Annotated in this window: 48 protein-coding genes, 1 tRNA gene, 1 pseudogene and 1 riboswitch (1 of these 51 running past the window's edge); of the genes and pseudogenes, 20 read left to right on the top strand and 30 right to left on the bottom strand. The window is 64.1% G+C overall.

The annotated features are described in order from the left end of the window. Window positions 1-83: 83 nt before the first annotated feature. Window positions 84-647 (bottom strand): dCTP deaminase, encoded by a 564-nt coding sequence (dcd, locus tag HMPREF3120_RS10505; protein ID WP_070423298.1) that lies wholly within the window; start codon window positions 645-647, stop codon window positions 84-86. A gap of 74 nt (window positions 648-721) precedes the next feature. Here dcd and HMPREF3120_RS10510 point away from each other — a divergent pair. Then, window positions 722-795 (top strand) — tRNA-Gly (locus HMPREF3120_RS10510). Between the two features lie 1,361 nt (window positions 796-2,156). Beyond that, window positions 2,157-2,423, top strand: a pseudogene (gene rhuM / locus HMPREF3120_RS12425) (RhuM family protein); the annotation flags it as partial. Between the two features lie 45 nt (window positions 2,424-2,468). Here the strand turns inward: rhuM and HMPREF3120_RS10515 are convergent. From HMPREF3120_RS10515 to HMPREF3120_RS10525, 3 genes are all read right to left on the bottom strand, one after another. Beyond that, window positions 2,469-3,029: a hypothetical protein gene (locus HMPREF3120_RS10515; RefSeq protein ID WP_070453204.1), complete on the bottom strand. Its 561-nt coding sequence runs from the start codon at window positions 3,027-3,029 to the stop codon at window positions 2,469-2,471. 13 nt (window positions 3,030-3,042) lie between these two features. Then, a riboswitch (SAM riboswitch) is annotated at window positions 3,043-3,164 on the bottom strand. Between the two features lie 58 nt (window positions 3,165-3,222). Beyond that, a complete protein-coding gene (locus HMPREF3120_RS10520) occupies window positions 3,223-4,794 on the bottom strand; it encodes a VanW family protein (protein WP_083284900.1) in 1,572 nt (523 codons plus the stop codon). 159 nt (window positions 4,795-4,953) lie between these two features. Next, window positions 4,954-6,153, bottom strand: coding sequence for a glycoside hydrolase family 3 N-terminal domain-containing protein (locus HMPREF3120_RS10525; protein WP_070453207.1), 1,200 nt, complete (start codon window positions 6,151-6,153; stop codon window positions 4,954-4,956). 67 nt (window positions 6,154-6,220) lie between these two features. Here HMPREF3120_RS10525 and HMPREF3120_RS10530 point away from each other — a divergent pair, with 67 nt between their 5' ends. Both HMPREF3120_RS10530 and HMPREF3120_RS10535 read left to right on the top strand, forming a co-directional pair. Further along, on the top strand, window positions 6,221-6,427 hold the full coding sequence (locus HMPREF3120_RS10530; RefSeq protein WP_070453209.1) for a DUF2613 domain-containing protein: 207 nt from the start codon (window positions 6,221-6,223) through the stop codon (window positions 6,425-6,427). A 6-nt stretch (window positions 6,428-6,433) separates the two neighbouring features. Further along, window positions 6,434-9,355: an alpha-(1->3)-arabinofuranosyltransferase domain-containing protein gene (locus tag HMPREF3120_RS10535; protein WP_070453211.1), complete on the top strand. Its 2,922-nt coding sequence runs from the start codon at window positions 6,434-6,436 to the stop codon at window positions 9,353-9,355. Here the strand turns inward: HMPREF3120_RS10535 and HMPREF3120_RS11860 are convergent. Then, entirely contained in the window at window positions 9,262-10,317 is a 1,056-nt protein-coding gene (locus tag HMPREF3120_RS11860) for an acyltransferase family protein (RefSeq protein ID WP_246815476.1), read from the bottom strand. The genes HMPREF3120_RS10535 and HMPREF3120_RS11860 overlap by 94 nt on opposite strands. A gap of 38 nt (window positions 10,318-10,355) precedes the next feature. Between HMPREF3120_RS11860 and HMPREF3120_RS10540 the strand changes: the two genes are divergently transcribed. From HMPREF3120_RS10540 to HMPREF3120_RS10555, 4 genes are all read left to right on the top strand, one after another. Beyond that, window positions 10,356-11,003, top strand: coding sequence for a porin PorA family protein (locus tag HMPREF3120_RS10540; RefSeq protein WP_070453214.1), 648 nt, complete (start codon window positions 10,356-10,358; stop codon window positions 11,001-11,003). Next, complete coding sequence (locus HMPREF3120_RS10545) at window positions 10,987-12,357, top strand: MmpA family trehalose lipid delivery protein (RefSeq protein ID WP_070453217.1); 1,371 nt, start codon at window positions 10,987-10,989, stop codon at window positions 12,355-12,357. Before HMPREF3120_RS10540 ends, HMPREF3120_RS10545 begins: the two co-directional genes overlap by 17 nt. Before the next feature lie 105 nt (window positions 12,358-12,462). Beyond that, window positions 12,463-12,705 carry a three-helix bundle dimerization domain-containing protein gene (locus HMPREF3120_RS10550; RefSeq protein ID WP_244268645.1) on the top strand — a complete coding sequence of 81 codons (243 nt, stop codon included), beginning with the start codon at window positions 12,463-12,465 and terminating at the stop codon, window positions 12,703-12,705. A 340-nt stretch (window positions 12,706-13,045) separates the two neighbouring features. Beyond that, entirely contained in the window at window positions 13,046-13,504 is a 459-nt protein-coding gene (locus HMPREF3120_RS10555; protein ID WP_070453223.1) for a DIP1984 family protein, read from the top strand. Here the strand turns inward: HMPREF3120_RS10555 and HMPREF3120_RS10560 are convergent. From HMPREF3120_RS10560 to HMPREF3120_RS10570, 3 genes are read right to left on the bottom strand one after another with little or no spacing between them, the layout of a single operon-like run. After that, window positions 13,491-14,555 (bottom strand): glycosyltransferase family 4 protein, encoded by a 1,065-nt coding sequence (locus HMPREF3120_RS10560; protein ID WP_070453226.1) that lies wholly within the window; start codon window positions 14,553-14,555, stop codon window positions 13,491-13,493. The two genes, HMPREF3120_RS10555 and HMPREF3120_RS10560, sit on opposite strands and share 14 nt — an antisense overlap. Continuing rightward, window positions 14,552-14,935, bottom strand: coding sequence for a type II toxin-antitoxin system VapC family toxin (locus tag HMPREF3120_RS10565; protein WP_070423308.1), 384 nt, complete (start codon window positions 14,933-14,935; stop codon window positions 14,552-14,554). The genes HMPREF3120_RS10560 and HMPREF3120_RS10565 overlap by 4 nt, the downstream gene beginning before the upstream one ends. A 1-nt stretch (window position 14,936) precedes the next feature. Next, a complete protein-coding gene (locus tag HMPREF3120_RS10570; RefSeq protein ID WP_070453229.1) occupies window positions 14,937-15,227 on the bottom strand; it encodes a type II toxin-antitoxin system Phd/YefM family antitoxin in 291 nt (96 codons plus the stop codon). 44 nt (window positions 15,228-15,271) lie between these two features. Here HMPREF3120_RS10570 and HMPREF3120_RS10575 point away from each other — a divergent pair, with 44 nt between their 5' ends. Next, window positions 15,272-16,024: a class I SAM-dependent methyltransferase gene (locus HMPREF3120_RS10575; protein WP_070453232.1), complete on the top strand. Its 753-nt coding sequence runs from the start codon at window positions 15,272-15,274 to the stop codon at window positions 16,022-16,024. Here the strand turns inward: HMPREF3120_RS10575 and HMPREF3120_RS12035 are convergent. Beyond that, window positions 16,021-16,815: an Abi family protein gene (locus tag HMPREF3120_RS12035; RefSeq protein ID WP_168156435.1), complete on the bottom strand. Its 795-nt coding sequence runs from the start codon at window positions 16,813-16,815 to the stop codon at window positions 16,021-16,023. The two genes, HMPREF3120_RS10575 and HMPREF3120_RS12035, sit on opposite strands and share 4 nt — an antisense overlap. Before the next feature lie 118 nt (window positions 16,816-16,933). Further along, window positions 16,934-18,757, bottom strand: coding sequence for a phosphoenolpyruvate carboxykinase (GTP) (locus tag HMPREF3120_RS10585; RefSeq protein WP_070453240.1), 1,824 nt, complete (start codon window positions 18,755-18,757; stop codon window positions 16,934-16,936). A gap of 294 nt (window positions 18,758-19,051) precedes the next feature. Here HMPREF3120_RS10585 and trmB point away from each other — a divergent pair, with 294 nt between their 5' ends. The 6 genes from trmB to HMPREF3120_RS10615 are packed head-to-tail and all read left to right on the top strand — an operon-like array spanning window position 19,052 to window position 25,231. Continuing rightward, a complete protein-coding gene (gene trmB, locus HMPREF3120_RS10590) occupies window positions 19,052-19,822 on the top strand; it encodes a tRNA (guanosine(46)-N7)-methyltransferase TrmB (protein WP_070453243.1) in 771 nt (256 codons plus the stop codon). After that, a complete protein-coding gene (locus HMPREF3120_RS10595) occupies window positions 19,822-20,496 on the top strand; it encodes an NYN domain-containing protein (protein WP_070453248.1) in 675 nt (224 codons plus the stop codon). Before trmB ends, HMPREF3120_RS10595 begins: the two co-directional genes overlap by 1 nt. A gap of 9 nt (window positions 20,497-20,505) precedes the next feature. Then, complete coding sequence (locus tag HMPREF3120_RS10600) at window positions 20,506-22,797, top strand: MMPL family transporter (protein WP_070453251.1); 2,292 nt, start codon at window positions 20,506-20,508, stop codon at window positions 22,795-22,797. Next, window positions 22,787-23,755, top strand: coding sequence for a lysylphosphatidylglycerol synthase transmembrane domain-containing protein (locus HMPREF3120_RS10605; protein WP_070453254.1), 969 nt, complete (start codon window positions 22,787-22,789; stop codon window positions 23,753-23,755). Before HMPREF3120_RS10600 ends, HMPREF3120_RS10605 begins: the two co-directional genes overlap by 11 nt. A 58-nt stretch (window positions 23,756-23,813) precedes the next feature. Then, window positions 23,814-24,887, top strand: a complete 1,074-nt coding sequence (locus HMPREF3120_RS10610) for an HNH endonuclease signature motif containing protein (RefSeq protein ID WP_070453257.1) — start codon at window positions 23,814-23,816, stop codon at window positions 24,885-24,887. Beyond that, entirely contained in the window at window positions 24,884-25,231 is a 348-nt protein-coding gene (locus HMPREF3120_RS10615; protein ID WP_246815477.1) for a DUF3054 domain-containing protein, read from the top strand. Before HMPREF3120_RS10610 ends, HMPREF3120_RS10615 begins: the two co-directional genes overlap by 4 nt. A 173-nt stretch (window positions 25,232-25,404) precedes the next feature. Here the strand turns inward: HMPREF3120_RS10615 and HMPREF3120_RS10620 are convergent, their stop codons facing one another. From HMPREF3120_RS10620 to HMPREF3120_RS10670, 11 genes are all read right to left on the bottom strand, one after another. Beyond that, the gene (locus tag HMPREF3120_RS10620) at window positions 25,405-26,946 is read right to left on the bottom strand and encodes an acyl-CoA carboxylase subunit beta (RefSeq protein ID WP_070453260.1); all 1,542 of its coding nucleotides are present in this window, start codon (window positions 26,944-26,946) and stop codon (window positions 25,405-25,407) included. After that, window positions 26,943-31,664, bottom strand: coding sequence for a polyketide synthase Pks13 (gene pks13, locus HMPREF3120_RS10625; protein ID WP_070453263.1), 4,722 nt, complete (start codon window positions 31,662-31,664; stop codon window positions 26,943-26,945). The genes HMPREF3120_RS10620 and pks13 overlap by 4 nt, the downstream gene beginning before the upstream one ends. 35 nt (window positions 31,665-31,699) lie before the next feature. Next, window positions 31,700-33,517, bottom strand: a complete 1,818-nt coding sequence (locus HMPREF3120_RS10630; protein ID WP_070453266.1) for a FadD32-like long-chain-fatty-acid--AMP ligase — start codon at window positions 33,515-33,517, stop codon at window positions 31,700-31,702. A 33-nt stretch (window positions 33,518-33,550) separates the two neighbouring features. Further along, window positions 33,551-34,492 carry a cutinase family protein gene (locus tag HMPREF3120_RS10635; RefSeq protein WP_070453269.1) on the bottom strand — a complete coding sequence of 314 codons (942 nt, stop codon included), beginning with the start codon at window positions 34,490-34,492 and terminating at the stop codon, window positions 33,551-33,553. A gap of 23 nt (window positions 34,493-34,515) precedes the next feature. After that, window positions 34,516-35,013 (bottom strand): hypothetical protein, encoded by a 498-nt coding sequence (locus HMPREF3120_RS10640; RefSeq protein ID WP_070453272.1) that lies wholly within the window; start codon window positions 35,011-35,013, stop codon window positions 34,516-34,518. Then, a complete protein-coding gene (locus HMPREF3120_RS10645; protein ID WP_070453275.1) occupies window positions 35,013-36,956 on the bottom strand; it encodes an alpha/beta hydrolase-fold protein in 1,944 nt (647 codons plus the stop codon). Before HMPREF3120_RS10645 ends, HMPREF3120_RS10640 begins: the two co-directional genes overlap by 1 nt. Before the next feature lie 191 nt (window positions 36,957-37,147). Continuing rightward, entirely contained in the window at window positions 37,148-38,146 is a 999-nt protein-coding gene (locus tag HMPREF3120_RS10650) for an alpha/beta hydrolase (RefSeq protein WP_070453278.1), read from the bottom strand. 71 nt (window positions 38,147-38,217) lie between these two features. Beyond that, window positions 38,218-39,981 carry an arabinofuranosyltransferase AftB family protein gene (locus HMPREF3120_RS10655; protein ID WP_070453280.1) on the bottom strand — a complete coding sequence of 588 codons (1,764 nt, stop codon included), beginning with the start codon at window positions 39,979-39,981 and terminating at the stop codon, window positions 38,218-38,220. A 25-nt stretch (window positions 39,982-40,006) separates the two neighbouring features. Next, complete coding sequence (locus tag HMPREF3120_RS10660) at window positions 40,007-41,002, bottom strand: decaprenyl-phosphate phosphoribosyltransferase (RefSeq protein ID WP_070423325.1); 996 nt, start codon at window positions 41,000-41,002, stop codon at window positions 40,007-40,009. Next, window positions 41,003-41,521, bottom strand: a complete 519-nt coding sequence (locus HMPREF3120_RS10665; RefSeq protein WP_070423326.1) for a phosphatase PAP2 family protein — start codon at window positions 41,519-41,521, stop codon at window positions 41,003-41,005. Further along, window positions 41,511-43,460 carry a glycosyltransferase gene (locus tag HMPREF3120_RS10670; protein ID WP_141739435.1) on the bottom strand — a complete coding sequence of 650 codons (1,950 nt, stop codon included), beginning with the start codon at window positions 43,458-43,460 and terminating at the stop codon, window positions 41,511-41,513. Before HMPREF3120_RS10670 ends, HMPREF3120_RS10665 begins: the two co-directional genes overlap by 11 nt. Before the next feature lie 173 nt (window positions 43,461-43,633). Between HMPREF3120_RS10670 and HMPREF3120_RS10675 the strand changes: the two genes are divergently transcribed. Together HMPREF3120_RS10675 and HMPREF3120_RS10680 are read left to right on the top strand one after the other, a co-directional pair. Further along, window positions 43,634-45,148 carry a SulP family inorganic anion transporter gene (locus HMPREF3120_RS10675; RefSeq protein WP_070453283.1) on the top strand — a complete coding sequence of 505 codons (1,515 nt, stop codon included), beginning with the start codon at window positions 43,634-43,636 and terminating at the stop codon, window positions 45,146-45,148. 10 nt (window positions 45,149-45,158) lie between these two features. After that, a complete protein-coding gene (locus HMPREF3120_RS10680; protein WP_070453285.1) occupies window positions 45,159-45,569 on the top strand; it encodes a hypothetical protein in 411 nt (136 codons plus the stop codon). Between the two features lie 9 nt (window positions 45,570-45,578). On the opposite strand, the gene HMPREF3120_RS10685 is transcribed toward HMPREF3120_RS10680, so the two are convergent. After that, window positions 45,579-46,799, bottom strand: a complete 1,221-nt coding sequence (locus HMPREF3120_RS10685) for an ATP-binding protein (RefSeq protein WP_070453288.1) — start codon at window positions 46,797-46,799, stop codon at window positions 45,579-45,581. Window positions 46,800-46,978: 179 nt separating this feature from the next. On the opposite strand from HMPREF3120_RS10685, the gene HMPREF3120_RS10690 reads away from it, so the two are divergent. Then, window positions 46,979-47,542 (top strand): TetR/AcrR family transcriptional regulator, encoded by a 564-nt coding sequence (locus HMPREF3120_RS10690; protein WP_070453291.1) that lies wholly within the window; start codon window positions 46,979-46,981, stop codon window positions 47,540-47,542. Window positions 47,543-47,545: 3 nt separating this feature from the next. Here HMPREF3120_RS10690 and HMPREF3120_RS10695 read toward each other — a convergent pair whose 3' ends face one another. Further along, window positions 47,546-49,138, bottom strand: a complete 1,593-nt coding sequence (locus tag HMPREF3120_RS10695) for a cation:proton antiporter (protein WP_070453294.1) — start codon at window positions 49,136-49,138, stop codon at window positions 47,546-47,548. An 84-nt stretch (window positions 49,139-49,222) separates the two neighbouring features. On the opposite strand from HMPREF3120_RS10695, the gene HMPREF3120_RS10700 reads away from it, so the two are divergent. Both HMPREF3120_RS10700 and HMPREF3120_RS10705 read left to right on the top strand, forming a co-directional pair. Next, entirely contained in the window at window positions 49,223-49,417 is a 195-nt protein-coding gene (locus HMPREF3120_RS10700; RefSeq protein ID WP_070453297.1) for a hypothetical protein, read from the top strand. An 81-nt stretch (window positions 49,418-49,498) separates the two neighbouring features. Further along, entirely contained in the window at window positions 49,499-50,452 is a 954-nt protein-coding gene (locus HMPREF3120_RS10705) for an ABC transporter substrate-binding protein (protein WP_246815478.1), read from the top strand. Between the two features lie 21 nt (window positions 50,453-50,473). Here the strand turns inward: HMPREF3120_RS10705 and HMPREF3120_RS10710 are convergent, their stop codons facing one another. The 7 genes from HMPREF3120_RS10710 to glf all read right to left on the bottom strand — a co-directional run. Continuing rightward, window positions 50,474-51,244 (bottom strand): ABC transporter ATP-binding protein, encoded by a 771-nt coding sequence (locus HMPREF3120_RS10710; RefSeq protein WP_070453300.1) that lies wholly within the window; start codon window positions 51,242-51,244, stop codon window positions 50,474-50,476. Further along, window positions 51,241-52,236 (bottom strand): FecCD family ABC transporter permease, encoded by a 996-nt coding sequence (locus HMPREF3120_RS10715; RefSeq protein ID WP_070453303.1) that lies wholly within the window; start codon window positions 52,234-52,236, stop codon window positions 51,241-51,243. The genes HMPREF3120_RS10710 and HMPREF3120_RS10715 overlap by 4 nt, the downstream gene beginning before the upstream one ends. Further along, on the bottom strand, window positions 52,236-53,258 hold the full coding sequence (locus HMPREF3120_RS10720) for a FecCD family ABC transporter permease (RefSeq protein ID WP_070453305.1): 1,023 nt from the start codon (window positions 53,256-53,258) through the stop codon (window positions 52,236-52,238). Before HMPREF3120_RS10720 ends, HMPREF3120_RS10715 begins: the two co-directional genes overlap by 1 nt. 12 nt (window positions 53,259-53,270) lie before the next feature. After that, window positions 53,271-54,173 carry a siderophore-interacting protein gene (locus HMPREF3120_RS10725; RefSeq protein ID WP_070453308.1) on the bottom strand — a complete coding sequence of 301 codons (903 nt, stop codon included), beginning with the start codon at window positions 54,171-54,173 and terminating at the stop codon, window positions 53,271-53,273. 303 nt (window positions 54,174-54,476) lie between these two features. Then, a complete protein-coding gene (locus HMPREF3120_RS10730; RefSeq protein ID WP_070453310.1) occupies window positions 54,477-56,189 on the bottom strand; it encodes an RNA-binding domain-containing protein in 1,713 nt (570 codons plus the stop codon). Between the two features lie 128 nt (window positions 56,190-56,317). Next, window positions 56,318-56,554: a hypothetical protein gene (locus HMPREF3120_RS10735; protein WP_070423337.1), complete on the bottom strand. Its 237-nt coding sequence runs from the start codon at window positions 56,552-56,554 to the stop codon at window positions 56,318-56,320. Window positions 56,555-56,563: 9 nt separating this feature from the next. Next, on the bottom strand, window positions 56,564-57,671 hold the 3' portion of the coding sequence (gene glf / locus HMPREF3120_RS10740) for a UDP-galactopyranose mutase (RefSeq protein ID WP_070453312.1). The gene runs 83 nt beyond the window's last position; the window shows 1,108 of its 1,191 coding nt (coding positions 84-1,191); the start codon falls outside the window, past its right edge; the stop codon is at window positions 56,564-56,566.

The following is a 57,671-nucleotide window of genomic DNA, read 5'->3' on the forward strand; positions in this document are numbered from 1 at the left end:
GACTCCTTGTCCAAAAACTCTATGGACATAACACGGATCGTCTAGCAGTTCGGACCGTCTAGCTAGACGATGCACCACCAGCCCTACTGAAAGTTCAGATACGCCTTCGACGGGGTCGGGCCGCGCTGGCCCTGGTACTTCGAGCCGAGCGCACCCGAGCCGTACGGAGTGTCAGCCGGGGAGGTCATCTTGAACAGCGCGAGCTGGCCGACCTTCATGCCAGGCCACAGCGTGATCGGCAGGTTGGCCACGTTAGACAGTTCCAGCGTGATGTGTCCGGAGAAGCCCGGGTCGATGAAGCCCGCGGTGGAGTGGGTCAGCAGACCCAGGCGGCCCAGCGAGGACTTGCCCTCGAGACGCCCGGCGAGGTCGGCGGGCAGGGTGAAGCACTCCAGGGTGGAGGCGAGGACGAATTCGCCGGGGTGAAGGACAAAGGCGTCGTCGTCGGAAACCTCGACGAGCGTTGTCAGGTCCGGCATCTCCTGCTTCGGATCAATGTGCGTGTACTTCGAGTTGTTGAAGACTCGGAAGAACTTATCCAGGCGCACGTCAACCGAACTCGGTTGGACCATCGACGGATCGAAGGGGTCGATGCCGAGGTGGCCGGAGTCAATGGATTCGCGAATGTCGTGATCTGAAAGCAGCACGACACAGAGTGTACTTCCCCACCCCTTGCCCGGTTTTTGGAGCCGGTTCCTGCAGTGCTAAAGTCGTAAAAGCTGCCGGCGTAGTTTAGTGGTAGAACATCAGCTTCCCAAGCTGAGAGTGCGGGTTCGATTCCCGTCGCCGGCTCCAAGGCCAAACAGTATTTTCGGGGGATTCTGTCAAGCGGGCGCTGCACAAATGCATGCACTCGGACAAGGGGGACGATAAACCCCGCAGACAACCATGTCGAGCGGGGGTAAACCCCGTTGAGTGGGGAACATGCAGGGTTACACAGCGCACCACTCGGCTGTTTGAACTCCGTCACGGTCGGAGTGGTGTCGGCGCCGCCCGGCGGTAGGGGGTAAGGCTACTAGTCGGTCGGCCTTAAGGTCATGGACAAGAAGGGCGAGCCTTAGCGTTGCATTGTGCATCTTGCCAAATTCAGCTGAGACAGCGTAGCGGTTCTCCTGTTCTCATTAACTGACAGCAGAGTTATCCACAATCAACCTGTGGATAACTGGAAATAGCCGTGTCCTATCCAGCATCAACACGTCTTACTGCCATGTAATTCCACTTTTGTAGGCATCCATCAAAGCGGCTGGTAAGTTTATCGGCGACGGAGATCTTCGGATCGAAGTCACTTCCTCTCCTAGCGGTACGAAGTCCTTACCGCTAGTGCGGTGGGGACATGAACCGTTAGGGGAATGTCCACTCCGAGCTTCGAGAGGAGGATGGGACCATGCCTAGACCGATGCACGGCGACAAGCCAAGCAAGGGAAAGGCCCGGACGTTGATTGAACAAATCGTTGTCCGGGCCTTAGGTGACGTTGTAGGCGATTGGCTCCTCGAAGTGCTGCAACACTTCCGAGAGCACCTACAAGGTTAGTCCTGGAAGCCCTCGCGCTGCTTTTACGGCTCGCGGGGGTTTCCCTTTATTGGCGGACATGAAAGTGGTGGCTCCATGTCGTCCTTCACTTTAGTGTGGTTTGCAGTTTCTGCAAACACTTTGAGCGGCATGTCCCCCCGCAATTCCCCTGAATCGCCCGCATTTCCTCGAAGTTTTAACCGGACTCGCTACCCTCAACCCTGACTAAGGCTGAGGTGAAGAGTTTGGTTATGCGCCTAGCAACGAACGGGTGCAGTTCGAAGTGTGCCCCGCCGTCTTTGCGATTGCGGAAGTCGATTCGCACGATGTCGGCTGCGTCACCACTGAGGGTTGCGCTATCAGTACTGACCTCAATGCCAAAGATATCCCCTTCCGGCGTTCACTGGCGGACATGGGGTTGAGCAGCGCCACGACGGCTTAACGGAAGTACATCTGCGAGTAGTCGATGGCTCGGCCTGGATGACTCAAGCGGAAATTGCCGCGCTCTTCGATGTAACTACGGCTACTGTGAGCACTCACCTGAAGAACATTTACGCCGAAGGCGAGTTGAGCGGGGACCGAACTATTAAAGAAATTCAAACAGTTCGTTCAGAAGGGGGACCGTGACGTTCACCGGACACTACTTCACTACAACCTTGACGCGATTATCGCCGTCGGCTACCGGGTAAAGGGTCCGAGAGGCAACCAGTTCCGGAGATGGGCAAACGAAGTACTCCAGGAATACGTGCTAAAGGGCTTCGCACTCAACGCCGAAAAGCTTAAAGATCCTCGCGGTACGGACTACTTCATATGGCGGAGTGGCTGGAGAAGACCGATGCGTTCATCGAGTTCAACGGCTTCCTGCCGCTTGAAGACCGAGGGAGGATCACCCGCAAGGAGGCTAACCGCTTAGCCAAAGAACGGTACGAACGAGGAGTAACACACCAATCCTCAATTTTTACGCTTTCGTCGTGCACGCCGTGACGGGCTTATCCGACAGCAGGATGGCGCGGTAGCCGCCACCATCAACCGTGTAGCGCAGGATCTTCCAGTCTGGGTTGTATTCCTGCGCGAGTGCGAGGTCTTCGGGGTTGTGGTTGTGGGCGGTGATGGTGTCGTCGCCAAGTGGTGTGCTCATGCGGAATGTGAGCGTGGTGCCGTCGTGGGCGAGGATGTCGATGGGGAACCAGCCGTATTTTTGGTTCATGGCGCGCAGCACTGGGATGTAGTGCTGGTTGTGGCCGCGGGTGCGTTGGTCGCATTCGCGGTAGGTGCAGGTGCGACGGGTGGCGGGACGTTTGGGGAGTGGGACGGTGGCGTCGCCAACGCGTACGGCGGCGGCGCTTGGCGAGTAGTCGAATGTCGCGCCGGTGTTTGCGACGAATTCGTGGCCTTCTACAGCGCTATCAAACGTTGCGACGACCACCTCACCCGTCTCATCCAACGTAAACGCAAAGGTCAGCCCGTCCATGCTGCTGAGGGTGGCTGGGGTCCAGTCGGTGGGCATGCCAAAAGACATGGTGCTCCTTGAAATATCGCTCTTCCGGCGCGGCGGTTGCGCGTGCCGGCGGATCTTCCCTCGGGAGCACCGTGCGCGATGAGCGCGGTTGCTAATCGACGAGCCGAGGGGCCTTATCCGTCAGATTTCTTGATCCAAAACGACACAATATAGACCAAGCGGTCTAGTGTCAAGTGGTGCGGCACCCGCTCCCCTACCCGCAGCGGACGATGGGCTGCGGGTCGTAGACGGTGGTCTGGGTTTCGCGGGAGAGTTCGTTGCCGGCGAGGTCGTAGATAATGCGGGTATCCGAGGTGGTGAACCCGGGTGCGCCGCCGGACGGCGAGCAGTTCGGGCCGGACACGTTGACCGGCTGCGGGCTGGTCTGGGCCCAGCGGCCGCCGTTGATGGACTGCACGTTGACCGTATTCACTCCCATGAGGCTGACGGTGAGTTGGCCGCCGCCGACGCTGGTGGCGATGCGCACCGGGTAGGGGCTGTCGTTGCGGAACTGCAGGTCGATGGCGCCTTCGTACACGGTGGCTTCGCGGCCGGCCGGATAGCGGGAGATGTAGTAGGAGTGCGGGGTGTGGGCGACGTCGGTCATGCCGGCGAAGTAGGCCGCGTTGTACAGGGTGGTGGCGAACTGGGAAATGCCGCCGCCGACGGCGGTGTCGGCACGCCCGTTGAGGATGATGCCGGATTCGACGTAGCCCTGGGCGGTGCCGCGGGGGCCGGTGTAGCCGTTGAGGGAGAACGTCTCCCCCGGGTTCACAATCGCGCCGTTGACCGTGTTGGCCACCAGGGCGATGTTGGTGCCCGAAGCACCCGAGTAGCCGCCGGTGGTAAACGAGCCAACCACTTCGTTGAAGGTGGCGTTGTTTGCCTCTTCGGTGGTGAAGTCCGCGGGTACCGGCTTGTAGTCGGCGTCCCAGGAACGCCCCTTGGATCCGAGGACGCGGTCGTTGAAGCCGGCGAGGGTTTTCTCCCAGTCCACAGCGGTGCCGTCGACGGAGGGTTCGACGCCGCCGCCGGTGAGCACGCGGGCGTTTTGCATCTCCACTTCGGTCTCGGCGAGCTGCTCGGCCAGGATGGCTTGCGCGGCTTCGACGTTCACTTTCGGGGCGATCTTGCCGTCGACGTTGGGGAAGCTGACCACCTCGCCAAGCCGCTCCTGCGTGATAGCGGCCTTGTGGTTGTCGGTGCCGGTGACGGTCAGCGGGCCGCCCAAAGCGGCTTTGACAGGTCCGTCCATGGCGGCGCTCATCACAGCGTCGTCGATGGCGGGCGGCACGGAGGTCGGATCCACATCGATGCCGTCCGGGTTGAGCCAGCCGGTGGTGGTCTCCTCGCGCAGCAGGTCGCGCTCCACCTTCTGGCCGTTGATCGGCTTGGTGGTCTCGGCCTTGCCGGCTTCGACGCGGATGGTGCCGTCGGTGGGGTCGAAGTGCAGTTCGTCGCTGATGCGGTCGAGGGTGCGGTTCAGGGCGGTGTCGTCGATAAGCGGAACCGCGTCGACCTCGTGGGTGGTGAACAGGCCGCGCAGGCGCGTAATCGGGTTGGCGGTTTCGATGCCGGCGGCGTCCACGGTGGCCTGGTAGTCGATGTCCAGGCCGGACTTCGCGGGCACGAAGGTGGAGGTCTTGTCGCCGGCGCGGACCTCGACGGTCTTGTCAGCAGCGCTGCCGAGTTCACCCTCGAGCTTGGCGCGCGCCTCGTCGGGTTTCATCGCACCGATGTTCACGCCGCCGACGGTGGTGCCGCGCGGGACGTTGCCGCGGTGCATCGCCAGATCCGCCAGGTACACAGCAAGCGCGATGGCGAGGATGCCGAGCAGCACACCGAGCGCGATCTTGCCGCCGCGTCCCTTGCCATTCGCCTTGTGCGAGGTTGCCTTCACCGTAGTCACCCAAACAAGGGTAATGCAGATGTTTGAAAAAGCGGGTTAGAGGTTGTCGTCGATAAGCAATTGCTGCACGCGGGTGGCTGCCTCATCGATGCGGTCTTCGGCGATGTAGCCGTTGTTCACGCACCACACGACGTGGTCGATGATGGCGGGCAGATCCTTACCCGTGGACCACAGCGCCTGGTCGGCGCCGGAGGCGATGGCGCGGGCGACGGCGTCGCGGGTGGGCGCGTAATCGAGGATGCCGCGCATGCCGGACAGGTCATCGGTGACCACGACCCCGTTGAAGGGCACTCCGCCGGGGTAGTCGCCCTCGCGCAGCACGCGGTAGGCCTCGGGGTTCATGGAGCTGGGCACGCCGTCGGGGCCAAGGCCCGGCACGATCATGTGGCCCATCATGACGCTGGCGCGCGGGAACTGCGTCAGCAGCGGGCCGTAGGGGCGCATGTCTAGGTCGCGGACCTGGTTCAGCGGCGGGGGGACGGCGAGTTGGTGGTGCGTGTCGCCGGAGGCGCGCCCGTGGCCGGGGAAGTGTTTGAACGTGGGCGTGACCTGGGCGTCGGTGAGCCCCTGGGAGAACAGCGTGGCAACCCGCACGACTTCGGCCGGGTCGCCGTGGAAGGCGCGGTCGCCGACGATGTCCAGGTCGGTCACGTCGAGGTCCAGCAGCGGCGCGTAGTCCACGTTGATGCCGTGCGCGCGCAGAGACCGGCCGATGTCCCACCCGGTGCCGCGGATGACTTCCGGCGGGGTGCCGGCCAGCGCGCGCGGCGGCATGAACTCGCCGAGCACGTTGGTGTGGCGCTGCACCCGGCCGCCCTCAAAATCGATGGCGACGGAAAACGACCGCTCGTACTGTTCCCGCAGCGCATTGATGTTGCGGCCCGACTCGGTGAGCAGCCGCGGATCCGCCCAACTCGGGATGATCAGCCCACCGGCGCCCTGGTCGAGCGCCACCCGCGCCTGCTCGTAGTTCGCCGCGCCAACCACCATCAGCGACGCCACTCGCGCCCGCAGGTCCTTGGGCACGCGTTGTTGCGCGGGGCTTAACAGCGCAGGAGCTTCTTGCTTATCGACGACCCCACCCTCCCGCACCGTCGACGTCACCGTCACCACCTCTGGGGCGGGTTCCGGTGCGGTGTCGTTCGCCTCCTCAGGGGTGCTGCATGCGGCAAGCACAACGCACGCGGCAAGCGCGACGGTGTGCGCTGCGCGTGCGGCGACGGCTCGATTCCGCATGTGACTGACCCCTGTATTGCGTGTGAAAACGCCCTTACTCTACTCGCTGCTGGTAGCCTTTCCCGACATGTCCCACGTCGTTGCCCTGCCAGAGCCACTGAAGCGCCACGCCGCGTCCCCTGTCGTGGCGAGCGCCGTCGTTGGCATTGTGCTCGGCGTGGTCGGTGTGCTTGGTATCGCGGCGGCGTCGGGCCAGTCGACGGTGCCGGATAATACGGCTGTTTCCGCTGATGATGCGGTGCTTGGCGGGCCGGAGTACGGCTCGCGGAAGTAGGGCTGGGTGGGGTCGTCGAGAAGCGCCCATGCTCTTGGGTGGCTGGTCCTGACCCTGCTTGCGCTGGCGCAGCCGCCGGGGCAGGTGGCGGCCGACACCAAGTTTGATCTGGTTGCCAACCCGGCGCGGTTTTTGGCGCGGGCCACGCACGCATACACGGATGAGTTTCCGCTGGGCCAGGTGCAGAACCAGGCGTACGGGTATCTGTTTCCGCAGGGTGCGTTTTTCTGGTTGTTTGGGTGGTTGCCGGATTGGTTGACGCAGCGTGCGTGGTGGGCGTTGTTGCTGGGTGTGGCGTATTCGGGCACGTTGGTGCTGGCGCGTCGCATCGGGATCACGGGTACGTGGCCGCCGGTGCTCGCGGCGTTGCTGTACGCGTTGAGCCCAAGGATTTTGACCACGCTGACGGCGATTTCTTCGGAGGCCTGGCCGGTGGCGCTTGTGCCGTGGACGTTGGTGCCGCTGGTGCAGCGTCGCCCGCAGGTGGCGCCGGCGGTGGTGGCGGTGGCGTGCATGGGTGCGGTCAACGCGACGGCGACCATCGCGGCGTGCCTGCCGGCGTTTGTGCTGCTGGTGGCGCTGCGCCGCTTCCGCGAGGCTGCACGCTTCACACTGGGTGCGATGTTGGTGTCGGCGTGGTGGATCGGCCCGCTTCTGGTGCTGGGCATGTATTCGCCGCCGTTTACAGACTTCATCGAGTCCGCGCGTGTGACCACCGCGTGGCTCAACCCGGTGGAGATCCTGCGCGGCACCACCAGTTGGACTCCGTTTGTGGACACCGAGCGCGCCGCCGGCCACCTGTTGGTTGCGGAGCCGGTGTTCATCATCGCCACCTGCCTGATCGCCGCGTTCGGCCTTGCGGGCTTGGCGCGGCGCGACATGCCGTGGCGCTTCCCGCTGCTTGCGGTGTTTGTGGTGGGGTTTGTGGTGTTGGGGTCCTCGCCAATGCTTGCACCGCTTTACGACGACACCCTCGCCCCCTTGCGCAACCTCCACAAGTTCGACCCGCTTATCCGGCTGCCGTTGGTGCTCGGGGCGGGGTTTGTGGCCTCACAAGTGCGTCGCCCGCAGGTGGTTGGGGTGGCGTTGGCGGCTGCGGTGGCGCTCGCGCCCGCGTGGTCGTTGCGCCTGCTGCCGGAGGGCACCTGGTCGGAGGTCTCCGAGGACTGGGTGGCGGCAGGTTCGTGGTTGGAGGAGCACGCTGCGGGCACGCGCACATTGGTGGTGCCTGCCTCGTCCTTTGCGCGCCAGCATTGGGGGTGGACGCGCGACGAGCCGATCCAAGCCCTGACCAGCACGCGTTTTGCCTTTAGGGATGCGGTGCCGCTGGTGGATCCGGAGGCGATTCGTGGGCTAGACGGGCAGGTGGCGGTCGCAGATAAGCAGGCGCTTCGCTCCATCGGCGTGGGCGCGGTGGTGGTGCGCCGCGACCTGGAGCGCCAGCCCGTCACGCCGAACCTGGGCGAGCCGGACGCGAGCTTCGGCGAGGTGGACATCTTCCTACTGGACCCACACGCGGACATCATGGACACCGACCGCGCGCCGATTGCCGTCGACGGCGGCGGCGAGGTCCTCGCGCTGTTATGGCGCGAACTCGGCTACTTCCCGGCGCGCCTGACCAGCGGGGACGCAAGCGCCCCCGCCGATATTGTTACGGATACCCCGGCGCTGGCGGTGCGCAACTACGGCACGATCCACGGCCAATCGGGCCACCTTGCCGCCGAGTGGGAAGACACCACCGTGCGCAACCGGGTCAAGGACTACCCCTCCGCCGGCACCCGCACCGGGGTGGACATGGACGGGTTCGCGCGGGCGTCGTCCTCACGCGCGGACGCCGGCGCTTTCGGTGGTCCGGTGCCCGCGAACTCGCTGACCGCAGCCTTCGACGGCCTGCACGAGACCGCCTGGTGGCCCGCGCCGGGCGACCGCAACGCGTGGATCGAGTTCGGCGCGCGGCAAGACACCGTCACGCTCACCGCCACCGCGGACACCACCGTGCAACTCTGCGACGGGCACGACAATTGCCGCGACGTCACCCTGGTCAAGGACCAGCCGCGCACCATCACGCGCGGCGGCGCCACAATCCTGCAGCTGACGGAGCCGGTGGGTATTCGCGAACTCGACGTCGGTATCAGCCGCATCGTGGAGGTCCCCGGCACCGCGGACCGCTACTTCTTCCAACGCCGCTTCCCCGACACCGACGTGATCCAGCGCCGCTTCACCACCGCAGTGGACAGCGAGTGGGTGCTCTCTCAACCTGCGACGATCGACGGTGAGCGCCACGCCGGCCGCGTGTTCCTCGAGGCCGGCACGCACGAGATTGTCACCCGCGCCGAAACCGTCATGCTCTCGCGCGCCCCGCTGCCCAACCACACCGGCGAGCGCATGATCCTGACCACCCGCGCGTTCAACGAAGGCCTGCGCGCCACCCTCGGCGGCGTCCCGCTCGAGCCCATGCGTATCGACGCGGGCGCCCAAGCCTTCCGCGTCCCCTCCGATGCCGCCAGCACGCCCACCGCCGAGTTCGAGATGTTCTTCACCGGCGACGGCGCCTACCGGTACTCGCTCGTCGCCGGCACCCTGCTCAGCCTGCTGGTCACCGCCCGGTGCCTGTGGGTGCCGTGGCGCCACTTCGAACGCTTCACGCCCCCGCCCGGCGCGAACTGGCTGCCGGGTGTGGCCGTCATCGCCGTGGCACCCCTGCCCGGCGCGGCCGCGGTCGCGCTTGCGTGGCTGGTGCGCCGCTTCACCGTAATCTCGATGCCGCACCTGGCCGCCGCCACCATGACCGTGTGCGGCCTCGTGCTCGCGCGCGCACCATGGCCGGCGGCGAACTACGCCGGCTCGTCGACCTTCCTCGTTCTCGCCGCCTGCTTCGCCGTGGCCTGCCTGACCAGCCGCGCGCCGGGAACCTCCACCAATTCGTAAGAGATGTAGGCAACGGCGGTGCTCAGGAGGGTGGTCGTCGCAAAGATCAGCAAGAAGTGCCCCGAAAACATGGGCACGCCGAGTACGGGGAACACGAAGTACAGCACCGCCATGTGCCACAAAAATACCGAGTAGGACCAGTGGCCGAGTGTGCGCATACTTTTCGACGACAACACCGTCCCCTCAAACCTCTGCCCCAGCGCAAAGGGTGCGACCAGCAGGGCGGCGAACACCGCGCCGAGGACTATCCGCACGTTGAACTCCAGCGGGCTCGGGTGCTCCAAGCCGCGCGGGCCGATCACGCCCGCCACCCACGCCACCGGCAGTGCCAACACCACGAACGGCCAGCGGGGTCCTGCGTAGCGCACCCCGGCGCGCTCCAATTCGGCGAGCACCAACCCGACCGCAAACCACAGCGCATACGACGGCGGCCAGATCTGCAGGTTCAGCACCGCCGGGTCCGCAATGCCCGAGACCGCCCACGGCCACACGAACCCGAGTGCCACCGCGACCGACAGCGCCACGTACCGGCCCCGCGCGCCCAGCCGCAGGTACAGCGGCAGCACGATGTAGAAGGCGACTTCGATGCACAGTGACCACATTTGGGTGAGGCCGTCGATAAGCGCGTGCGGCACATAAACCTGCACCAACAGCACATTCGCCACCACCTGCGTTGCGCTGACCCCCGCGAGCGGCGGCAGCGCAAGCAGCACCACCGCCACGCACACCACGTACGCCGGCACCAGGCGGGCAACGCGCCGCGAGTAGTAGCCCGGCCGCATCCCGCCACGCGCCAGCAAAAACGCCGAGAGGGCGAAAAACACCGCCACGAAGTAGTCAAAGCGCTCCAACACCGCCGAGCCGGTCCCCGTCTGAAACGCGACGTGCGTGGCCACAATGCCGTACGCGGCCACGGCGCGCAGGCCGTCGAGCTCGGGCAACACAGCGGGTCTTGGATTCACGATGGGGCAAAGTCTAGTCGCCCGGTAGGGTTAGGCGGGTGAACCTGCGTCGTCGATTAGCCATCTGCCTGGGCATCATTGTCGTCTGCGCCGCGCTCAACATCGCCTCCCCCATCGTGATTGCAAAGCAGCGCACCCTGCAGCCCGGCGAGTACACCATGCTTTTCGACGACGCCCACTCCCGCACCGTCACCCTCACCAAACAGCCCAAATCCATGCTGGCCGAGGTAACCATCGACGGCGAGATCGTGGACAGTTTTCTCATCGACCCCTCCACCGCCTTCCCCGCCAAAGGCCGCGCCGGGCTCGGCCCGCTGCTGCCCTACCAGCCGGAACGGCGCACCTACCCACTGTTCGACACCACCTCCGGCCAAGACGTCCCCATGGATTACTTAGGTCCCGGCAACGTGCGCGGCATGCAGACCTACAAGTACACCGCTGCGTTGTCCAACGATTGCGTGCGCACCGTCGACGCGGAACGCCGCACCGGCCGCATCCTCGACGAGATCTGGGACTGCCCGCCCGAGCAGTGGGTGCTTGCGGAGGAGACCAAGGCAGCAGCTGTCGACGCCGCGCGCCGCGACGTGGCCTGGCTGCGTGGCCTGCAAGTCATGGCGGTGCTCACCCGCTTCATCGCGGCCGCGGCGTTCATTGCTGGCCTGGTGGCCTATGCGCGCCGCCGCTAAAAGGTGGTGGGCGCCGGTCTATGGCGCCCTGCTGGTTCTGGCGCTGACCTGGCCGTTTCTTGTCCCCGGTGAAGCGTTCGCGCTGCGGGACATGCTGGTCTTCGACGCGATGGAACTCACCCGCGCCTCGTTGGGGTGGGGTGACCTGCCCGCCCGCAACGTCCCCCAAGACGCCCTGCTTGGCGTCCTGCCGTATCCGGTGTTGTTCCTGCGTGTGTTCATGGTGTCCGCCGCCGCGGCCGCCGCGTGGGCGGGGTGGAAACTCGGCCGCACTCCACTTGGCCAAGCGGCGGCGATGACGGTGGCGGTGTGGAACCCGTTCGTCGTGGAACGGCTGCTGCAGGGCCAGTGGTCGCTCGCCGCCGCGGCCTGGCTGCTGCCTGTGGTGGCGCTGGGCGTGCACCCGCTGTCGGGGCTTGCGCACTGGTTGGCGTCGCTGACACCCACCGGTGCAATCGCCGCCGCGTGCGTGGCCCGCAGCCCCCTGACCACCGTGCTGACCTGCGCCCCCTGGGTGGTCGCGGGCATCTTCGCCGGGGCAGGTGGCACCTCATCAGCCATCTCCGCGGAGGTGTTCGCCCCGCGCGCCGAAGGGCACACTGGCACCCTCGGCGCGATGCTGGGCCTTGGCGGGATCTGGAACGCCCACGCCGTGCCCACCTCCCGCGAGGCCGGCTTCGCCCTGTTCGGTATCGCACTGTTCGTGCTGCTTGTGCTGGCGTGGCGCAAGGTCCCCCGCCGCCTACTCGTGCTCGCCGGGGTCGGCTTCTGCATCGCGCTCGCATCCTGGGCGGGCCTGCTGGGGCCGGTGGTCGCACATGTCCCCGGGGCCGGCCTGCTTCGCGACGGCCAAAAGTGGCTCATCCTCACCATCCCCGCACTGGTCACCGCCGCCGGCGCCTTGAGTCCCCGCCGCGCGCTCGCCGCTGCCACCTTCGCACTCCTGCAGGTCCCCGACGCGCCCGTCGCCGTCGCCGCACTCACCCCCACCACCGTCGAGATCCCCGCCATCAACCACCACGGCCGCGACGTCCTCTTTGAATCCCGCCCGACGCTCACGCTTATCGACGACCACCCCACCGTCGACCCCGCCCCCAAAGCCATGAACGTGGTCGAATCCGGCGCGCTTACCGTCGACGGCGTCGTCGTAGACCCTCCGTCACCGCGCTGGATCGCGGCCCAAGCGGCCATCGACGACACCGATGCGCTGCACGAGATGGGTATCGGGGTGGTTGTGCGTTCGGATGGGCGGGTCGTCGATACGCAAGCGCCCGCGAACCCGCTGCCACCTGCGGGGATCGCACTGTTCGCGCTGTGGCTCGCGGTGCCAGCAACGCTGCGCCGCAACCGATAGTTGGAACCTCCCATGATTGAAAGCTTGCATGAATTGTGTTGTGCGGTTAAAGTGAACTCCAGATGAACAAAAGGTTACGCACCGCAGAATCAAGGAGGTATAGCCGTGGCCAACAACAACATCGATTTCAGCATCATCCGCGAGCGCGCCCTGCGTAACATCCGCGAGGACCTGCTCGTCGAGTTCGCCGGACAGTACGACGCACTCGAGATCAACGACGCCTTCGACGCCGTCGTCCGCGCACACAAGCGCACCGCAACCGTCGAAGACTTCATCCCCGTCCTCGTCGAAGCAGAAATGCGCGACCGACTCCGCGACGGCGAACTCTTCCCACAGGCCGCCGCATAACTCACAGCAAACCCCAACGCCCAACCCCTTTGCAGCGGTTGGGCATTTTGCTATGTTCGACACCTAACACTGTCGGTAGCGAAAGCACACCGGCACCCAGCGAACGTCAACCCCACGCGCCCGGGGAAAAGGGAGCACACACCGGCGCCTTGTGGCCGTATCAAGGCTGAAGCGGTTCGATTCCGCTCACACGCACAACGCATGCGGCCTGCACGACGCACACGGGCACAACCCCCACCACAGGGTTGCACCGAGCACGATTTACTACCGCGACGTTGGGGGTGACCCGGACACTTTCGTGAGGGTTGGGAACGGGGACAGAACTTTCAAGGAGGCACACATGCTGCTCGCAGAAGCACTCGCACGCCGCGCCGAGGCGCAAGACCGCCTGAACAAACTGCAGGAACGCCTGGTCCAGGGCGCGCTGATGCAGGAGGGCGACACCCCGCCGGAGGACCCGGCGGACATGCTCGAGGAAGTCGCCGCGCTGCTGCAGGAGATCGAAACGCTGGTGCGCCGCATCAACCACACCAACGCGAAGACCGCCTTCGAGGGCGCGACGCTTACCGACGCCATCGCGCGCCGCGACGCCCTACTGCGCTCCCGCCGCCTCTACGCCGCGGTCGCCGACGCTGCAACGATTTCAAACGCCCGCTACTCGCGCTCCGAAGTACGCTTCGTGCCCACCGTGGACGTCAAGGCGCTTCGCGACATGGCCGACAACGCCTCCAAGGCCTACCGCGAACTGGACACCAAGATCCAGCAGCTGAACTGGACCACGCAGCTCATCGAGGTGTAACGAGCTCCGCGAGCACCGCCGCGAACCTGCGGCCGGTCTCCTCCCACGAAAAGCGCTGCGCCCACCGCCTGGCATTGCCCGCCAGCTCGGCGCGGCGCTCAAGTGTTTCGCGGGTAACCTCGGCGAAATCCTCCCCGTCCTGGACGAGTCGGCCGGTTTCGCCGTCGCGGATCGAATCCGCCACCCCGCCCGCCGACGCGTACGCCACCGTGGGCACCCCGTGCTGGGCCGCCTCAATCACCGCGATACCCCAGCCTTCCTTGCGCGACGGCAGCAGGTGCACATCGGCGCGCTCCAGCAGCGCGTGCTTGTACGGCTCGGAGACGTGCCCGTGGAACACCACATCGCCACGGCCCTGCGCGTAGGCCCGCAGCTCGTCCTCCCACCAGCCCGAACCGACCACATCCAGCACCGCGCCCGGGATGCGCGCCGCGGCGTCGATCGCCTCCTCGATCCGCTTGTGCGGCACCAGCCGAGAGAGGGTGAGCAGGTGGGTGCGGTGGTCGTCGTAAAGCGTGGGCACATGCGCAGGCACCGGATCGACGCCATTTTCCACGATCTCAATGTCACCCCCGCGCACGCCAAGCGCCACCAAATCGCTTCTCGACGCCTCCGACACCGTCACATACCGCGCCCCCCGATACACCCGCGGCGCCACCTTCGACTCCAAAAACCACCCCAACCGGCCAATGATCGGACCCGCCACCGGCCACTGCTCCTTATGACAATGATGCGTCAGCAACACCACCGGCCTACGCGTAAACAGCCGGGCGAAAAACGGAATACCGTTCTGCGTATCCACCACCACATCCGGCCGGTTGCGCCAGATAGACAACGGCGCCGCCAGGTACACACTGAACTTCCCGCCGGCACGCTCGTAGCGCACCCCGTTTCGGCGTGACCGCCGCGGCGCATCCGTATGCTTCGCCGTCCGATACACCACCTCGTGGCCCTGGGCCGCCAAGTACTCCCCGACACGCTCGAGATAGCGCTCCGAACCGCCGCCCTGCGGGTGGGTGGAGTCGCGCCAACACAACAACAACACCTTCACGGCGCAATGACCTCGAGCCCAACTTCACGGGCGGCCTCGGCGAGCCTGTCGTCGTACGTCAACACCGCATCCGCCTCCACATCCAACGCAGCCTGTAAGTGAATCGCATCCAACGTACGCAAATACGGCATCGGCAACATACTCGCAGCCCGCAGCGTCCCTCGGCCAAGTTCCGCGATCGAAATTCCCCGCAAGATCATCGTGGCCTCCCCCTGCGGCCGGCCGAGGCGCACCGCCAAGCGCCGCAGCTCAATCTCCAACAAGTCCGACGACACCACCTCGTATTCGCCTGCCTCGAGCCACAGCCGCATCGCGTGCGTGTGCGGCTCCAACTTGAGCAGACAGCCCATCGCCGACGTGTCGGCGTACACCCTGCGCATGTCAGTACCTGTCCGCGCGCATATCGTCGAGCGCATCCGCCAGCGACTCGCCCTCCACCTGCGGTACCGGAAGGTCGAGCCAACCACCCACCCGGGTCGCCGGACGGGTAATGGCCAGGCGTGGCTGCGGGTCGTCGAGAGGCATCAGGCGCCCGACCGGCTCGCCGTTGTTCGTCACCACGAAACTGCGCCCTGCACGCACCTCACGCAGGATCTTCGCCGAATCATTGCGCAGCTCGCGCTGGGAGATCCTGCGCTCCACCAGCGATTCGTCCCATTCCGGATGTGCCATACGCCGGAGCGTAGCACGGTTGCTACAGTGCTAACATTGCGCGAATGCACCACACCCGCCGGATGGCCACGCTCCGCCGCTCACTGCGGCTGCTGCGCTCGTTCCCCTACGAGCAGTTCCGCCCGCGCGTGTTCTACTCCTCCCTGGCGCGCGACACGCGCATGCTTATCGACGCCCTCGCCAACGACCTTTCCCTACCCCCCGGCACGCCGAGCCTGCGCGCCGCATCCGTCCTCGACGTCGGCGGGGGCCCCGGGTACTTCGCCGAAGAATTCGCCGACTGCTTCTACGTCGGCCTCGAACCCAGCGTCTCCGAAATGTCCGCCGCCGGCCTGTCCGGGTTTGGCTCCGTACGCGGCGACGGCGCAGCCCTGCCATTTGCCGACGACTCCTTCGACGTCGTGTACTCCTCCAACGTCGCCGAGCACATCCCGAACTGGCAGACCATGGGCGAAGAAATGCTACGCGTAGCCAAACCCGGCGGGCTTGTGGTGCTCAGCTACACGGTGTGGCTCGGGCCATTCGGCGGGCACGAGACAGGCCTGTGGCAGCACTACGTAGGCGGGGAGTACGCGCGTCGTCGATACGCAAAAGCGCACGGGCACGAACCGAAGAACCGCTTCGGCGAAACACTCTTCGCCGTCTCCGCACGCGAAGGCCTCGAATGGGCCGAAGCCACCGGACGCCTCGCCGCCGCCTTCCCCCGCTACCACCCAGCGTGGGCGTGGTGGGTCACCCGCGTGCCGGTGCTGCGCGAGTTCGCCGTCTCAAACCTCGTCCTCGTCCTGCGCGGCTAATACTGGGGCCTCAACAGCAGAGTGCGCTGTATTCGATCCATCTTCTTCATCACACCGAGTGTTTGGGGAGACATTGCATGGACCAAGGCATACATGTCTGCCAACCGTTCCTGGTGGTCAACGTTAAGAATCTGTTCCTGATGACTTACACGGTTCCGGAGCCGACGCAACTGTTCTAAAGCAACCGCCACCGCATACCCATTCTCAACTTGAGCGGGAACTAGAGGTGAAATGCTCGAACGGTGCCGTTCAACAAGCTTCGATGTCAACCCGGGGAAACCACCCACCAGTGCATGAATCCAAAGGTTCTCTTTTGCTGAAAATCCTGTCGCGAAATCCGCACGATTAGCCGGTGGATGCAACGGGAAAAGAGCACTTAGATTCCCAAACGAGAGCTGCGAAACCCTGTCATCCAATGTCACCGGAGCCTTAAATCGGGGATGATTCCGAGGTCTGCGCCGAGCGCTACGTTCCGCTGCATTCCGTGCGTCCGTTGCCATGCGCTCCACTACTTTTCTAAGTGGACGAGCCGGGTTCTCAAGCCAATCTTCAGTACTGCTTTGCGCTTGGTTCCACGACCTTAAAGATGCGTCAATACGATTTCTCAGCACAGGCTCGAAGACCGAAAGCGCCTCATACCAAGCCGAAGCAATTGCACTTTGCCACAGATACAAGGATTGAACTGAGCGATCAGAGATGCTGTCCGCGCTTCTCCCAGTCTCTCCCACAATAACCATGCGGTATGACCGAACACGAGCGTCACTCAATCCCCCAAGCATTTCACCCACCATGCCGTGAGCATAACAAAATGCCCGCCTCGCGGCGGGCATCCTGCAAAATTAACAACAGATCTTGTCTGAAGTTTTCCACGGGCGATGTTACAGCATCACCCCGTGGGCGGGCAAGGGGTTACTTCGCGGCGTGGATGCGCTCGTCGAGCTTCTTCAACTGGTCGAAGATCTCCTGCGGGATGCGGGAGCCGAGGCTCTCGAGGTAACGGCGGGAATCCGCGACGTCTTCCTTCCACAGCTCCGGATCGGCGGTGAGTGCCTCGCGGACGTCCTCGATCGGGGTGTCCAGGCCGTCGAGGTCCAGGTCCTCGGCGCGGGCGGTGTAGCCAACGACGGACTCTTCGGCCTCGACGTTGCCCTCAATGCGGTCGATGACCCACTTGAGCACACGGGAGTTCTCGCCGAAGCCCGGCCACAGGAAGCGGCCGTCTTCGCCGCGGCGGAACCAGTTGACCAGGAAGATCGACGGCATGCGGTCGCCGCCCTTCTTACCCATGTCGAGCCAGTGCTGGAAGTAGTCGCCCACGTTGTAGCCCATGAACGGCAGCATCGCCATCGGGTCGTGGCGCAGGGAGCCGACGTTCGCCTCGGCAGAGGCTGCGGTCTGGCCGGAGGAGAGCATCGCGCCGATCATGGTGCCATGCTCCCAGTCGTGCGCCTGGGTGACCAGCGGGACGGTGTCGGGGCGGCGGCCACCGAAGAGGATGGCATCGATCTTCACACCCTGCCAGTCCTCGAACTCCGGCGCTGCGGTCGGGCACTGCTCGATGGCCACGCAGTAGCGGGAGTTCGGGTGGGCGGCCTTGCTGGTGGAGTCCGGGTTCCAGTCTTCGCCGCGCCAGTCGATCAGGTGCGCCGGCTTTTCGCCGTCCATGCCTTCCCACCAGACGTCGCCGTCGTCGGTAAGAGCGACGTTGGTGAACAGCACATTGCCCGGCTCCATGCTCTTCATGGCGATCGGGTTGGAGGCGAAGTTCGTGCCAGGGGCGACGCCGAAGAAACCGTTCTCCGGGTTGACGGCGTAGAGGCCGTCTTCGCGCAGCTTCATCCACGCAATGTCGTCGCCAACAACCTCGGCCTCCCAGCCCGGCAGGGTCGGGGTGAGCATGGCCAGGTTGGTCTTGCCGCAAGCGGACGGGAATGCAGCGGCAACGTGGTACTTCTTGCCCTCCGGGTTGGTGAGCTTCAGGATGAGCATGTGCTCAGCCATCCAGCCCTCTTCCTTCCCCATCACAGATGCGATGCGCAGGGCGTAGCACTTCTTGGCCAAGATGGCGTTGCCGCCGTAGCCGGAGCCGTAGGACCAGATTTCCTTGGTCTCTGGGAACTGGGAAATGTACTTAGTGTCGTTGCACGGCCAGGCCACGTCTTCCTGACCCGGCTCGAGCGGGGCGCCAACGGAGTGGAGGCAGTGGACGAAGTTGTCACCCTGGATCTTGTCCAGCGCCTGGGTGCCCATGCGGGTCATGATGCGCATGGACATAACCACGTAAGCGGAGTCGGTGAGCTGCACGCCGAGCTTCGGGTCCGGGTCGGAGATCGGGCCCATGCAGAACGGGACAACGTACATGGTGCGGCCACGCATGGATCCGGCGAAGTGCTCGAGCATTTCTTCCTTGAGCGCTTCGGGCTTCATCCAGTTGTTGGTCGGGCCGGCATCTTCTTCGTTTTCGGTGGCGATGAAGGTGCGGGACTCGACGCGGGCGACGTCGGAGGGGTTGGAGCGCGCCAGGTAGGAGTTGGGGCGCTTTTCCTCATTGAGTTTGATGAGCGTGCCGGCGGTGACGAGTTCGTCGGCCAGGCGGTTCCATTCCTCGTCGGAGCCGTCTGCGAAGACCACCTTCTCCGGCTCGAACAGGTCGACGGCTTCGTTAATCCAGTCGATGAGGTGTTCGTTGTCGGTGGGGGCTTGGCCCTCCAGGCGCTTAACTTCGGCGGTCATGTGCACTCCTTGTGTAACTGGTTATTGCCAGTGCGTGGCGCACGGCAACCCCAATAATCGTTGCGTTTTGCCCCAAGAGTATCGAAATGTGTGTTCTTCAAGCCAAACCTTGGGCACTTCCACAGCATAGTGGATATAACCAGTACGCCCGAGCACTCATAACACTTTGGGCGGGGGTAACGCGCTACCCCCGACAGGGGTGCATGCGTATCGACGACACGGGGGTGACAACCCGGCCCCTCACCCCTCGCCGGGACACTTGCGTTTGACCTGTTCATATGGACAATAAACACGATGAATAATTCTGAAAACACGCGGTCGGGCACGGGCGAGTTGCCCGCTGGCCGCCCATTGCAAACTGATTTTGAAACCGGTCTGGACTACCCGCGCCTGGGCTCCGTGACCTTTCGCCGCGGCACGCTGACCGACAATCAGGAGGCTCTGTTCAACGAGCACTGGCCGCGCCTGGGCAAGGTGCTGGCGGAGGGCTCGGACGAGCGCATTGATATCGACGACTGGTTTGGCCGCACCGGCCACCCCACCATCGTGGAGATCGGCTCCGGCACCGGCACGTCCACCGCGGCGATGGCTCCGCTGGAGGCGGACACCAACGTGGTTGCCGTGGAGCTGTACAAGCCGGGTCTGGCGAAGTTGCTGGGCGCGGTGGTGCGCGGCGACATCGATAACATTCGCATGGTGCGCGGCGACGGCGTGGAGGTCCTGGCCCGCATGTTTGGCGAGGAATCCCTGGACGGCGTGCGCATCTTCTTCCCGGACCCGTGGCCGAAGGCGCGCCACCACAAGCGCCGCATCATCCAGTCCGGCACCCTCAACCTCATCGCTACGCGCCTGAAGCCGGGCGGCGTGCTGCACGTGGCCACGGACCACGCCGGTTACGCCGAGTGGATCGACGAGCTGGTCAATGTGGAGCCGATGCTGGAGTACAAGGGCTGGCCGTGGGACGAGGCGCCGATGCTGACGGACCGCCAGGTGATCACCAAGTTCGAAGGCAAGGGTCTGGACAAGGATCACGTGATCCGCGAGTACCTGTGGGAGAAGAAGTAATGGACCTGCAGGCAATGACCCACCCCTACACCCCGGGCGCGCCGGCCGGTCCGGAGAGCTACCTGCTGGTGTGGGACGCCCCGAACCTGGACATGGGCCTCGGCGCGATCCTGGGTGGCCGCCCGACCGCGGCGCACCGCCCGCGTTTCGACGCCATCGGTCGCTGGCTCATCGACCTTGCCGCCGACCGCTCCGACGAACTCGGCTACGAGGTCGAGCCGGAAGCCACCGTGTTCACCAACGTCTCCCCCGCCGGCGCAGACTCGATCCGTCCGTGGGTGGAAGCGCTGCGCAACGTCGGTTTCGCCGTCTTTGCTAAGCCGAAGAGCGAGGAAGACTCGGATGTGGACGGTGACATGATCGACCACATAGAGCGTCGTCGAGAAGAAGGCGTGCTCCAAGGCGTTGTCGTCGCATCCGCAGACGGGCAGAACTTCCAAGAGCTCCTGCACGAACTTATCGACGACAACGTCCCCGTCACCGTCCTCGGCTTCCACGAACACGCCTCCTGGGCCGTGAACTCCCCGGACGTCACCTTCGTGGACCTCGAAGACATCCCGGGCGTGTTCCAAAACCCGCTGCCGCGCGTCCACCTGGACAAACTGCCGGACGAGGGCGCCTGGCTGCAGCCGTTCCGCCCGCTCAAGGCGCTTTTGCACAACCCGAAAGACTAGGAGCCCGCCGTGTTTTACAAGTGGGGCCACTTCGCCTACCGCCACCGCCGCATCATCCCGGTCATCGTCATCGCGCTGATCCTGCTGATGCAAGTGCTGTTCGGATCCAAACTTGCCGACCGCCTCTCCCAGGAAGGCTGGGAGGACCCGGGCGCAGATTCGACGACGGCGGCGCAGATCGAATACGACACGTTCGGCCGCGACAACTCCGGCGATGTGATCCTGCTGGTGACGGCGCCGGATGGGGTGGACAGGCCGGAGGTCGTCGATAAGGTGAATGCGCAGTTGGGGGAGCTGAAGGCGCAGCACCCTGACCAGATCGCGCACATCACCAGTTACTTCGAGCGGCCCAACCCGCAACTGGTCAACGCCGATCACACCAAGGCGTTCGCCGCGATCGGGCTGAAGGGCGACGGCGAGCAGACGCTGAAGGACTTCCGCACCATCCAGCCCGCGCTCGAGGCGCTGGAGGTCCCTGGCGGCACCGCCCAGATCGCCGGCGCCACTGCCGTGGCCGACGCGTTGGACACCGGCATGGCCGACGACATCGCGCGCGCCGAAAAGATCGGCCTGGTGTTCGTTGCCATCATCCTGCTGTTTGTGTTCGGCGGCGTGGTGGCCGCTGCGATGCCGTTGATCGTGGGCATCCTGTCCATCATCGGCTCACTGTCGCTGCTGGCGGTGCTGGCGCAGTTCCAGCAGGTCAACATCTTCTCCCAGTCGATCATTACGCTGCTCGGCCTGGGCCTGGCCATCGACTACGGGCTGTTCATGGTGTCGCGCTTCCGCGAGGAACTCGACCGCGGCCTGGACACCGAAGAGGCCGTCGCCGTGACCACCAACACGGCCGGCAAGACGGTGTTCTTCTCCGCCCTCATGGTCGGCGTCGCGCTGTCGGGCCTGCTCATGTTCCCGCAGGCGTTCCTCAAGTCGGTTGCCTACGGTGCGATCAGCGCGGTGGTGCTCGCCGCGGTGATTTCGGTGGCGGTGCTGCCGGCGCTGTTCAGCATGCTGGGCACCAAGATCGATTTCCTGTCCGTGCGTCGTCGCAAAGAGCGCAGCATGGAAGATACGGTCTGGTACAAAATCCCCGCATGGGCCATGCGCCACGCCCGCCCGGTCGTCGTCGGGGTGACGGCGCTGCTCATCGCCCTGACGGTGCCAATCGTCGGCATCGCCTTCGGTGGCATCAACGAAACCTACCTGCCGCCCAACCAGGTCACCCGCCAAGCGCAGGACGAGTTCAACGAAGAGTTCCCCGCCTTCCGCACCGACCCGGTGAAACTCGTGGTCCAGGGCGCCGACAACGCGCAGCTCGGCCAGATCGTCATGCAGACCCGCGCCATCGACGGCTTCACCCGCCCGCTCAAGCCCGACTACCCCACCGAAGGCGACATCACGGTGCTGTCGGCGCCGCTTGCGGATCGTGACGGCGGCGCGGACGTGGTCAAACAACTGCGCAACATTGAAGCGCCGGAGGGCGTGACCACCTACGTCGGCGGCACCCCCGCCATGGAAGTCGAATCCATCGAAGCGCTGCTGGAGCGCCTGCCGTGGATGGGCGTTTACATGGTGCTCGCGACGTTCCTGCTCATGGCGCTCGTGTTCGGGTCGTTGATCCTGCCGGCGAAGGCCGTGATCATGAACATCCTCGGCATCGGCGCGACGCTCGGCTTCCTCACCGCCGTGTTCGTCGACGGGCTCGGCGCAGGGGTGCTCAACTTCACGCCGGGCCCGCTGATGAGCCCGATCCTGGTGCTCATCGTCGCCATCCTCTACGGCCTATCCACCGACTACGAGGTGTTCCTGGTCTCCCGCATGGTGGAGGCCCGCCAGGACGGCGCACGTACCGACGACGCCATCAAGGACGGCACCGCCCATACCGGTGGGATTATCACCGCTGCGGCCGCCATCATGATCGTGGTCGCCGCCGCGTTCGCCCTGTCGGACATTGTGATGATGAAGTACATCGCCTACGGCATGATCTTCTCGCTCGCCCTCGACGCGACAATCATCCGCCTGCTGCTCGTGCCCGGCGTGATGCACCTGCTGCGCGAGGACAACTGGTGGGCGCCACGCTGGGTCAAACGTGCCGCGGGTGCACTCGGCGAGGGCTCTGGCGTATCGACGACACCACCCACCGAAACCCCCATCGAGCACATGGTCGTTGACACCCTGCCCGGCCGCGCCGGCGTCTCCGTCGAAGAGGACGCGACGCTGGTGCCGTTTAGCGAACTCATGCGCGACATCGAGCAGCGCCGCGCCCTCGAGCAGCTGAAGAAGAAAGAACTTGAACGCTAGGACCTGGCTGCGCTGGCTCGCCCCGGTCGTTCTGGTCGTGGTGGTGCTGGTCGTGCTTCGCGACCAGATGCCGTTCTTCGGCGACGCCTGGCGCGCCGTCCGGTCTGCTTCGCCGCTGCCGCTGTTGGGCACGGTGGTCACCGCCTTGCTGGCGTTGGTGGCGATGGCCGGGGTGATGCAGATCCTGCTCAACGTCGAAGGGCGCATCACGGGGGTGGCGGGCACCAACGCGATCGTGTTCGCCTCCAACGCGTGGTCCACCACCGTGCCGGGCGGACCGGCACTATCGGCGTGGCTGACGTACCGGGTGCACCGCTCGTGGGGCGCGTCGACGGGCCTGTGCGGGTGGTTCTTCGTCGTCTCCGGTGCGCTGTCTACGGTGTGGCTGGTGCTCATCGGCATCGTTGCCGTGGTGCTGCTGGGTGCCGACCTGTCTGTGACGTCGCTCGTGCTGTCGCTGGTGGCGGCCGCGCTGACCATCGCCGCAGTGTTCTGGGCGACGCTCAACCCCGCGGTGCTCAAGCGCTGGGTGCGGTTTCTGCCCTCGCGCGTGCACGAGCGCGCTGTGTCCGTGATCGACCAGGTCTCCGCCATCCGCATCTCCGCCCCAGCCTTCGCAGGTGCGGCCGGGCTGTCGCTGTGTAACCGGCTGCTGGACCTTGCGACGATGGTGTGTGCGGTGTGGGCGGTGGGGTCGTCGTCAAGTATTTCGCTGTCGGGGATTTGCTTGGCGTTCATCATGACCAAACTCGCGGGATCCGCCCAGGTCACGCCTGGCGGCTTGGGCACGGTGGAGCCCGTTGCGGTGGGCATGCTCGTCGCCGGGGGGCTCTCGCTTGCCGACGCCACCGCCGCTACCGTCATCTACCGCGCCATCTCCTTCGCACTCGTGACCGCCATCGGCTGGATCGTCTATTCCGCCGTCTACCTGGGACGTGTGGATAAACCAACGGCATAATCGCGAGTTATCCACAGGGGTGTTGCGCAAGTTTGGCCGGCACTTTAGGTTGAAGTGCATGACCTCATTTACTGCTCTCGTGGACACGCTAGCCAGCGCCGTTGATGCGCTCGCCGGTTTCGACGAGCAGTACGCCCTCCAGGCAGGCCTCGACCCGGCGCAGGTGTCCGCGTGGGCGGGGCTGCGCGAGGTGTACTTCGGCCGCACCGCCTACACCCGCAAACAGGCCGTGGCGCTGGAGCGGGCGCGGGGGTTCTCGCTGCACCAGTTGGTGGCCATCGAGCGCCGCCTGAAGCGCCTGCCAGTCAACGAGCGTTGGGCGCCGCGGCTGGCGCTGCTCGAGGTGCGCGGCGACTACCGGGCGGTACAGAAGGCCGCGCGCGAACTGCTTCCCGACGACGACCACACGCCCGAAGACGCCTTCCGCTTCTCTGCCTCACGCGGTGGGAAGCGGAAGTTCTCCGGCTGCGGCGACGAGCACGTACTGGCTGCGCTGGAACAGCAGTTGCGCTCCGGGCTGGACGCGTCGAAACCTGCGGGCCCGCAGATGTTCGCCCGGTTCGCCGACATGCTCGCCGGGGGTGGCGGGGTGCAGGTGCAGGCGCCGCGCCCGATCGTGGCGGTGCCGGCGGACCAGCACGTGACAATCCTCGCCGACCACGGCGACGACGTCCTGCTCGCACTTTCCGACGGCACCACCATCACCGGCGCCGAATACGTCGCGGCGTTGTTGGGCGAGATGTTCCCGACCGAGGTCGCGCTCGTGCACCCCGAGGCCGGGCCGGTGAACCTGTACCGGACCCAGCGCGTGGCCAACGCGAAGCAACGCGACTTAGCCCGCATGGCCACCCCGATGTGCCCCGTACCCGGATGTCGGGTGGCGGCGGATATGTGCGAGTTCCACCACATCACGGCGTGGTCGCAAGGCGGGCAGACCAACCTGGCCAACCTGGTGCCGCTGTGCAGGTACCACAACCGGGTCAACCACGACGACCCCCGCCACACCAACCGGCGCGGAAGGATCGAACGGATCCGGGGCCGGCCGGTGTGGGTTTCACCGCGCGGGTACCCGGTGTTTAGGCCCGGCGGAATCATGGACGCGCTGTTCGGGCGCTACCATCTGCGAGTATGACGAAACGAATCACACGCCCCACCGCGATCGCGGCCGACTACGTCGCCATCGCGGTATTCGCGCTGCTCGCACGCGCCGCCCACCAATCCGAAACCATGCCGTTCAACTTCACCGGCTGGCTATCCACCCTGTGGCCGTTCGCCCTGGGCGTGACGCTGGGATGGCTGATCGCCCGTGACAACAAGGGCGGCATCATCTGGCCGGTCACCGTGATCACCGGCCTGGTCATCTGGGGCATCCGCAACGGCTCGATCCCCCACTGGTCGTTCATCATCGTGGCGACGACCATGTCCGCGCTGCTCATGCTCGGCTGGCGCGGAATCGCAAAACTCGTGCGCAAATAACAAAACGCACCCGCCAACCAAACGGGTGCGTTTTCGGCGTCCAGGCCTAGAAGCTCGAACCGAAGTTCCAGAGCGGATCACCCGTCTGGATGCCATTGATGAACCAGATGATCATGCTGACAAGGTCGCCGAACAGGTCGAGGGTGGAGGAAAGCATAGAAGAAGGGCCTTTCTTACAGGGGGCTGATGGTGTGCTTCTTAGGAAGGTCGAATTCTTGTTTGGTGGCCAGTTGGCGAAGGGCTCGTCGTAAAGCAATGCGTGTTTGATTGGGCTCGATCATCTGGTCGATGTACCCACGCTCCGCAGCCACGTACGGGGAAGTCATCTCCTGGTCGTAGAAGTCCATGAACATCTTCTTCATGGCCTCGCGCTGATCAGGGTCCTCGATGGCGGCGAGCTGCTTGCCCTGCAGCATCACCACCGCCGCCGCCGAACCCATCACGGCGATCTGGGCGGTGGGCCAGGCGAGGTTGATGTCGCCGTTGAGGTTCTTCGACCCCATCACCGCATACGCGCCGCCGTAGGCCTTGCGTACGACCAGCGTCACCTTGGGCACGGTGGCTTCCACGCCGGCGAAGGCGAACTTCGCGCCACGGTGGATCAGGCCTTCGCGTTCCTGCTCCACGCCGGGCAGGTAGCCGGGAGTGTCCACCACGTAGACGATGGGGATGTTGTAGGCGTCGCAGGTGCGGATGAAGCGCGCACCCTTGTCGGCGGCGTCCGCGTCGATGCAGCCGGCGGCGTACATCGGGTTGTTGGCGACGAAGCCGACTGCCTTGCCGTCGATGCGGCCGAAGGCACAGATGAGGTTTTCGGCGTAGCCGGCTTGGATTTCGACGAGGTCTTCGTCGTCGCCAAGTTGCACGAGCAGATCCATCATGTCGTAGCCGGCGTTGGTGTCGTCGGGCATGAAGGAGTCGAGTGCGGAGTCGTCCAACTCGTCGTCCGCGGGGGCCGCCACGACGGGCGCCGCGTCGAAGGTGGAGGTGGGCAGGTGGGCCAGCAGGTCCTTGACGTAGTCGAAGGCGTCCTCCTCCGTAGCCACGACGGCCTGGATGTTGCCGGCCTGCTCCTGCACGCGCGCACCGCCGAGTTCGGCAGAGGTGATGGCTTCGCCGGTGACCTCGCGGATCACGTTCGGGCCAGTGACATACATCTCGGATTCACCGTCGACGGCGACGACAAAGTCGGTGGTCACCGGGGCGTACACTGCGCCGCCGGCGGACTTGCCCAACATGATGGAGATCTGTGGGACGCGGCCGGACAGCGGCAGTTGGCGCTTGGCAATCTCGGAGTACATGGCCAGCGACGTCACCGCGTCCTGGATGCGGGCGCCGCCGGAGTCCTGAATGCCGATCACGGGACACGAGATCTTGATGGCGAACTCCATGACCTCGGTGACCTTGCGGCCGAACGTCACGCCGACGGAGCCGCCGTAGACGGTTTTGTCGTGGGCGTAGACGGCGACGGGGCGGCCGTCGATGCGCCCGTAGCCGGTGACCACACCGTCGGAGTAGACGGCATCGGGGTCGCCGGGGGTGCGGGCGAGCGCGCCGATTTCGACGAAGGATCCCTCGTCGAGCAGGGCGTCGATGCGTTGGCGCGGGGTAGTGCGGCCGGCGTCGTCGCGACGCTTGCGCGAGCGTTCCGAGCCCGGGTCCTGCGCTTTTTCTAGTCGTTCGCGCAGGTCGGCGAGTTTGTCGGCGGTACTCATCGCTTCCCTTCGATCCATGCGTTCATATGCTTACCGACGATGCCCACCGCCGGCTCGTCCACAACCGCCAAGTGGTCACCGGGCAGGTGGACGATGGTCAAGTCGCTCACGATAGCGCCCCAGCCGCCGTCCTCGTCAATGTGGGCGTAGTTCGGCTCGAGCTGGATGGCGCCGTCGTGCATGCGTTCGGCGCGGAACAGCAACACCGGCACGTCGACGTCGGCCCAGCGGGTGAAGTCGAGGTGGTTGAGGATCTGGTTGTCCACAAACGACGCGCGCTGGTGCTCCAGGACGCCGGCGGCCAGGCCGTGCTCGGAGGCGTCGGTGCTGGCCAGGAACTCGGTGAGCATGGTCAGCAGCGCTTCTTCGCCGGCGGTTTCGAGCAGCTCGTAGGGCACCTCGAAGTCCAGGCCATAGGTCTCCTTGGCAAAGGCGGCGTAGCGGCCCCAACGTGCCTTGGTCTCCTCAAGGGTGTCGGGAATCGGCTCGGACGGCTGGGGGGTGTCCAACAGCGCGATGTAGTCGATCTTGTCGTTGCCCAACTGGGATGCGACCTCGTAGGCCAGGGCGCCACCGAAGGACCAGCCGGCGAGGATGACCTTGCGCTCGCCTGCGATGCGCTCGATGTCCTTGACGTACTCGGCAGCACGCTCCTGCAGGGAGCCCTCCAGGCGTTCGACGCCGTAGACCGGGACGTCCTTATTCAGGCGGCGGGCCAGCGGCGCGTACACCGACGACGACCCGCCCGCCGGGTGGAAAATAAAGACAGGGTTCTTGGCGGCGTCGCCATCTCGGAAGACGCGGATGTTGCCGTCGACCGGGGTCTCCAGACCCTCGCGGACCTTGTTCGCAAGCGGTTCGAGCGTCTCGGCGCCCAGCACATCCTCGGCGGTGACCTCGATGCCGGAGCGCTCGGTCAGGTGCGCGGCGATCTCTCCCGCCTGCTCGTTGCTAATCTGCGGCAACTCCGACGTCACACCAGCAGCCGCCGCACCGGCGTACTTCGCCCAGGCGCCGAACACCATGCGCTCGGAGGCGTCGCGCGGGGCAACGCCGACGCCCTGGGTCTTTTCGGCAGCTGCGGCCGGGTCGCGCGCCTCGTCGTTGACAGCCATCGGCTGAGGCGCATCGGTGCGGCCCGCGACGGCGTCTTCGACGATGCGGATGACATCGGCGACGGAGGCGTCGCGAAGCGTTTGCACCTGCAGCGGCGGGATCTGGAAGTCGTTTTCCACGCGGTTCTTAATGCGCATGCCCATCAGGGAGTCGAGGCCGAGGTCGATCAGCGGCAGCTCGTCGGGCAGGTCCTCGGGGTCGTAGCCCATGGATTCGGACACGATGCCACGCAGGCGCTCGGCGACAGTCTCGCCGGAGGTCGGGTCCCAGCGCACGGCGTCGACATCGTCGTCGGTGTCGGCGACGTCGGCGGACGGGGTGGTGTCGTCGATACGCGTGGGCTCCATGACGCCCTGAACCGGGGCGCGGTCGATGGTGGAGGCAAAACCCTCCGCAACCAGCACGGACCCGTCGTACACCTTGACGGACACGCCGCCGAGCGAGGACGCCACCACGGTGGTCACTTCGCCGTCAGCGGGCAGGTAGCCGTGCTCTTCCGTAGCGACGACACGCGCGCCCTCGGCCACCTCAGCCGCGGCGGCCTCGATGAGTTGGTGCGGGCTGAAGACCTGGTCGGCGGCGGTCGCGAACGCAACCTCGCCGCTCGGCAGCGTCACACGGGAGCCCAAAAGCGATGTGCTTGCCGACGACGGCCTTGCCGGCGTCCAATGATCCACCTGCTTGAACGCCATCTTCGGCGCGTCGATGACCTTGCCTGTGCCGTAGAAGGCGCCGAAGTTCACTGGCATGCCGCCGACGTAGAGCTTCGCGGCGAGGTCCACAAGCGACTCGAGCTCGTCGACCTTGCGCTTGGTGGTGAACAGCAGCTGCGCATCCGGCTGGCCGGCGGCGAACGCGGTGTTCATCATGCCCATCAGTGCAACCGGGTTCGGGGTGATCTCCACAAGCGTGGTGTGGCCGGCGGCAAACGCGGCTTCGGTGGCGTCCTGGAAGTAGACCGGCTGGCGGGTCATGCGCAGGAAGTAGGCGTCGTCGTGGATGGTCTGGCCGGGCTGGTAAACCTCGCCGCGGTCGACGGAGGTAAACAGTGGCACCGTGAGCGGGCGCGGGGTGATGCCTGCGATTTCGCCGGCGAGCTCGCCCATGATCGGGTCAAGCGCGCTGGTGTGGCCGGCGCCGCGCACGTTGAGTTTGCGGGCGAACTTCTCCTCAGCGGTGAGTGCCTCGACGATGTAGTCGACGGCCTTCGACGGCCCGCCGACGGTGGTCATGCCGGGGCCCGCGTAGACGGCTGGCTCAACGCCTGCAGCCTGCTCATGCTTATCGACGAACTCCGCCAGCTCCTCGCGCGACAACTCCACAACCGCCATCGCGCCTTCTTGGTCGGTGCCGGCGATCATTTCTTCACCCTCGCCCATGAGGCGGGCGCGGGCGGTGGCGATGAGGATGCAGTCCTCGTCGGTAAGCCCGCCGGCGCCGTAGGCTGCGGCAATCTCGCCCATGGACATGCCCATGGTGGCGGCCGGGGTGATGCCGGCGGAGGCCAGCAGGTCGGTCTGCGCGATTTGGATGGCGGTGATGGTGACCTGGCCGGTTTCGGTGTCGTAGGTCAGTTCGTCGTTATCAATGATCTCGAGCATCGACCAGCCGGCCTGGAACTTGACCATCTCGTCGAGTTCGCGCATGCGGCGGGCGAACAGCGGCGAGCGGGCGATGAGTTCCTTGGCCATCTTGCGGTGCTGGGAGCCGAAGCCAGAGTAGACGAAGACGGGGCCCATGGGGGTCGGTGCGTCGGCGGATGCGATGCCGGGGCCGATCTTGCCGGCAGCGACCTGGCGCAGGCGCTTGACGGCGTCTTCGGTGGTAGTGGCCTGGACGACGGCGGCGGAGCGGCCGTGGTTGCGCTTGTCCAGGGAGCGCGCCACCGGGATGAGGTCGGTGTCGGGGCGGCCTTCGAGGAAGTCGGCGAGCGCGCCGGCAGCTTCCTTGCGACGAGATGGCAGCAGGCCCGACACCGGCAACGCCGCCGCAGCCACGCCCTCGAAGGAGGGCTCGGTTTCGGGTGCCTGGGTGTCGTAGTCGGCCGGGTCGAAGTCTGCGACGACCACGTGCGCGTTGGTGCCGCCGAAGCCGAAGCCGGACACGCCGGCGATGCGGCGGCCGGAGTAGCGCGGCCACTCGCGCGGGTCCTGGACGACCTCGATGCGCTCGGTGTCGAAGTCGACGTAGCGGTTTGGGGCGGTGAAGTTAATGGACTCCGGAATCGTGTCGTGCTTGAGCGCCTCGATCACCTTGATCAGCGCGACGACGCCGGCGGCGGATTCGGAGTGACCGATGTTGGACTTCGCGGAGCCCAGCAGTAGCGGCGAGCCAGCGTCGCGGCCACGGCCGAGGACCTCGCCGAGTGCGGTGGCCTCGATCGGGTCGCCGAGGATGGTGCCGGTGCCGTGGGCTTCGACCACGTCGACCTGCAGCGGATCCACGCCGGCGTCGTCGTAGGCGCGGCGCAGCACGTCTACCTGGGCGTCCGGGTTGGGGGCGGTCAGGCCGTTGGAGTGGCCGTCGGAGTTGGTGGCCGAGCCCTTGATCACGGCGATGATGTTGTCGCCGTCGGCGATGGCGTCGTCGACACGCTTGAGCACGATGAAGCCTGCGGCGTCGGCGCGGACGATGCCGTCGGCGTCGTCGGAAAACGCGTGGATGCGCCCGGTCGGCGAGATCACGCCCAACTCCGAAAACGCAAGCGAGGCAAACGGGTTGGCCAGGATGTTCACGCCGCCGGCTAGGGCGACGTCGGCTTCGCCGTCGCGAAGCGCGCGCACCGCGTGGTGCACCGACACCAGCGACGAGGAGCAGGCGGTGTCCACGTTCATGGACGGGCCGCGGAAGTCGTAGGCATAAGAGATGCGGTTCGGGATGACCGCGGAGGATGCGCCGGTCAGCGCGTACGGGTGCGCCTCGGCTGGGTCGGCGACGATGAGCATGCCGTAGTCGTTGTTGGACGAGCCAACGAACACGCCGACGGGTTCGCCGCGCAGCTTGCTGGGTGCGAGGCCTGCGTCTTCGAGGGCTTCCCACGCAACTTCGAGCATGATGCGTTGCTGCGGGTCCATGTTTTGGGCCTCGAGTGGGGAGACGCCGAAGAATTCGTGGTCGAAGGAGGCGATGCCGTCCATGTAGCCGCCGTCGGTGTTTTCTTCCGACATTTTGGTGCGGACGACGGGGTCGCCGAGGTATTCATTCCAGCGTGGTGCGGGAAGTGGGCCGGTGGCGGAGCGGCCTTCGATGAGCATTTGCCAGAATTCGGCGTTGTTTTTGGCGCCTGGGAAGCGGCCGGCGGAGCCGATGATGGCAATGTCGTGGGTGCCAGGGGTCGCAGTTGCTTGACGACGACGCCTCACCGGCCCCTCCCCCTTCACCGCCGTCAGCGCCGCGGCGATCGCAGCGACGGTCGGGTACTGGTAGGCGATGGTCGGGTCGACGCGGCGGCCGAGGAGCGTTTCCAGTTCGCCGGAGAGGATCACGGCGTCGCGGGATGCGAGGCCGTAGGTCTCCAGCGGCGTGGTCGGGTCGACGTTATCTACGCCGGTGGCGCGCTCAACCCAGCTGGTGAGCCACTGAATCAGATCATGCTCGTTCATAACAGCTCAGACTATCGCCCACCGGCGGGGTTTTGTTACTGCGTTGCAGCGTGTTCGCGATCGGTGAATCGTTTCGCGTTGACGCGGCGGGCGATCTTGCCTGCCGAGGAGCGTGCGATCTCGCCCGGACCGTAGAACTCGACGACCTCCGGGGCGATGCCGTGCTTGGCGGTGACGGCGGAGCGGATGGCGTCGATGGCGGCTGCGTCGCCGTCGGCGGAGGCGTTGTCGGCGCGTTCGACCATGATGATGAGGCGCTCGACGTCGTCGCCAGGCACTGCGAATGCGGCGACGGAGTCCTTGCGCACGTGGTCGGTGGCCTCCATGACGGTGGCTTCGATGTCCTGCGGGTAGTGGTTGCGTCCCGCCACGACCACGAGGTCCTTGACGCGGCCGGTGATGTACAGGTGGCCGTCGAGCATGGTGCCCAGGTCGCCGGTGGCGCACCAGTTGTCCTTCGGCATGCCGTCCTGGATGGTTTCGCCGATGGTGTTGTGGAACGTCGCGGCGGTCTCTTCCGGGCGGTCGAGGTAGCCGGCGGCGACGTTTTTGCCGTGGACCCAGATTTCGCCGATGGTGCCGTCTTCGACCTCGTTGCGGGTCTCCGGGTCGACGATGGCGAAGTGCATCCAGTTCACCGGCTGGCCGTTCGACGCGGTAGCCACGCCGCCTTCCGCCGGGACGGCCTTGCCCTCTGCGAGTGCGTCGCGGTCGAACTCGATGAACTTCGGGCGCTCATCGGTGCGGTCGGCGGACACCAGCAGGGTGGTCTCGGCCAGGCCGTAGGACGGGCGCAGCACGGAGCGGTCGAGCCCGGAGGCGCTGAACGCGTCGATAAACGCGGTCACGCCCGCGCGGGTAACCGGCTCGGAGCCAATGATGATGCACTCCACGGCGGAGAAGTCGTACTGGTCCGCAGATTCCGGCGCGGCGTAGCGGGCGGCGAGGTCCAGCGCGAAGTTGGGGATCACGGTGTAGACGTGGATGTCGGCGAGGTCGTCGTCGCGACGCGACAGGCGCTCCACCCAACGCTTCGGCTGCTGGATGAAGTCGCGCGGGGCGAAGATCTCAATCTCCTGGCCCAGCACGACGCCGAGCATGGCCACGATCATGCCCATGTCGTGGTGCAGCGGCAGCCAGGTCGGGATGCGCATCGGCGTTTCGAACTTCACCGCGTCGTTGATCTGCAGAACGTCGGTGACCAGCGCCTCGTTGGTGATCATCACGCCTGCCGGGTTGCGGGTGGAGCCGGAGGTGTACTGCAGGAAGCAGATCTGGTTCGCGGTGTCCTCGCCCGGCACCGGCGGGATTGGCTGGTAGGACTCGGCGAGCGTGTCCGGCAGGGAGTCCACGGCGATGACGCGGGGACGCTCGGTGCCGGGCAGGTCGGCGAAGTAGCGGCGCACGGCGGGGGCGGCGGCGGAGTTGGTGAGCACGATCTGGACGCCGGCGTCGCCAAGCACTGCGCGCAGGTGGCCCTCGTGGCCCGGCTCGGTCGGGTCGTACAGCGGCACCGGCACCTGGCCGGCGTAGAGCGCGCCCATGAAGCCGAAGACGTACTCGGCGGAGTTCGGCGCCATCAGCGCGACGCGTGCGCCCGGCTCGCCGACCTGGGCGAGGCGTGCTGCGACGGCCTTGATGCGGGTGTTGACCTCGGAGCGGGTGAACGTTGTTTCCACACCAGCTGGGTCGGTGGAAAAGTCCCACGCGCGGACGTTGATCGCGTCGCCGCCGCCGGCCTGCAGGTGGGCCTGGTGGAGCATTTCGGTGAGGCGGGGCAGGGTGAAGTGTTCTGGCAGGGCGATGTTGCCGTCGGGGCCGATGAATTGGGCGGTCAGTTGCTGAAGGTCCATCGAAAAACTCCTTGTTTTACACCTGTATTCGAGTTACAAACTCTCTACCACGTCACGGACCCAATTGACAGCCCACTCGGGCACTGTCGAGCCCGGAATCACGTCCGGATTTGTGGCATATAGTGCATGATTGCCGTTAGCCGAAATGAGTGCGTTTGCGCGTTCGATCGCGTTGCCTACACCCAGTGGGGCGTCGCAAACGGTGTCGTTCGGCGCGCAGATTTCGTAGGCACGGTCCTCCACGAGACCGAAGCCGCCGGGGCGTGGTCCGGTCATGGTGGCGCCGGGGGTGACGGCGTCGGCGACGCGCTGCAGCGGCTGCAGGACGATCTCCGCGCCGGTGCCGTGCACTTCGGCGCCGGGGTTGATGCCCACGCCGTTTTCTCGGCGTCCGTCGGCGATCATCATCGCGCCGAGCAGACGGTCCGGGTTGATCGGACCCTCGCTATTGCCTATCGACGACGCCACGTCCCCCACAATCACCGCACCCTGCGAAAAGCCCGCAATGATGAACTTTGTCGACGAGCAGGTGCGCGCCACGAAGTCCAGTTCGCCTCGCAGTTTCGCGGTGCCCTCGGCGCGGGAGTCGTCGTAGGTCATCTCGGCGCGGCCGCGGGCGGTTTGGATGTTGCGGAACTGGGCGGTGTACGGGACGGTGAACACGCGCACGTGGTTGATGTCGTACATCTCCTGCAGCGGGCGCGTGATGGACAGCATGAAGCTGGCCGGGTTGGCCTGGGGGTTGAACGGGTCGTCGTCCGCTGCGGATTCCCAGGTGCCCGGTACGGAGATGACTTCGACGGCGGGGCACCAGTCGGGCTCGTCGACACGCTCGGGCGCGCTCGACTCTGGCGGCTTGCTCGCCGACGGCAGGTCGCTGTCGGTGGTGGTGCGCCACTGGTAGATACCTAGGCCGATAAGCGCAAGCACCACAATCACGGCAGCGACGACGACAACGTTGCGCGATCGGCGCATGAAAACTCCTTACACGTGCGGGGTTAGCCGCACAGGTTGGCGCGAGCGGTGTCGCTGAGCAGGGTCGCTACGGTGCCTGCGTCCATGTCGGTGCGGCGCTGTTCGACCAGTTGCCCAGCGACAGCGTCGCGGGTGATCGTATCGTCGTCGCACACGGTAAACCCGGTTGCTGTGAGTTGGTCTTCAAGACCGTCGACGTTCACCCCGTTTTGCCTGAGGTGATCCAGAAACGCCTGCTCCTCCGGCGCGTATGAAGGCACCTGGGTGGGCACGGTTTCCACTTCCCGTGCGGGTTGGTCGCCGGCGCCATTGCGTGACGACGACCCCGGCGCCGCAGCCGACGACGCCGTCGCGGATTCCGTCGCGGACGCGGTACCCGACTCAGTGGCCGAGGTGGCCGTTTCCGTGGCTGAGGTGGCCGCAGTTTCGGTGACGTCCTCGGAGTCCACGGTGGCTCCACCGCAGGCGGTGAGGGCGGCGGTGCAGGTGATCGTCGTCAAGCAAAGGGCGAATTTGCGCATTACTTCTTCCTTACGTTGACCACGCCGTTGACCTGCTCAACCGTGCCGTGCTGGAAGTCGATGGTCAGACCGCCAGCCGGGATCTTCGCCATGTCCTTCACAGGCCAGCCGAGCTCGCCCTGCTCGTAGCCACGCTTGCCCCACTCGTTGAAGATGTCGCCCTTGAGAATCGTGTGGGCGCCGGTGGCAGCGGACCAGTAGATGTTGCCGTGCTCGAACTCCTGGAAGAAGCCGCCCTTGATGGCGATCTCATTGGACTTCGGGTAGCCGAGCTCGGAGGTGGCGGTGCCGATCTCGCCGTACTTCTCGCCGATCGCACCGTGGACGATGTAGTGCTTGCCGTCCGGGTTGCGGGTGAGGTAGCCGCCCTGGAACTTCTGCACGTAGCCGTCGCCGACCTTGTTGGCCTCGGCGACCGGGTACTTCAGGTCGCCGGTCTCGTAGCCGTTGGCACCCCATGCCTTGAACATGTCGCCCGGGATGGCGTAGGCGCCGGTGTTCGCGGTCCAGTAGACGGAGCCGTTTTCGAAGTGGACGAAGCGGCCCTGTCCGTCTGGTGCCTGGAGCTCGCCGGTGGTGGGGAAGCCGAGCCAGCCAGCGGCGCCGCCGAGCGCGTTGTACTTGGCCAGGATTGCGCCGTACAGGGCGTGCGCGCCGGTGTTCGGGGACCAGAACGCAGTACCGCCGCGGAAGTCCTGGGCCTTGCCCTTGCCGTCCTTGCCCGCGTTGTACTCGTCGTTGACACAGGTGCCGATGACGCCGGACTTGGTCTCTTCTGCGATCGCACCGATCGGGTTGCACTTGGAGCCACGGTCAGCCTCCGGCACGTCGAGGGCGTTAGCGATGTACGGCCATGCCTGTGCCATCTCGAACTGCCAGTACTCCCACGAGTGCACGCCGGAGGGGCGGAAGCGCACGATCGGCTTGACGGAGGTACGCGAGGCGTAGTCCACGAACGTCTGGGTGGACAGGCGGGAGATGACCTCCAGGCCCATGCCGGCGGCGTTCGCGCGGCCCTTGGCCACGGATTCGGCGTTGCCGTAGTCGTCGCGGCCCGAACCGGAGGAGACGTACACCGTCATGTCCTTCAGGTTTTCAATGCCCAGCTTCGGGTCGTGGTCGATCCAGTCCTGGGAGCCCAGCGGGCCCCACATGGCCTCGGCGCTGTAGCCGCCGGCATCCAGCTGCGCGGCCTTGATCGCGGACGGCATGCCGGTGGTCGTGGTGTCCAGGTAGCCGGAGAACGAGCCGACGAAGTTAAACAGGTGCGGGTTGCGCTCAGCCAGGTTGACTGCGGCGGTACCACCCATGGACAGGCCGACGACGGCGCGCTTGCCGTTGGAGCGGAACTCGTTGTTCAGCACCGGGACGAGCTCCTTGGTCAGGAACGTCTCCCACTTGTAGTGCTTGCCGTTGTTCTCCCGCTGCCAGTCGGAGTAGAAGGAGGACTCGCCGCCGACCGGGAGGATGACGTTGACGTTCTTGTCGGCGTAGAACTGCTCGATGTTGGTTTCGATGGTCCAGCCGTTTTCGTCGTCACGCGCGCGCAGGCCGTCGAGCGCCCACACTTCCGGGAACTTCGTGGTCGGGTTGGAGTGCCAGTCGCGTGCCAGCAGGATCTGCACCTGGATGAGTTCCTTCGGCATGGCCGCGGACTTGATAAACACGGCTACGCGACGGCTGGTGATCCACTCGATGCGGTCCACCTTCACGCCCTCCGGCAGGCCGGGGATCTCGGGGTTCTTCTCCACCTCGATCGGAGTGCGCTTTGGCGGGTCGGACGGGCGCAGGCCGTCGGAGATGCCGCGGTTCGACGACAGCGACGACAGGTCCGAGGACTGTGCTTGGGCGGTGACTGCGGCCGACGGCGCCAGCGTGAGAGCCAGCGCGGCAGGCAGCAGGGCTGCGGTGAGCCTGGTGGGGGTGATCCGGTTGTCTCGCATGAGTCTCCTACCTCGTCGGGCTACTTGTGTCACAAGAGTATCGCCCTAAATCTTAAGTTTCACTTGAGGGTTTAATCGAGCGCGACACGCGGGGCGTTACTGCAAACACTTCCGCAAACACTTCCATAAACAACAAAAGGCGCGTGCGGATCACATCCGCACGCGCCCTCACCTGGCTGGAAATCCGGGAACTACCAGGCGTTCATCACATTCAGGATGCGCGGCTTGGTGGCCTCGAGCTGGCTGCCAAACTGATCCCAGTTGTGCAGGCCGGTCGGGGTGAACACGGCAGTGTGCTTCACGCCGGTCACGGTGGCCTTGGCGGACCAGGCGCGCGTCGTCGCGTTGGCAACGCCCTCGAGCGCGATGCCGGAGGCGCGGTGCTGCGGCAGGTACTTCTCGTCGGCCGGGCCCGGCACGGCGGAGCCTGCGGAGACATACACGTCCTTGCCGCGCAGGTTGCCCATGTTCAGGAACGGGTCGTTTTCAAAGCGGCGCGGGTTCAGCGAGGAGCCCCACATGGCGTTGACGTTGTACATGCCGCCGTCGAGAAGCGCGGCGCGCAGCGCGGTCTGACCACCCGGGATGGTGGTGGCCAGGTAGCCCGAGTAGGACAGCACCTGACGGAACTGGTTCGGGTGCAGCGCAGCCAGGTTGACCGCGGCGGTGCCACCCATGGACAGGCCGAGGATGGAGTTGTTCGTCGGCGACACGCCGAAGTGCTGCTGCAGGTACGGCGGCAGCTCCTTGGTCAGGAACGTGTCCCACTTGTAGGTCACCGGGTTGTTGAAGTCGTAGGTCGCCGGGGCGTTCCAGTCGGTGTAGAACGACGACTGTCCACCCACTGGCAGCACGAGGGTGATGTTGTGGTTAACAAAGGTGCGTGCCGCGTTGACGTCGTTGAGCCACGCGTTGGTGCGCTCCGTCGCACGCAGGCCGTCGAGCATGTAGAGGCCCGCGTTGCCGCCGCGCTGGGCGGGCTGGATCTGTACCGGGATGTGGCGGTTCATTGCGGCCGACCACACGTTGCAGCGCTGGACCCAGTAGCCGACCCGGTCCCAGGTGCAGCCGGGGCGCAGCCAGTCACGGTTGGCCGCGGCGGCCTGTGGCGCGCTCACGATGGAGATCGCGCTGAGGATCGCGACCAGCACCGCGGTGAGTTTGCGGCGCACGGAGGTTCGAGTGTTCATGCATTCCCCTCGAGACGTGTTTTCAGGCAAAAGACACGTTCACGTTACCAACCCGAAACATAGTCCGCTATTCACTCGGTCGGCCAGGCGATTTGTCGGGTGGGGCTGGTGTGACTGAGGTAGTGCGTGGGGTCGTCGTCAAGCGTGAGCGTGCGGCCCGGGCCCAACGAGTAGCGGACGTTGGCCCAGAAGCGGTCCCAGCTCATGGGTTCGCGGGAGGTGGCCAGCAGGTCGGCGATGTCGTCGCTACGCAATGCTTCGCGCGCGTCCTGCGCTTTTTGCTTATCGACGAACTGCGGCAACTTGTCCAGATCCGCATCCGTGTCCGCCACCTGCCACTCCAGGCCCAGTTCCTTGTCGTGGCCGATGCGCCCGTCCGGCACCCGCGGCATGCGCGCGGCAATCGGGGTGGCCAGGCCGACCGTGTCCAGGATGCGCGTGTTCAGCGGCGAGTTCATGCTGGTCATGCCAAGGTTGACCATGTAGGCGGTCAGCTCCAGATCGCGCTGGTCGGTTGCGTCGGGCTGGCGCTCGCGCACAAACCACTTGTAGCGCGTTGGATCAGAGCTCACGACGGCCAGGCTGATCTGGGCGGCGTCCTCGTCGAGGCCTTGCTCGATGGCCTCGTTCCAGTCCCCCATGAGTTTCGAGCCGAGGAAGTCTTCGGCGTACAGGGGTGGGTCGCCGGCGTCGCGGCCGACGGCCATGGTCCAGAAGTCGCGCTCGTCGACAATGCCGAGTTCCTTTTCGCCGTTGTTGTACGGCTCCCAGTCGATGGGATGCGCGCGCAGGACGATCACGCTGGCCCACACGACAAGCGCGGTGCCCACTGATGCGGTCACCTTGGTGTACGGCACCGCCATCACTGGCAGCAGCAGCGCGAACAGGGGCAGCAGCCACATGCGGCCGTGCATGAAGTCGCCGCCGACGCGCAGTACGTACAGCATGTGCGCGAGTGCAACGCCGGTGGTCAAACACACAATTGCTAATCGACGCCCCCTCGCACCCCACAACAACCACACCCCCACCGCGGCAGCGCCGACGATGGGCATGGCCAGCCAGTAGTAGCCGAAGAAGTCTGCGAAGTACTCCCAGCCGCGGGCCCATTCGGAGCCGCTGGCGGACTTGGCCACCGCGGTGTGCGGGGTGATCAGGCCGTAGTAGCCCATGCGGAACAGTTGGTAGCCGGCGGGAACCGGCAGCGCTACGGCGAGGATGCCTAGCGTTTTGCGGGGGCTAAACGCGATGAGCATGATGCCTGCCACCCCGCCGTAGAGCGCGAGTTCGGGGCGGACCAGCCAGGACAGGCCGGACCAGAACGCGAGGAAGTAGCCGGCGTAGGGCGCGCGGCGCTTGACCGGGTCCTCGGCCCAGGCGACGAGTGCCGCCCACCAGATGGCGATCCACAGCAGCGACATGCCCCACTCGAGCCCGGAGGTGGCAAAGTCGCGCGCGGGCGGCAGCGCAATATAGATGATGATGCCGAACGGGATGACGGGGCCGACCCTGCCCCAGAACTTGCCGGAGGCGTACGCGGCGGTAGCGGCGGCTGCGGCGGTGCACAGCAGCGCCAGCCACATGGCGATGCTTTCCAGGCGCGCATCCGTGAGCCACCCGAACAGCGTGATCAGGTACTGCCACAGGGTGGAGGTGTTGGCCTCGACGCGCTCGCCGGCGTTGAACACGGGACCGTTGCCGGCCAGCAGGTTGCGCACGGTGCGCAGGACGATCAGGCCGTCGTCGGACATCCAGCGGCGGGTCCAACCGCCCCAGAATGCGGCAACGCCCGCCACCACGGCTGCGGCGAGCGCGGAGATACGGGCGTTTTTGGTCATTGCGCAGATGTTACTGCGTTTCTGCCTACCAACCTAAGTTTGGTACGACATAGACGGCCATGACGATGCAGAAGATCCAAGCTGCGGCGAGAAGCTGCAGCACTCGGTCCTCGAGGGCGATCTCGTCGGGTGCACCACCCTGACCACCGTCGACCACGGAGGCGTAGCGCAGGATCGCGATCACGAACGGCACCATGGACACCTGGTACCAGATGGCGGCGGTGCCCTCGACGGAGTTGGAAAGCTGGAAGCCCCACAGTGCGTAGGACATGACCACGGCGGTGGCGGACAGGGTCCAGACGAAGCGCAGGTAGGTTTCGGTGTAGCCCTGCAGCGAGCGGCGGATCTCCGCGCCGGTTTCCTTGACCAGCAGCAGTTCTGCATAGCGCTTGCCGGAAGCCATGAACAAGGAACCGAACGCGGCGACCAGCAGGAACCACTGCGACAGCTCGATGTCGGCAGCGACACCGCCGGCCATGGTGCGCAGCATGAAGCCGGAGGACACCAGGGCGATGTCAATCACCGGGATGTGCTTCCAGCCGAAGCAGTAGCCCAGCTGCAGCGCAATATAAATACCGATGACCCAGGCCAGTGCAGCGCCGTCGGTGGCCAGCAGCGACAGGCCAAGCGCTGCGGCGATGAGCACCGCCGCCATGATGTATGCCAGGTTGATCGGCAGCATGCCGGAGGCGATCGGGCGGAAACGCTTCGTCGGGTGGCGGCGGTCCGATTCGACGTCGCGGGCGTCGTTGATCAGGTAGATCGAGGACGCACCGAAGCAAAACACGATGAACGCCAGCAGGATGTCCACCACGGTGTGGCGGGTGAACGCTTCCGCGCCGGCAGCCAACGGTGCCGCCAGCACGAGGACGTTTTTCACCCACTGCTTGGGGCGCAGCCCCTTGATCATCGCGTCGACGAGGTTCTTCGGTGGGGTTTTCTTCATCACCTGGTCCACACCTGAGGTGTGGGGTTCAGACTTCAGCAGCGGCTCGTCGATAGGTTCTTGCGTGTGTGCCACTTAAATCCTCTTCTCCGCTTCAATCACGGCCTTCGCCGTCCCTGCGCCGAGCAGTGCGCCGGCGAGGGTGTCGGTCGGGTAATGGACGCCGAGCACGTTACGCGACAGCATCATTACGGGCACCAGCAGCCACGGCCACTTCTTTCCGGTGATGTTGGCCAGGTGCGCGGCGGCGGCACCCGTGTTCGCAGCGTGCGAGGACGGGAACGACAGTTGGGAGGGCGTTCCCACTCCGATCTTCACCCGCGGGTCGTTCGGGCGTGGGCGTCGCACGATGCGTTTGAGCACCACGGTTGCGGCGTGCGCGGCGAAGGTGCCAACGCCCAGTGCGAGCCACTTTGAGCGCCGTTGCTTATCGACGTCCCCGATGCTCGTTGCGATGGCGCCAGCCATCGCAACGCCTAGCCAGCCCAGGTCGTGCTCACCGAAGTATGAGAGCACACGGGCGCCTTTGGCGGTGGCGGGAGAATACAGCGCGTCCTGGATGGCGACGAGCAGGTCTGTTTCCTTACTGGGCATCGAACACCTTCCCCCAGTTGTCGTGGCTGGTGAGGTCTTCGCGCGCGTCACGGTAGATGCGCTTGAGTTCCGGCCAGCGCTGCTTGATGTCGGCGCGCAGCTGCTTTTGCTCTTCAACAAGTTTGTCGGCGAGGGCCTTGTCGCGCTTGCGGAAGGCCACGCCGGTGCCGCCGGCGGTGGACACGGTTGCCGAGTCCACGCGTGCCAGGGTGTACCAGCGGGCTTCCTCCGCGGTGAGGTTCAGCTGCGGGGCATCCCAGTGGGCGCGGTCTTCGTCCTTACGCAGGTGCAGCAGCGCCTTGACGGCCCACGGGATCTTCTTCACCTTGGCCAGGCGGCCGCCCATTTTGTTGGTCGGCACACCCGGCGCGCCGGTGGGTGCGGGCAGTTCGGTCGCGGACGGCAGGACCTGCGCGTCGGAGTACTCGCTGCGGATCTTCTGGATGCGCGGCAACGAGGATTCGAGGATGTCGAAGAGTTGGTCCGGGCCCTTCAGGAAGTCACGCATTGCCTCGTTTTGGATGGCGATGGTGGAGTACTCCATGCAGAAGTAGTGCTTCGCCGTGGACTTCTGCATGTTCTTCAGCATCGCCTCGGGGTTGTCCGGTCCGTAGATGGAGGCGACGATGAGGCGGTTGCGCATGTGGAAGTAGGCCTGCCAGTCGATGGCGTCGTCCTTGTCGGCCCAGGCCATGTGCCAGATGGCAACGCCCGGCCAGGTGACGGTTGGGAAGCCCGCTTCCTTGGCGCGCAGGGCGTACTCGTTGTCGTCCCACTTAATAAACAGGGGCAGCGGCAGGCCCATCTTCTCTGCGACGACGCGCGGGAACAGGTTCATCCACCAGCCGTTGTAGTCCACGTCGATGCGGCGGTGCAGCGGGCGCGAGGTGGTCTTACGCGGATCCAGATCCTCTTCCTCAGTGCCCACGTAGCCGAGTGGGTACTTGGCAAAGTCGTGGTCGTACACGGCGTGCTTGGCGGCGGAGAACATGAAGATGTTCGGGTCGACGGTCTCGCCGGTTGTGCGCAGCTGGCTCCGGTCCTGCAGGTTGAGCATCTGGCCGCCGACCAGGATCGGCTGCTTGGCGTAGCGTGCGGCCTGCACGGAGCGCACGATGGAGTCCGGCTCGATGGCGATGTCGTCGTCCATGTACAGGATGAACGGAGCGTCGGTGCTGTTGAGCGCCTCGTACATGATGCGCGAGTAGCCGCCGGAGCCGCCCAGGTTGCCCTGGTGGAAAATTTGCAGTTTGCCACCGAGATTCTTCTCCGCTTCGGCGAAGTCCGGCTCGTCCGCCGGGTGCTGGTTGCCCTGGTCGGGCATGAGCACATTGCTAATCGACGCCTCCACGTACGGGTCCTCAGCCAACGCATGCAACGCGTTGACCGCATCCCGGGGACGGTTAAACGTGGGGATGCCAACGGCGACCTGTTTGGGTTGGGGTGGGACCACGGTGCCGTCGTCAAGCACTTGCTCTTGCGGCTCCTGCGGGGAGCACCACGCCGCATCGCTGATGCGCGTGTCCTCCTCGGCGGTGATGTCGAACCACAGCCAGCCGCCGTCCTCGAAATTGCCCAGCTTCAACGGGATCTCCGTGTAGCCGGTCGCGTCCACGTTGGTCACGCTGATGCGGGTGCCGTCGTACTTCGAGCGGTACACCGAAATCGTCGCGCGGCCTTGAACCGTCATCGCCAGGACGACGGTGTCCAGCTGCGACCAGCGGCGCCAGTAGCTCGCCGGGAACGCATTGAAATAGGTCTCGAAGGAAACCTCGTTGCCCGCCGGAACCTCAAAACTCGTCCGGTCCGACCAGCGCAGGCGCTGCTTGTTCTGCTCCTGCTCGATCAGGTACAGCATACGCACGTCGTGCGGCTCGCCCTTCTTCGGCATCAGCACACGCGCAAGCGTGTCCACCGCGAGGTTGTTGCTCGTTTCCACAGCTCTCACTTTCTATTGTGGGCAGTCGGAGTTAAGCGTAATCGCTGGGCGCCGAATCTCCCGCTGTGGCTCGCGGGGTGTCGGCCGATGTCGGCGCCGTGGGCTACGGTTGCCACGGTTGTCACAACGTTTTTGAACGGAAAGCGAACGGAAAGCGAACGGAAAGCACAGGCATGTCTGTATCTCTCGAGCACGCCCCGACCGGGGTGGTTGCGTCGTTTCGTTATGCGTTTTCTTCGGGGACGCGGCTTCGTCGTGAAGTACTTGCCGGGCTCACCGTCGCACTCGCCCTGATCCCCGAGGCCATCGCGTTTTCGATCCTCGCCGGCGTCGACCCCGCCGTCGGCCTGTTCGCCTCCGTCACCATGGCTGTGACCATCGCGTTTACCGGCGGGCGGCCGGCGATGATCTCCGCCGCAACCGGCGCAGTCGCCCTCGTCATCGCACCCGTCTCGCGCGAGTACGGCATGGACTACTTCATCGCCACCGTGCTGCTCGCCGGCGTGTTCCAAATCATCCTGGCGGCACTCGGCGTGGCGAAACTGCAGCGCTTCATCCCGCGTTCGGTCATGGTTGGTTTTGTCAACGCCCTCGGCATCCTCATCTTCGCTGCGCAGATGCAGCACCTTATCGACGTCGCCTGGCCCGTCTACGCGCTCACCGCCGCCGGCCTGCTCATCATGGTGTTCTGGCCGAAAATCACCAACGCGGTCCCCGCCCCGCTGGTTACCATCGCGGTGCTGACCACCGTGGTCGTCATCGCTGACATCACCGTGCCCACCGTCTCCGACATGGGCGAACTACCCCGCTCCTTCCCCGCCATGATGATCCCGCACGTGCCGCTGACGTGGGAGACGTTCCAGATCATCGCGCCGTACGCGCTGGCTATGGCAATCGTGGGCCTGTTGGAATCGCTCATGACCGCAAAACTTGTCGACGACATCACCGACACCCACTCCGACAAAACCCGCGAATCCTGGGGCCAGGGCGTGGCCAACATCGTCACCGGCCTCTTCGGCGGCATGGGTGGCTGCGCCATGATCGGCCAAACCCTGATCAACTCCCGCGAAGCCGGCGCCCGCACCCGCCTGTCCACCCTGCTCGCAGGCGTGTTCCTGCTGGTTCTCTTGCTGGCGTTCGGCGATGTTGTGGGCATCATCCCGATGGCCGCGCTCGTCGCCATCATGATCGTCGTCTCCCTTGGCACGATCGACTGGCACTCCATCCACCCGCGCACCCTCAAACTCATGCCGGTGTCCGAAACCATCGTCATGGTGGTCACCGTTGCCGCCACCTTGATCACCAGCAACCTCGCCGTCGGCGTGGTGCTCGGCGTGGTCACCGCCATGATCATGTTTGCCCGCCGCGTCGCCCACCTCGCGTCGGTAGAGAAGGTGGCGGAGCTCGACACTGATGGCGACGGCCGCATCGACACCCGCACCTACCGCATCCACGGCCAACTCTTCTGGGCATCCAGCAACGACCTGGTCTACGCCTTCGACTACGCCGACGACGCCGACCACATCATCATCGATCTCAGCCACGCCGAAATCTGGGACGCCTCCACCGTGGCCACCCTCGGCTCCATCACCCAGAAGTTCCACAACCGCGGCAAAACCGTCACCATCACTGGCCTCGACGGCCCCAGCAAAGCCCGACTCGACCGCCTCACCGGCCAACTCCCGTAGGCTCTTCGCCATGAAGCCTTACAACTACAACGGCGACTACGACGCCGACGGCCTCCCCATCGGGGGATCTGGAGACCGGAGTGGAACTGGCGGCGGACAGGGTGGCGGATTTCTCGGGGGAAACTCGGTTGATCGCTCGCCACTCGGCGCCCCCAATGAACACCGCACCCCCGGCACGCCCGCCCGCAACTACACCATCGGCGCAATCCTCATCGCCATCTGTGTGCTGTCCTTTTCGTTCCTTTCCGGCGCAACCGCCGTGTTCGTTGGCATCTTCGGCGCCATCGCCGGTGCCGTGTTCCTGATCATGGGTGTTCAAGGCAGCAACGACGCACCCAACCTGGAGCAGCACTACTTCGACTCCCAACCCGAGGTGGACTGGGACGACAACTTCAAGCGCGAGTTCGGCGACGGCCGGTAGGTGGTTCGGCTACGGGCCTAGCGCCCCGATCGGCACAACCACCACACCGTCCGCTCGACGGTGTGCAGGCCCACCAGAGGTGACAACGAGCAACACGGTGTGCTGTTCAAGCTGTTCGTCAAACCTCTTAAGGGTGTCTGCCGCGTGATCGAGAATTTCCGGCGTGTACCCAAGTTTGACCTCAACCAGGATGTCGACGCCTTCGTAGTTCACCACCGCATCAACCTCAAGCTTCGTGTTTAGCCGAGCGTGGTACACCGTCTTGCCAGTCAGCGCTCGAAGCTCGTGGAAAACGAGCGACTCGAAAAGCTGCCCAAAGTAACGCGGATCCTGCAACAGTTGCTGAGGACCGCGCTCAAGCGCAGCCATCGCAAAGGACGGGTCCGCAAGGTGACGCTTGGGTGACTTGCGCAAGGTTGCTTTCGACCGAAGGTGCGTAGACCACGCTGGCTGATCCACCGAAATAAAGATCCGGGATAACGCGTCGAGATAATCACGTGCGGTTTCACGAGTGACATCCGCGTCCGTGGCGATAGTTTGAACTTCAATTTCGGTAGCAACCGCGCGAGAGATGGAATGCATCATTCTGCGCACACGCTCCGAGTCTCGCGAGACTTCACCCACAGTGTGGATATCCACATCGGCGACCGTCTGCACGTAATCACGGACGTTTTGCATCGCGTCATCCAAGGAAAGATCCGCGTTGTAAGGAAGGCCTCCGCGACACATTCGCTCAGCAAGTTCCGCCAGCGTCAAGGCGGGGGTTACAAAATCAGGCGCATTGCCCGCAGCAATCTCACTGAGGGAAGCGGAACCGTCCGACTCTCCCGACTCGAACAGGGTCATCGTCGACATCATTAGGCGCGCAAATCTTCCAGCACCAGAATGGCGGGTTGCGTCCACTCCCGGAGCGGTGGAACCCGTGAAGATGAACTGTCCCTTCGCCTTACGAGAATCAATCTCGTGCCGCGCAAAATCCCAAAGACGCGGTTGCAATTGCCACTCGTCGACGAGGCGAGGGGTGCCACCTTCGAGCAGTACGCGCGGGTCGGTCGCCATCGCCAGCGGGACGCTCGGATCAGTTTCAACATTCAAGACACTCCCCGCTTGCCGGCTCGCGGTTTCCGTTTTCCCGCAGCCCTTCGGCCCTTGAATGAGCACTCCACCTTGGCGACGAAGAGCGCTTTCGAGTTGGCCATCTGCAAGCCTTGGAATGTATGAGTTCGACATGCAAAAACCATAGCCGACTACCTGCGCGTTTTGCACTTTGAAACGGTTTCACTTTGCGTTTTGAAACGGTTCTGCTTTGCATTTTGAAACGGTTTCACTTTGCACTTTGAAATTCTGCGAGATAGTCGGCGGAAACATGTCTCGCCGAAACGAAATAACCACTCCGTAGACTCAGGGGCATGCCGAAGATTACTGAGGACACCGTCGCCGAGCACCGCGCCGTACAACACCGCGCGGTGCTTGACGCCGCCGAGCGCCTCATCGTCGAAAACCACGGCAAGGTGCCCACCCTGGCGGAGGTGGCTGCCGCGGTCGGTCTCGCGCGACCCAGCGTGTACCGGTATGCAAAATCCCAACACGACCTGCTGGTCCAGCTCCTCATCGCGGCCACCGACGAGTGGAACGCCGAACTCGAGGCCAAGATTAAAAACGCGCCGCCGGAGCCTCATCAGCGCATCCGCGCCTACGTGGACGCCACCCTGGACCTCTTCGCGCATGGTGGCCACGGCCCACTCATGGCGGCGGCGAAGAACTTCCCGGAGGCGTTTGCCGACGACAACGTGCAACGCTCCCACGCCGGATTCCGCACCATCGTGGCGGACTTTTGCCCTGGCGTATCAGCCGTGGATATCGCGCTGCTCAACTCCGCCATTGCGCGTGCAGCCGAGTTCGCCGCCACACCGGAGGCGTTCAAGGCGGCGCGGGAGACGTTGTACGAGATGGCGGATGTGGTCGTCGATTAGCAACTAGGACTCCCACTTCACCATCTGGCTTGGGCGTGCGAGCACGTTGCGCTTGCTGGCCACGATAAGACGGTCCAGGTCAGCCTGCACCGCGTCCACATCCGCCGGGTTGTACTGGCGCTCCCTGCGCGCCCGGTGCAACTCGGAGCTCGCCGCCTTAAGCGCAACCTTCTGCATTTCAATCGCGCTTTCGCGAGCGCGCTCGAAAGCTGCCATGCGCTCGTCAGTGCTTTCCGGATCCTGCAGGCGCTGCTCCGTAATCGAGTTCAACCACTCCTGCACCATCGTGTACGCCTCCGGCGCATGCTCCTCGCCGTGTTCGCGCACCGCCTTGTGCGCCGCCGCGTACGCCCGCTGGTTCAATTCTTCAATTGCCCGGTCTGCTTCTGGGCCTTTTTGCAGGTCCATCTTCCGCACCAGCCATGGCAGCATGAGGCCGGGGATCACCATCGTGCAGGTCAGCACCGTCAACGCAATGACGGACAGTTCGTGGTGGTACTCGGTTGCCGACGGCGGGATAGCCAACACCAGCGCCAACGTGACCAAACCGCGCATGCCAGACCACGCCATCAGGAGCACCTCCTGCAGGCGCAGTGGCGACACGTGCGTGCGACCCTTGCGCACGTTCAACTTGTACAGCACCCACATCCAGGCCAGACGCACCACAAATGCGACGACGGAGAGCACCACGCCGACTTGTACGGCGGGCCAAATGTAGGTGCCGGCGGTGTCGATAGCATCACGCACGCTCATGCCGATCAACCCGAACGCCACGCCCGTGAACAGCAGCTCCACTGTTTCCCAGAACGAGTGACCGGTCAGGCGGTCCTCCGCTGTCATCGTGGAGCGCGACGACAACTCCACCGCGGCGATCACGATCGCGATCACGCCCGAAGCGTGGATCGCCTCACAACCCGCATAGATGGCGAACGGCAGCACCCACGTAAACGCGGTACGGATCACGGAATCTGGCACCGAGTTTGCAAACAGCGCAGCTAGCCTGCCGACGATCAACCCCACCACCACAGCAACCGCCGCGGCATAAAGGAACTCAACGAATCCCTTGGTGAAGTCCACTTCACCCTCTGCAATCACCGCAGCCATGGCGATGTTGAAGGTGACAATCGAGGCGGCGTCGTTAAACAGCCCCTCCGTCTGCAACGTTCCGGTGATGCGCTTCGGAATGCCAGCCGGTCCCGCCACCGCGTCGACCGCGACTGGGTCCGGCGGGGCGATCGCCGCCGCCAACACCATCGCGGTAGCCAGACTCACACCCGGCAGGATCCACATCGCCGTCGCCGTCAGCGCCGCGATAGTAAGGAACACCAGGATGACCGACATGGTCAGCACCACGTTGAGCTGCGAGCCGATCTGACCCCAACTCGTGCGCCTGGCCAGCGACCACAGCAGTGGCGGCAGGAAGATCGGCAAGATCAGGTGTGTGTCAATGGACACCGTGTCAATGCCTGGAATGAAAATCACCGGCGCCACCACGATGGTCAGCAGCGCCGGCCACGGAATGCCCGTGCGCTCACCAACCGCAGCGACAATGACGGTGGCCAGCAACAATCCGATTAGCGCAATAAACGTTCCCACGCTGGCTCAGCTTACGACGCTGACGCTGGTTCCTCGCCCATCTGCTGAATTCACAGAAATCCGATATCGGCTTCCGCCGGCGACGTGTTGGACGTCATCGGCGACTCCGTCCCGGCCTTCACCACCCCATATGCACTGCTTGCCCACAACGACTCGGCCGAGTTCGGCACCGATGACGACACGGTGGTTGGCATCATCAACCGCTCCGACATCAACCGGTACCTCGTCTCGACGTTCGTCGCCCCGGTCCCGAGCGCCCAGACAAGGATTGTCACTTAGGCAAGGCATGCCTTAGAGTAATCACGTTAGGTCAGGGAGACCTAACGTGAAACTTTTTGACCACCTACGAAAGGTGCAACCTTGGCACTCTTTACCTCTCGCGCCCTGAAGGGGATCGCAGCCACGTTCACTGCGGCGCTCATGCTTGCCAGCTGCTCCAGCGGATCAAGCGATTCAACAACCGCTCCCGAAACTTCCGATGCCAACGGGTCAGAGGAGCGCATTGTGACAATGGGCCTCGGCGACGTCGATACGGTCCTTGCCCTGGGCGAACAACCGGTTGGTTACGCCACCTGGCAACAGGAAGGTACGGGGGACCCTTCCGGACTTGGACCGTGGGCCAAGGACAAGCTCACAGTCGAACCAAACCCGCTCCGGGACACGACCACCGAGTTCAGTACTGACACTGCCGAACAAGTTGCCTCGCTCAACCCGACAAAGATCATTGCAGTGAATAGCGGCCTCGAAGCCGATAAGAGGGCATTACTCGAGCAGATTGCACCAACCACCTTCCCCTCGGATGAGTACCAAGATTGGCAGGTGCCATGGGACGAACAGATTAAGGAAATCTCCAAGGCGTTGAATAAGGAGGCCGAAGGCGAAAAGCTCATCGCCGACTCCGAGAAGGCCTTCCAGGATTTCCGTGAAGCGCACCCCGAGTTGCAAGGCAAAACAGCGGTAATCGGCATGCCTTACGACGGAAAGTTTGGCGTCTACACCTCGGGCGACGGCCGCGGCTCCTTCATCGAAAAACTAGGGTTCAAGATCCCGGAGAAGTTCAACGGCGATGGCTCCAGCTTCTTCCTTGACTGGTCCCCCGAGAACTACGCCGACTTCAACGACGTGGATTACCTCTTCGTGCTGGACTACTACGGCGCAATCGATGCTCTGAAGAACGACGCCACCTTCATGGACCTCGATGTGAATAAGCGTGGCGGGGTCTACTGGTTAGACACAGATACCGCCAACGCAATGAGCATGCCGAACCCCCTCACGATCCCGTACGCAATCGATCAAATCAAAAAGTCGCTCTAGAACACCAGGCGGAAGTGGTGCTTACCGGGGGACAACCAGTGGGCCCCCATTTACTGGGTCTGTTGTCACGACAGCAGGCAGATGAAAAACGCGGTCCAGTAAAGACTCGGTAAGCACCTCAGCGGGCGCACCGACCGCGTCTACCTCGCCACGCTGCATCACGATGAGTTGATCCGAATAGCGTGCTGCGAGGTTCAAATCATGCAGCACCATAAGCACGGTTCTACCCTCCTGATCGGCGAGTTGACGTACGAGCGACAAGACTTCGACAGAGTGAGACAAGTCTAGGTAAGTCGTCGGCTCGTCCAAGAACACGAGCGGAGTCTCCTGAGCTAAGACCATCGCAATCCAAGCGCGCTGACGCTGACCACCAGAAAGTCGCTCGAGCGGACGGTTTGCAAACTCCGTGATATTGGTCAGTTCCATCACCTCATCGACCACACGTGAATCCTCAGCCGAGCTCTGTCGCAACCAAGATCGATGTGGGTGGCGTCCACGGCCAACCAAATCATGCACTGTCAGCCCCTCGGGAGCCACCGGAGTCTGTGGCAACACTGCAAGCTGACGCGCAATCTCGCGGCGCTTCAGATTCGCCATGTCCACGCCGTTCAGCGTTACCGTGCCGCAGTCACGTGTAAGAAGCCCTGCCACAGCACGCAACAGCGTTGACTTGCCACAACCGTTTGGGCCGATGATTGTGGTGATTCCGCCTTTGGACACGTCGAAATCAATGCCCTTGAGGATGACGGAAGCGCCATAACTTACCTTAAGATTTCGGACCTGAAGCATCATATGGACACCTTTCGTGTTGCACGCAACAGCGTGTAAAGCAGCACTGCGCCACCAATTGCAGTTGTGGCTATTCCCACCGGCAGATTCCCCGGCACCAGGGTTCGCACCGCCAAGTCAGCGACGGATACGATCGCCGCGCCAGTAAGCATCGCGGTTCCTAATGGCGGCGTTGCTGCATGTGTGATCTTGCGTCCGATCTGTGGTGCGACAAACGCCACGAAGGCTATCGGCCCAGATGCCGCAATGCCCATCGATGCCAGCATTACAGCCATTAGCATGAGGATCAGCTGGGTACGCCGGGGCTCTACCCCGAGACCAGCAGCAGTGTCCTCCCCCAAAGAGAGTGCCTCAAGCTTGAAGGCTACCCACCGCAATAGTGGAATGACGACCGCCAGTGCAATGAGTACAGCGATGGCGTCGTGCCAACTAGAAGAACCCACCGAACCGGTCACCCACGCCTGCGCCTTGCCTACATCTCGATAGTCAGCACGAACAAGCAGGAACGAGTTGTAGGCCATCGCCAGCGCATTGATGATGATGCCGGCGAAGACAAGCTGGAAAGACCCTAGTCCAGCACCACGACTCAGCCACCAGATTGCCGCAGATACGGTCAGTCCCCCGAGGAATGCACTGAGCGGCACGCCCAATACACGCAGCATCATCCCGGCACTTCCACCAGCGAGTAGCGCGGTCAACGCGAAAGCGGAGGCACCCGAGGTGACCCCCAAGATGTCCGGACTCGCCAGTGGGTTCCTTGTAATGGTCTGGAAAATTGCCCCGGCAAAGCCCAGCGCAGCACCTACCCCCAGCGCCGTGACCACTCGTGGCAGGCGCCACTCGAGAACTACAGTCCGGGTCAACTCTGCCGTTTGGCCCATGAGAGCGGAAACTACGTCTCGAACCGATAGCTCGAAATCTCCAACCATCACGCCCCCGAGGGCAGCGGCTAGGGCCAGCACCGCAAGAGCAGTGTTTATCGCAAAAACCCGCATCAGAGTTTCGTCCCCTTCCGCAAGATATGCAGTGCAAATGGGGCCCCAACGAAGGCGAGTGTGATGCCCACCTGTAATTCTCCAGGGCGCGCGATGACGCGACCAATAACGTCAGCAAGCAAGAGCAACGTCGCCCCAGCCAGCGCGGAACACGGCAGCACCCAGCGGTAGTCCGGGCCGGTGAGGCTACGCACGAGGTGCGGAACAACCAGGCCAACGAACCCGATCGGTCCGGCTCCAGCCACCGCTGCGCCAGTAAGCAATGCAACCAGGACGATACCCAAGGTCCGCGCGATAGAAACTCGGACGCCAAGTGCATTTGCAACGTCATCCCCCAAGTTCAGGAGGTTTAGCTGATTCGCTGAAGCAAAGGCGCCCACGAGCCCAAGAACAATCACGGGAGCAAGGACCGTGACCACCTGCATATCGCGTCCGGCGATAGCACCCGCTGTCCAAAACCGCATCTCATTAAGGCTTCGCGTATGCGTCAGTACGATGCCGCTCGTCAGCGCAGAACAAACCGCACCCAACGCGGAACCACCAAGCACCACCGTGATCGGCGTAGATCCCAGGCTTCTCATGCTGAGCACGAACACAAGCGCTACCGCAAGTATCGCCCCGAGAAATCCCACCCCGACAGTGCCCAATACCGTCATTGACCCATAAAAGGAAATGGCTGCTGCCACAGCAAGCGCCGCGCCAGGCCCGACGCCCAGCAGGTTTGTGTCTGCTAACGGGTTTCGGGTGTGTCCCTGCAGCAGTGCGCCCGCAGTGCCCAGCGCTGCTCCCACCAGCAGACCAAGCAGAGTGCGCGGAACACGGAGCTGCGCGATGATCTTCGCCTCATCGCTGGACGCCTCAGACTGTTCGTCTGCATCCGAGAACGCCAGCATGAGTCCATCACGAACCGCGCTCACCGTCGCCTCGAAACCCATTTCGCGCGCCCCGATCAACAGCGACACCAGCGCTGCACACACAGTGGAAATCACAAGGAGGGCGACAAGCCCAACACGTTTAGTCACGCTGTAACTCCGTTACCGCCAGTATCCCATGAACGACACGTGGTGACGAGGCACTCCCGCCTCACCCACCAGAAGCCGCCGCATCGCCGTCACAGCCGTATTCTTCCCAGCGATCCAGTAGTAGGTGTGCCCTGCAGTACCCGACGTGGGACCTATCAATTCTCCACTGCTGGAATACGTGGGTGTCTCCCAGACTTCATCGAGCTGGGCTTCATCCACAAGGCCAGTTTTTCCAGTTTCCAACGAAGCGGAGGCACAACGGGATCCAACTTCCTGTTTCAGCTGCGCAAGAAGCAAGCCTCCGTAGTCGAAGTCACCCTCTTCACGAAAGTGCCAACGGATATCAACCTGTGAAGGGGAGTCGATGGGCAGGTGATTGCCGGCGGGCACCTCGATATCAACCGAACCGGCGAGCCCCTCGGGCCAATCCCCCAAGATACGAGCCATTGCAGGCAACGCGGTTTCATCGCCGTAAAGACGCACAATCGCAGCAGATCCGGGGTCAAACTCAATACCAACACCGGAATCATCGTCGCGGGTTGGTCCAATAATCAGCAGCTGCTGCCCAGGGTGTGCGTCCTGCGCCCACGCCGAGGCGGGACCGGGACTATCGCTGTGCAAAACAAAATCCACATCCAATTCGTCAGGGCCTTCAGCACTTCGCCGGAACTCCCGAATGGAATAGGTACGCAGGTGTCCGCGCATATGCTCCGGCATCGCACGCCACGTCTCCCACCACCCCTCTTCCGGAAGCTCGAACAGACCACTGACAGGCGGGATCAGTAGCTTGATACGCAAATCCCTGATAGGAACGGCGGGTCCCATGTCGTCGACCCCGGTGAACGTCACCCGCTGGAAACTCGGCGCAATGCGTTCACTGCGGACGACGGTTGCAAGGAAAGGTCTAAAACTCACCCCGCAAACTATATAGGCTTGCCTATCCTAAGGAAAGCATTGAGGTGAGCAGTCCCGGCGCCCGTGTAGCCGGCCAAACGGCTAGTCGCCTTTAAGACCGGTGACGGCACGGGCGCGGGCATCATCAACCGCCCTGACATCAACCGGTACCTCGTGTCCGCCTTCGTCGCCCCGGTCCCGAGCGCCTAGCCACCCGGCTGCGGAGTTGTTTGAAACAACTATGAAACAACTCGCTATAAAACTGACCCGAAATTAAACCATCGCCGCAGGTCACAATAGTTGTTTCGAGTTGTTTGGAGTTGTTTATACCGAAACCCACCGGACACTCGGGCCTCGCGTTGGGCTCCCGTCGGCGATTTTCGCTTTCCCTAGGTCCCGAAGGTGGCGAAGGATTCGGCTCACCGATTCACGCTCGACGCCGAGTTCATTCGCAACCTCACGAGCGTTCAGGGACTTCCCCTCGCGCAACTGAGCAACGATCCAGTCCTCGGTAGTCACGGATGCAATCACAGTGGAACCGTTTTCCTCAAACGCCGTCCGTGCTCGAGCAGACAATATCCACTCGGGGGCATCCCGCAAAGGTTCTAGGAAGCCCTGACTTGCGTACCACCCCAAGTATTCTTGGGCCTGCGCTTCCGGGACTTGCATGAGTCGGGCCGCCGTGGACGTCATCAAAATCTGGTTGTTCGCCAGATGACGCGCCACTAAGAGCCCATTTACGCTATTGAATATCGCCTCTCCGAACTCAGCACGCAGCAGGTACAGCGACTTAATAAAAGCCGAATCGACGTTTCCGGCGGGCAACGTGACCTCCACAAACGGTCCATCGGCATTCAGACTAGGCGCTTGTCTACCACTGGCGAGCATGGAGACCCACATGCGATCGAAGCCTCGCGAAGACTCTTCAGCGAGGCCCAACCGCCGCAATGCACCCATCAGAATCGGGTTACGCGGGATCGATTGGGTGGTCAGAATCCTTTCCTCAGGCACGCCGACAGGGAGACCACCAGGAGACCAAACGGTCAGACTGGTCGGAGACTGATCAACAACGATTGCAGTGGTCGCTCCCCAGTCGCGGTGCGCGAATGCGTTGGAAACAATTTCGTCTACAGCAGCCGCAGGAAACGCCGGAATGGGAAACTCTTGCCCGTTCGGGAGTTGCACTCGCGCAATTTCCTGCGACGTGTGAGCCTTAATCAACGCACGAAGCTGTTCTGATGCAGTAATCAACGGTGCGGAGATCTCGGTGACTTTCGGATCGCCACTGGGCACGTCGCGAAGCAAGTGTCGCACGACCGTCCGGTTGCGCAGCGGCTGCATGAAGAGAATTTCTGCCGCAAAGGTCAGCGCGCCATCGGGCGTAAACAATCCCAACTCACTGCAGAGTTCAAGACTCGTCTGGGGTACAGGAGAGTCATCACCCAAGGCATGCTTCCGGTTGGCAAGGAGTGCTTTAGCCTGCTCGATTGCCTTAGGATCGAGATCTTCAGGGCTTCGTCGAGACGCAGTAGCGCTCAGGTCAGGGTTCGAACGGGACAGGTGAATACTGCGACGCTCATCCTCGCCCAGAGGGACGCAGTTTTTCCCGACACGTTTACTGGCTTGGCCTTTGGAACGCTGATACAGCGCCATCCCCCGTGGGATGCGCAATGCAATCAAACGCTTGCCGCAGCGCTCGATTTCAGAAGCTTCGACCTGAATATGAGGCTGCGTCTTGCTGTAAATCTTTTCCACCAACCAGTCGCATGAGCGATCGGTGCCAGTGAACGCAGCAGGGCCTGCCTTCTTGTCATTGACGCCAAGGACGATGTAGGCGACACCGCCGTCGGCGTTGGAGAAACAAATGACCTCGTCGACAAGAAACTCCACAAGCCCCGCATCGGGGTTCTTGTTCATCGGGTGGACAGCAGGATCTTCCTTGAAATCCAGCACCTGGGATTCCCAGCTCCCAGCGCTATCTCCGGCCTCAATTGCCGACAGCGCTTCCTCCACACCCTCAAAACCCGAATCGAGCATGGGCTCAGAATAACAAAAGTTGTTTCAAAGTTGTTTGAAACAACTCCGAAACAACTTACCGCAAAACTCGCCCGAAATCAGCCCATCCGAGCAGGTCAGCATAGTTGTTTGGAGTTGTTTTGGGTTGTTTATAACTCGACCGTCGTGCCGTCGATCACCTTGGACGGCACACCGATCTTGCCGGCGGCGCGCACGTCAGCGAACCCGTCAAGCGAGTCGCGCAGGGTGAGGAAGCGTTTGAGGTTGCGCAGGTTGGTGACGTCGAGAAGTTCGGCGTCGCCGAAGGCCTGCGGGTCTGCCTTAAACTGCGCGATCACGTCGGTGCAGTCGGGGCAGTCGGGGTGAACGAAAATCTCAGCGCTCACAAGTACCTCCTAGTGGCCGCGCGGCTGGGACAGTGGCTCGCCGGACTCGAAGAACGGACGGAGCTGGTTGTCGAACAGGGTCAGCGCAGACGCGATGGCCATGTGCATGTCCAGGTACTGGTAGGTACCCAGGCGGCCGCCGAAGAGGACGTTGTGTTGTTCGGATTCTTCCGCCGCGAGTCGTCGATAAGCCTCGAGCTTCGCGCGGTCCTCGGGGGTGTTAATCGGGTAGTACACCTCGTCGTCACCCTCGGCGAAGCGGGAGTATTCCTTGACAATGACGGTCTTGTCGGTGGGGTACTCGGTGCGCTCCGGGTGGAAGTGGCGGAACTCGTGGATGCGGGTGTAGGGGACGTCGGCGTCGTTGTAGTTCATCACCGAGGTGCCCTGGAAGTCGCCGGTGTTCAGCACTTCCTGCTCAAAGTCGAGGGTGCGCCAGCCGAGGTGGCCTTCGGCGTAATCGAAGTACTGGTCGAGCGGACCGGTGTAGACCACTGGTGCGTCGGGGTTTTCGGCGCGGATGTCGTCGCGGACGGTGAACCAGTCGGTGTCGGTGCGGACGTCGATAAGTTCGTGCTCCGCCATCTTCTCCAGCCAGGCGGCGTAGCCGTCGACGGGCAGGCCTTCGTACTTGTCGTTGAAGTAGCGGTTGTTAAAGGTGTAGCGCACTGGCAGGCGGGAGATGATCTCCGGCGGCAGGTCAGTCGGGTCGGTCTGCCACTGCTTGGCGGTATAGTGCTTCACAAACGCCTCGTAGAGCGGCTTGCCGATCAGGGCGATGCCGCGCTCTTCCAGGTTGGTCGCGGCGGCTGGGTCGAGGCCTTCGCGCTGCTGTTCGATGAGCTTCTTCGCTTCGTCCGGCGAGTAGTAGCGGCCGAAGAACTGATTGATCAGGCCGAGGCCCATGGGGAATTGGTAGGCGGTGCCGTCGTGCATCGCAAACACGCGGTGCTGGTAGTCGGTGAACGAGGTAAAGCGGTTGACGTATTCCCACACGCGCTCGTTCGACGTGTGGAAGAGGTGCGCGCCGTATTTGTGCACCTCGATGCCGGTTTCCGGCTCCTGCTCCGAGTAGGCGTTGCCGCCGATGTGGTTGCGCTTTTCCACCACCAGCACG

It is taken from the genome of Corynebacterium sp. HMSC11D10, from assembly GCF_001806995.1.
GTDB classification, from domain to species: Bacteria; Actinomycetota; Actinomycetes; order Mycobacteriales; family Mycobacteriaceae; genus Corynebacterium; species Corynebacterium coyleae.

What these genes read in the sequence shown, in the direction of transcription:
- HMPREF3120_RS10515 (WP_070453204.1), bottom strand. Translation starts at nt 3,029, where the DNA reads ATGTCTTTTGGCATGCCCACCGACTGGACCCCAGCCACCCTCAGCAGC.
- HMPREF3120_RS10520 (WP_083284900.1), bottom strand. Translation starts at nt 4,794, where the DNA reads ATGCACCGCGGCAACGTCCCGCGCGGCACCACCGTCGGCGGCGTGAAC.
- HMPREF3120_RS10525 (WP_070453207.1), bottom strand. Translation starts at nt 6,153, where the DNA reads ATGCGGAATCGAGCCGTCGCCGCACGCGCAGCGCACACCGTCGCGCTT.
- HMPREF3120_RS10530 (WP_070453209.1), top strand. Translation starts at nt 6,221, where the DNA reads ATGTCCCACGTCGTTGCCCTGCCAGAGCCACTGAAGCGCCACGCCGCG.
- HMPREF3120_RS10545 (WP_070453217.1), top strand. Translation starts at nt 10,987, where the DNA reads ATGCGCGCCGCCGCTAAAAGGTGGTGGGCGCCGGTCTATGGCGCCCTG.
- HMPREF3120_RS10555 (WP_070453223.1), top strand. Translation starts at nt 13,046, where the DNA reads ATGCTGCTCGCAGAAGCACTCGCACGCCGCGCCGAGGCGCAAGACCGC.
- HMPREF3120_RS10565 (WP_070423308.1), bottom strand. Translation starts at nt 14,935, where the DNA reads ATGCGCAGGGTGTACGCCGACACGTCGGCGATGGGCTGTCTGCTCAAG.
- HMPREF3120_RS10570 (WP_070453229.1), bottom strand. Translation starts at nt 15,227, where the DNA reads ATGGCACATCCGGAATGGGACGAATCGCTGGTGGAGCGCAGGATCTCC.
- HMPREF3120_RS10575 (WP_070453232.1), top strand. Translation starts at nt 15,272, where the DNA reads ATGCACCACACCCGCCGGATGGCCACGCTCCGCCGCTCACTGCGGCTG.
- HMPREF3120_RS12035 (WP_168156435.1), bottom strand. Translation starts at nt 16,815, where the DNA reads ATGGTGGGTGAAATGCTTGGGGGATTGAGTGACGCTCGTGTTCGGTCA.
- HMPREF3120_RS10585 (WP_070453240.1), bottom strand. Translation starts at nt 18,757, where the DNA reads ATGACCGCCGAAGTTAAGCGCCTGGAGGGCCAAGCCCCCACCGACAAC.
- trmB (WP_070453243.1), top strand. Translation starts at nt 19,052, where the DNA reads ATGAATAATTCTGAAAACACGCGGTCGGGCACGGGCGAGTTGCCCGCT.
- HMPREF3120_RS10595 (WP_070453248.1), top strand. Translation starts at nt 19,822, where the DNA reads ATGGACCTGCAGGCAATGACCCACCCCTACACCCCGGGCGCGCCGGCC.
- HMPREF3120_RS10610 (WP_070453257.1), top strand. Translation starts at nt 23,814, where the DNA reads ATGACCTCATTTACTGCTCTCGTGGACACGCTAGCCAGCGCCGTTGAT.
- HMPREF3120_RS10615 (WP_246815477.1), top strand. Translation starts at nt 24,884, where the DNA reads ATGACGAAACGAATCACACGCCCCACCGCGATCGCGGCCGACTACGTC.
- HMPREF3120_RS10620 (WP_070453260.1), bottom strand. Translation starts at nt 26,946, where the DNA reads ATGAGTACCGCCGACAAACTCGCCGACCTGCGCGAACGACTAGAAAAA.
- pks13 (WP_070453263.1), bottom strand. Translation starts at nt 31,664, where the DNA reads ATGAACGAGCATGATCTGATTCAGTGGCTCACCAGCTGGGTTGAGCGC.
- HMPREF3120_RS10630 (WP_070453266.1), bottom strand. Translation starts at nt 33,517, where the DNA reads ATGGACCTTCAGCAACTGACCGCCCAATTCATCGGCCCCGACGGCAAC.
- HMPREF3120_RS10635 (WP_070453269.1), bottom strand. Translation starts at nt 34,492, where the DNA reads ATGCGCCGATCGCGCAACGTTGTCGTCGTCGCTGCCGTGATTGTGGTG.
- HMPREF3120_RS10640 (WP_070453272.1), bottom strand. Translation starts at nt 35,013, where the DNA reads ATGCGCAAATTCGCCCTTTGCTTGACGACGATCACCTGCACCGCCGCC.
- HMPREF3120_RS10645 (WP_070453275.1), bottom strand. Translation starts at nt 36,956, where the DNA reads ATGCGAGACAACCGGATCACCCCCACCAGGCTCACCGCAGCCCTGCTG.
- HMPREF3120_RS10650 (WP_070453278.1), bottom strand. Translation starts at nt 38,146, where the DNA reads ATGAACACTCGAACCTCCGTGCGCCGCAAACTCACCGCGGTGCTGGTC.
- HMPREF3120_RS10655 (WP_070453280.1), bottom strand. Translation starts at nt 39,981, where the DNA reads ATGACCAAAAACGCCCGTATCTCCGCGCTCGCCGCAGCCGTGGTGGCG.
- HMPREF3120_RS10665 (WP_070423326.1), bottom strand. Translation starts at nt 41,521, where the DNA reads ATGCCCAGTAAGGAAACAGACCTGCTCGTCGCCATCCAGGACGCGCTG.
- HMPREF3120_RS10675 (WP_070453283.1), top strand. Translation starts at nt 43,634, where the DNA reads ATGTCTGTATCTCTCGAGCACGCCCCGACCGGGGTGGTTGCGTCGTTT.
- HMPREF3120_RS10680 (WP_070453285.1), top strand. Translation starts at nt 45,159, where the DNA reads ATGAAGCCTTACAACTACAACGGCGACTACGACGCCGACGGCCTCCCC.
- HMPREF3120_RS10685 (WP_070453288.1), bottom strand. Translation starts at nt 46,799, where the DNA reads ATGTCGAACTCATACATTCCAAGGCTTGCAGATGGCCAACTCGAAAGC.
- HMPREF3120_RS10690 (WP_070453291.1), top strand. Translation starts at nt 46,979, where the DNA reads ATGCCGAAGATTACTGAGGACACCGTCGCCGAGCACCGCGCCGTACAA.
- HMPREF3120_RS10710 (WP_070453300.1), bottom strand. Translation starts at nt 51,244, where the DNA reads ATGATGCTTCAGGTCCGAAATCTTAAGGTAAGTTATGGCGCTTCCGTC.
- HMPREF3120_RS10715 (WP_070453303.1), bottom strand. Translation starts at nt 52,236, where the DNA reads ATGCGGGTTTTTGCGATAAACACTGCTCTTGCGGTGCTGGCCCTAGCC.
- HMPREF3120_RS10730 (WP_070453310.1), bottom strand. Translation starts at nt 56,189, where the DNA reads ATGCTCGATTCGGGTTTTGAGGGTGTGGAGGAAGCGCTGTCGGCAATT.